Annotated in this window: 35 protein-coding genes (2 of these 35 only partly in view); 21 read left to right on the top strand and 14 right to left on the bottom strand. The window is 65.2% G+C overall.

Features of this window, described 5'->3' with window-relative positions:
* Positions 1–1,271 carry the start of an amino acid adenylation domain-containing protein gene (locus ACMGGN_RS04995; RefSeq protein ID WP_414156499.1) on the bottom strand. It extends 1,819 nt beyond the left edge of the window, so the window shows 1,271 of its 3,090 coding nt (coding positions 1–1,271); the start codon lies at positions 1,269–1,271; its stop codon lies beyond the left edge, outside the window.
* Positions 1,268–11,482 (bottom strand): amino acid adenylation domain-containing protein, encoded by a 10,215-nt coding sequence (locus tag ACMGGN_RS04990; protein ID WP_414156498.1) that lies wholly within the window; start codon positions 11,480–11,482, stop codon positions 1,268–1,270. Before ACMGGN_RS04990 ends, ACMGGN_RS04995 begins: the two co-directional genes overlap by 4 nt.
* Positions 11,483–11,662: 180 nt before the next feature.
* Here ACMGGN_RS04990 and ACMGGN_RS04985 point away from each other — a divergent pair, with 180 nt between their 5' ends.
* Positions 11,663–12,793, top strand: a complete 1,131-nt coding sequence (locus tag ACMGGN_RS04985; protein ID WP_046785273.1) for a cupin-like domain-containing protein — start codon at positions 11,663–11,665, stop codon at positions 12,791–12,793.
* Between the two features lie 88 nt (positions 12,794–12,881).
* Here the strand turns inward: ACMGGN_RS04985 and ACMGGN_RS04980 are convergent, their stop codons facing one another.
* From ACMGGN_RS04980 to ACMGGN_RS04945, 8 genes are all read right to left on the bottom strand, one after another.
* Positions 12,882–14,273 carry an aspartate aminotransferase family protein gene (locus ACMGGN_RS04980; protein WP_115274259.1) on the bottom strand — a complete coding sequence of 464 codons (1,392 nt, stop codon included), beginning with the start codon at positions 14,271–14,273 and terminating at the stop codon, positions 12,882–12,884.
* Positions 14,274–14,409: 136 nt separating this feature from the next.
* Positions 14,410–15,732 (bottom strand): ATP-binding protein, encoded by a 1,323-nt coding sequence (locus ACMGGN_RS04975; RefSeq protein WP_012315383.1) that lies wholly within the window; start codon positions 15,730–15,732, stop codon positions 14,410–14,412.
* Positions 15,729–16,412 carry a response regulator transcription factor gene (locus ACMGGN_RS04970; RefSeq protein WP_012315384.1) on the bottom strand — a complete coding sequence of 228 codons (684 nt, stop codon included), beginning with the start codon at positions 16,410–16,412 and terminating at the stop codon, positions 15,729–15,731. The genes ACMGGN_RS04975 and ACMGGN_RS04970 overlap by 4 nt, the downstream gene beginning before the upstream one ends.
* Positions 16,413–16,560: 148 nt before the next feature.
* The gene (locus ACMGGN_RS04965; protein WP_346641024.1) at positions 16,561–17,127 is read right to left on the bottom strand and encodes a nucleotidyltransferase family protein; all 567 of its coding nucleotides are present in this window, start codon (positions 17,125–17,127) and stop codon (positions 16,561–16,563) included.
* Complete coding sequence (locus tag ACMGGN_RS04960; protein ID WP_346641023.1) at positions 17,124–18,095, bottom strand: XdhC family protein; 972 nt, start codon at positions 18,093–18,095, stop codon at positions 17,124–17,126. Before ACMGGN_RS04960 ends, ACMGGN_RS04965 begins: the two co-directional genes overlap by 4 nt.
* Positions 18,096–18,098: 3 nt before the next feature.
* A complete protein-coding gene (locus ACMGGN_RS04955; protein WP_414156497.1) occupies positions 18,099–19,310 on the bottom strand; it encodes a c-type cytochrome in 1,212 nt (403 codons plus the stop codon).
* A gap of 2 nt (positions 19,311–19,312) precedes the next feature.
* On the bottom strand, positions 19,313–19,849 hold the full coding sequence (locus ACMGGN_RS04950; RefSeq protein WP_012315391.1) for a (2Fe-2S)-binding protein: 537 nt from the start codon (positions 19,847–19,849) through the stop codon (positions 19,313–19,315).
* A complete protein-coding gene (locus ACMGGN_RS04945) occupies positions 19,842–22,673 on the bottom strand; it encodes a xanthine dehydrogenase family protein molybdopterin-binding subunit (protein WP_414156496.1) in 2,832 nt (943 codons plus the stop codon). Before ACMGGN_RS04945 ends, ACMGGN_RS04950 begins: the two co-directional genes overlap by 8 nt.
* A gap of 266 nt (positions 22,674–22,939) precedes the next feature.
* On the opposite strand from ACMGGN_RS04945, the gene dsbD reads away from it, so the two are divergent.
* The 3 genes from dsbD to dsbG are packed head-to-tail and all read left to right on the top strand — an operon-like array spanning position 22,940 to position 26,248.
* Positions 22,940–24,652 carry a protein-disulfide reductase DsbD gene (gene dsbD, locus ACMGGN_RS04940; protein WP_115274254.1) on the top strand — a complete coding sequence of 571 codons (1,713 nt, stop codon included), beginning with the start codon at positions 22,940–22,942 and terminating at the stop codon, positions 24,650–24,652.
* On the top strand, positions 24,652–25,488 hold the full coding sequence (locus ACMGGN_RS04935) for a TlpA family protein disulfide reductase (RefSeq protein WP_046785283.1): 837 nt from the start codon (positions 24,652–24,654) through the stop codon (positions 25,486–25,488). The genes dsbD and ACMGGN_RS04935 overlap by 1 nt, the downstream gene beginning before the upstream one ends.
* A gap of 1 nt (position 25,489) precedes the next feature.
* A complete protein-coding gene (dsbG, locus tag ACMGGN_RS04930; protein ID WP_414156495.1) occupies positions 25,490–26,248 on the top strand; it encodes a thiol:disulfide interchange protein DsbG in 759 nt (252 codons plus the stop codon).
* Positions 26,249–27,065: 817 nt separating this feature from the next.
* Here the strand turns inward: dsbG and ACMGGN_RS04925 are convergent.
* The gene (locus ACMGGN_RS04925) at positions 27,066–40,016 is read right to left on the bottom strand and encodes a non-ribosomal peptide synthetase (RefSeq protein WP_414156824.1); all 12,951 of its coding nucleotides are present in this window, start codon (positions 40,014–40,016) and stop codon (positions 27,066–27,068) included.
* A 308-nt stretch (positions 40,017–40,324) separates the two neighbouring features.
* Between ACMGGN_RS04925 and ACMGGN_RS04920 the strand changes: the two genes are divergently transcribed.
* Entirely contained in the window at positions 40,325–40,855 is a 531-nt protein-coding gene (locus ACMGGN_RS04920; protein WP_414156494.1) for an RNA polymerase factor sigma-70, read from the top strand.
* 79 nt (positions 40,856–40,934) lie between these two features.
* Here ACMGGN_RS04920 and ACMGGN_RS04915 read toward each other — a convergent pair whose 3' ends face one another.
* The gene (locus ACMGGN_RS04915) at positions 40,935–41,948 is read right to left on the bottom strand and encodes a GNAT family N-acetyltransferase (RefSeq protein ID WP_115274251.1); all 1,014 of its coding nucleotides are present in this window, start codon (positions 41,946–41,948) and stop codon (positions 40,935–40,937) included.
* Positions 41,949–42,012: 64 nt separating this feature from the next.
* Positions 42,013–42,813 (bottom strand): transporter substrate-binding domain-containing protein, encoded by an 801-nt coding sequence (locus ACMGGN_RS04910; protein WP_346641018.1) that lies wholly within the window; start codon positions 42,811–42,813, stop codon positions 42,013–42,015.
* 163 nt (positions 42,814–42,976) lie between these two features.
* On the opposite strand from ACMGGN_RS04910, the gene ACMGGN_RS04905 reads away from it, so the two are divergent.
* Both ACMGGN_RS04905 and ACMGGN_RS04900 read left to right on the top strand, forming a co-directional pair.
* A complete protein-coding gene (locus ACMGGN_RS04905) occupies positions 42,977–43,522 on the top strand; it encodes an exonuclease domain-containing protein (protein ID WP_119687513.1) in 546 nt (181 codons plus the stop codon).
* A 91-nt stretch (positions 43,523–43,613) separates the two neighbouring features.
* Positions 43,614–43,898 carry a pyrimidine/purine nucleoside phosphorylase gene (locus ACMGGN_RS04900; protein WP_012315400.1) on the top strand — a complete coding sequence of 95 codons (285 nt, stop codon included), beginning with the start codon at positions 43,614–43,616 and terminating at the stop codon, positions 43,896–43,898.
* A gap of 159 nt (positions 43,899–44,057) precedes the next feature.
* Here the strand turns inward: ACMGGN_RS04900 and ACMGGN_RS04895 are convergent, their stop codons facing one another.
* On the bottom strand, positions 44,058–44,750 hold the full coding sequence (locus ACMGGN_RS04895) for an alpha/beta family hydrolase (RefSeq protein WP_414156493.1): 693 nt from the start codon (positions 44,748–44,750) through the stop codon (positions 44,058–44,060).
* A 49-nt stretch (positions 44,751–44,799) separates the two neighbouring features.
* Here ACMGGN_RS04895 and ccoN (ACMGGN_RS04890) point away from each other — a divergent pair, with 49 nt between their 5' ends.
* The 14 genes from ccoN (ACMGGN_RS04890) to hemN all read left to right on the top strand — a co-directional run.
* The gene (gene ccoN, locus ACMGGN_RS04890) at positions 44,800–46,224 is read left to right on the top strand and encodes a cytochrome-c oxidase, cbb3-type subunit I (RefSeq protein WP_012315402.1); all 1,425 of its coding nucleotides are present in this window, start codon (positions 44,800–44,802) and stop codon (positions 46,222–46,224) included.
* A gap of 13 nt (positions 46,225–46,237) precedes the next feature.
* The gene (gene ccoO / locus ACMGGN_RS04885; RefSeq protein WP_023381403.1) at positions 46,238–46,846 is read left to right on the top strand and encodes a cytochrome-c oxidase, cbb3-type subunit II; all 609 of its coding nucleotides are present in this window, start codon (positions 46,238–46,240) and stop codon (positions 46,844–46,846) included.
* A 5-nt stretch (positions 46,847–46,851) separates the two neighbouring features.
* Positions 46,852–47,043 carry a cbb3-type cytochrome oxidase subunit 3 gene (locus ACMGGN_RS04880; RefSeq protein ID WP_012315404.1) on the top strand — a complete coding sequence of 64 codons (192 nt, stop codon included), beginning with the start codon at positions 46,852–46,854 and terminating at the stop codon, positions 47,041–47,043.
* Positions 47,040–47,981, top strand: a complete 942-nt coding sequence (gene ccoP, locus ACMGGN_RS04875) for a cytochrome-c oxidase, cbb3-type subunit III (protein WP_046785291.1) — start codon at positions 47,040–47,042, stop codon at positions 47,979–47,981. The genes ACMGGN_RS04880 and ccoP (ACMGGN_RS04875) overlap by 4 nt, the downstream gene beginning before the upstream one ends.
* Before the next feature lie 368 nt (positions 47,982–48,349).
* Positions 48,350–49,792 carry a cytochrome-c oxidase, cbb3-type subunit I gene (gene ccoN, locus ACMGGN_RS04870; RefSeq protein ID WP_012315406.1) on the top strand — a complete coding sequence of 481 codons (1,443 nt, stop codon included), beginning with the start codon at positions 48,350–48,352 and terminating at the stop codon, positions 49,790–49,792.
* Positions 49,792–50,400 carry a cytochrome-c oxidase, cbb3-type subunit II gene (gene ccoO, locus ACMGGN_RS04865; RefSeq protein ID WP_046785292.1) on the top strand — a complete coding sequence of 203 codons (609 nt, stop codon included), beginning with the start codon at positions 49,792–49,794 and terminating at the stop codon, positions 50,398–50,400. Before ccoN (ACMGGN_RS04870) ends, ccoO (ACMGGN_RS04865) begins: the two co-directional genes overlap by 1 nt.
* Before the next feature lie 5 nt (positions 50,401–50,405).
* Entirely contained in the window at positions 50,406–50,603 is a 198-nt protein-coding gene (locus ACMGGN_RS04860; protein WP_012315408.1) for a CcoQ/FixQ family Cbb3-type cytochrome c oxidase assembly chaperone, read from the top strand.
* Positions 50,600–51,580 (top strand): cytochrome-c oxidase, cbb3-type subunit III, encoded by a 981-nt coding sequence (gene ccoP, locus ACMGGN_RS04855; RefSeq protein ID WP_046785293.1) that lies wholly within the window; start codon positions 50,600–50,602, stop codon positions 51,578–51,580. Before ACMGGN_RS04860 ends, ccoP (ACMGGN_RS04855) begins: the two co-directional genes overlap by 4 nt.
* A gap of 276 nt (positions 51,581–51,856) precedes the next feature.
* Positions 51,857–53,272, top strand: coding sequence for a cytochrome c oxidase accessory protein CcoG (gene ccoG, locus ACMGGN_RS04850; RefSeq protein WP_046785294.1), 1,416 nt, complete (start codon positions 51,857–51,859; stop codon positions 53,270–53,272).
* A 15-nt stretch (positions 53,273–53,287) separates the two neighbouring features.
* Complete coding sequence (locus ACMGGN_RS04845) at positions 53,288–53,815, top strand: FixH family protein (RefSeq protein ID WP_414156492.1); 528 nt, start codon at positions 53,288–53,290, stop codon at positions 53,813–53,815.
* A gap of 188 nt (positions 53,816–54,003) precedes the next feature.
* Positions 54,004–56,448: a heavy metal translocating P-type ATPase gene (locus ACMGGN_RS04840; RefSeq protein ID WP_414156491.1), complete on the top strand. Its 2,445-nt coding sequence runs from the start codon at positions 54,004–54,006 to the stop codon at positions 56,446–56,448.
* A 13-nt stretch (positions 56,449–56,461) separates the two neighbouring features.
* Positions 56,462–56,674, top strand: a complete 213-nt coding sequence (gene ccoS, locus ACMGGN_RS04835) for a cbb3-type cytochrome oxidase assembly protein CcoS (RefSeq protein WP_046785296.1) — start codon at positions 56,462–56,464, stop codon at positions 56,672–56,674.
* Positions 56,667–57,350, top strand: a complete 684-nt coding sequence (locus ACMGGN_RS04830; RefSeq protein ID WP_046785297.1) for a sulfite exporter TauE/SafE family protein — start codon at positions 56,667–56,669, stop codon at positions 57,348–57,350. Before ccoS ends, ACMGGN_RS04830 begins: the two co-directional genes overlap by 8 nt.
* 108 nt (positions 57,351–57,458) lie before the next feature.
* Positions 57,459–57,671, top strand: partial view of an oxygen-independent coproporphyrinogen III oxidase gene (gene hemN / locus ACMGGN_RS04825; RefSeq protein WP_115274246.1) — the start only. Its footprint extends 1,170 nt past the window's final position; 213 of the gene's 1,383 nt are visible here — the first part of the coding sequence; its start codon is at positions 57,459–57,461; its stop codon lies off the right edge, out of view.

Genomic DNA, 57,671 nt, shown 5'->3' with positions numbered 1-57,671 from the left:
CGCTCAAGCACCAGGCGACGCTGTTGCTCACCGACAAGGCCCAGGCTGGCCAAGGCCGCGTCTGGTGTCTGAGCGATGCTTGCCAGCAGCGTTACGTACTGCTCGAGCAGTAGCTGCGCCAGTGCCGGGCTATGCCACGAGGCCCAGTACTGCAACAGCGCCTGTGGCGCTGCGCGGTCGCTGTCGACTTGCAGCAGCAGGTCGGGGCCGACCCTCGGCGCGTCCATGCCCACTACCTGCCAACCACCGGCCAGCGGCGGGCAGGCGGGGATCAGGCGAAAACCGATGGCGGCAGGCTCCAGCGCGGGCGTGTGCTCGGGGGTGAAGTATTCCTGCCAAACTGCATGCTGCTCCAACTGCGCGGCCAGGCCGTGCAGCCAGGTACGCAGTGGCTGCTCGGCCTGGTAGTCGACAAGCACCGGCAGCTGCTTGTGATACACCCCTGCACTGTCGGCGAAATAGGTGTAGTCGCCGCGGCTGTCGTGGCACCAGTTCACCACCTGCGCAGGCTGACCATCGAGCCGCGCCAGCAGCAGCCACCAGGCTGCCTGCAACACCATGTCCAAGGGCAGGCCAAGGCCGGCCAGGTGCTGCACAACGGCCGGATCAAGCGCGGCGCGGGCCTGCGCGCGCTCACCGCGCGGGCTGCCTTGCGGGGGGCGCCGGGGCAGTTGCTGGGCGCTTGCGGGCTTGCCGTTCAGCGCGTTCCAGTAGCTGCGCGCAGTGCTGGCGTCTTCATCCACCACCACCTCGCTGCGCCACTGCAGGTACTGTTCGAAATCGCCGTCTTCGGCTGTTCCCAGTGTGCCCTGGCAGATCGCCGCAAGGCTTGCAGCCAGGGCCGGCAGGCTGGCAGCGTCAACCAGCGCAGCGAGCACACCAAGCACCAACTGGCAGCGCCCCTCGGCCTGCTCGCACACCAGCACGGCGACGCCCGCCCCGGCCTGCACATCCACCTCACGCTCGAACCAGGCCTGGCGGCCGGCGGTATCGCCCGCCGCCAGCCACGTCAGGTCCACCGCTGCCGCCTCGCGCTGAAAAAACTGACGCAGGCCGCGATAACCGGCGGCTTGGCCGATGCGCAGGCGCAGCGCGTCGTGCTGGCCCTGCCACAGCTGCAGGGCAGCCCGCAGCGCGGCGGGCGCCGGCACGCTGTCGAGCTGCAAGGTGATGCAGCGCGCCGCGTCCTGCCAGCGGGCAGGCAGTGCAGTCAGCTCGAGCACCTGCATGGGCAACAACGGCAGGCCGCTCGATTCAACGGTGATGTTCATGCTTGCACTCCTGTGCGGTTCAAGGTGAGGGTTTCAAGGTCGGCACGTTGCATCATGTCGCCCATGGCGACGACGATCTTGCGTGGCCCCTGGAACGGGTCGCGGGCATGTGCGGCCAGCATGTTGTCGAGCAGGATCACATCACCGGCCTGCCAGTCGAAACGCACCGCGCACGCCTCGTACAGCTCACCGATCAACGCCATGTCGGCGTCTTCGATCGGGCTGCCATCGCCGTAGTAAACCTGACGCGGCATGCGCTCCAGGCCATACAGCGCCAACAAGTCCTCGCGCACGTCGGCATCCAGGCAGAACACGTGGTGCAGTTGCACCTGGTTGAAGAAACTCTTCTCACCGCTGACCGGGTGCTCGATCACCGCCGGGCAAGGCGTGCGGATCTGCAGTTCGTCGTTGTCCAGCCAGCGCCACTGGATACCCGACGCCTGGCAACGGCGCTCGACATCCGCACGCGAGTCGGTCTTGAAAAAATGCTGCCAGGACACGTCCAGCTTGTCGGTGAAAGTACGTACGTAGAGCAGGCCCTTGTCCTCGAAACGCTGGCGCAGGGGAGCGGGCAGGCGCTGATACATCTGCCGGCAATCGACCACCGGGGTGGCACCGCCAACCGGCGAAGGCAGTTCACAGAAGAACAGCTGTTTGCGCGGCCAGCGGTCCTGGTGGGCACTTTCGTTGTGGAAGAGGATCATCTTCTGCTCCGGATACGGCGTAGAGCGGTAGGTGTTCTTGCCGCCTTCCTTCTTAGGCAGGTCACCGTACTGGCCGTACAGCCCAGGCTGCACAGCCTCGGCGAAGGCCTCGAAGTCCTGCGGGGTCTGCAAGCCGAAACCGCGGAACAGAATGCCGCCATGAGCCACCAGTTTGCGTTCGATCTCGGCACGGTGCTTCACCACCCAGTCGGTCAGGCTCACGCCGGGATCGACCGGCTCGATCAGCAACGGAAACGCCTGCCCCGGTACCATCGCAGCCTCGCGCACTGCGCTGGCCGGCCGGCTTGGCGTGCCGGCGCCGCGCTTGAGGAAACTGCCCAGCTTGTCCTTTTTGGGTTGCCCGCCGGCAGCGGCAGGCGCCGCCACGATTTCACTGTGAACCGCCATAGTGATCTCTCTCAGTTGGATGTGTGGGTTGCCCAGCACCTGGCCCAGGATGTCCAGCCAGCCACGCAGCAGTGCCTGGACCCGTTCTGCCTTGAACAGCTGTGTGGCGTACTGCCAGGTGACGCGCCAGCCGTCCGCGACCGGGTCGATGAACAGCGCCATGTCGAATTTCGAATAGCCGCCCGCCTGCGGCAGCACCTGCACACTCAGGTCGGCCAGGCCGCCATGCGCCACCGGCATGTCGTTCATCACGAACAGCACCTGCACCAGCGGGTTCATGCCTGGGTGGCGCGGCGCGCCAGCAGCCTCGACGATCAGGTCGAACGGCAGCGCCTGCTGCTCGCTGGCATCGAGCAAGGTGGTGCGGGTGCGCGCCAGCCACGCGGCGAAGTCCAGTTGTTCGTCCAGTTGCGAGCGCAGTGGCAGGACATTGACGAAGAAGCCGATCAGCGCCTCAAGGTCGGGGTGTTCGCGGCCTGCGACATCCGCCCCGAGCAGCAGGTCGTGCTGGCCGCTGGCGCGGTGCATCAGCAGCTGGAACGCCGCCAGCAGCAGCATGTAGGGGGTCACGCCCAATTGCGCGGCCCGTTCGCGTACCGCCACGACCGTAGTCGGCGGCAACTCGTGATAGAGGTTCTCCCCCGCCTGGGAGGCCTTGGCCGGGCGCGGCAAGTCAGTGGGTAACTGCAAGCGCCCGCTGCTACCGTGCAAGGCCGTGCGCCACCACTGCGCCGGGGCCTGCAGCAGCCCGGCACGCTCGCGCTCGGCCTGCCATAGCGCATAGTCGGAGTACTGCAGCACCAGCGGCGCCAGCACGGGCGCCTGGCCACGGGCAAGGGCGCTGTAGCTGGCGATCAGTTCGTTGACCATCAGCGCCATCGACCAACCATCGGAAATGATGTGATGCATGTTGAGCAGCAGCACATGGGCGTCGCCGGACAGGCGCAGCAGACGTGCACGCAGCATCGGCGCCTGGTCCAGGGGCACCGGCTGACGCACGTTGGCCAGTTGCGCTTCAAGCACGCGCAGCTGTTGCTCGGCGGCAGCCAAAAGGCTCAGGTCGTCCACTGGCAGGTCCAGGTCGACCGCCGCCTGGATCACCAGCAGCGGTTCACCTTCGTCGTCACAGGCCACCGCGCTGCGCAGCACTTCGTGGCGCTGCACCAGCACCTGCAAGGCCTGCTTCAGGCATGCGGGCTGCAACGGCCCGTCCAGGCGCAGGCCCAGCGGCATGCCGTACGCCCCGCTACCCTGGGCAAACTGCTCGGCAATCCACAACCGGCGCTGGGCCAGCGACAGCGGTGCGCTGGCCTTGGCGCCCAGTGCGCGCAGTTGCGGGCCGGCATCGCTTACCGGCTGCGCCTGGCGCAGGCGCTGAGCGAAATCACACAAGCGCGGGGCGCTGAACAGGTCGCGTACACCGACCCCGGTGTGGCCGTCGCGGTGCAGCCGCGCCACCACCTGCGTGGCCAGCAGTGAGTGGCCACCAGCCTCGAAGAAGTGCTCGAAACGGCCCACTTCGCGCCTGCCCAGCACACTGGCCCAGGCCTGGGCGACCTCGCGTTCGAGCGCATCCAGGGGCGCACTGAACGCTGCTTCAGAGGTGTCGACCTCGATCGACGGCAATGCCTTGCGGTCGACCTTGCCGTTGGGGTTCAGCGGCAAACTATCGAGCAGTTGCAGGCGTGACGGCACCATGTAGGGCGGCAGCACGGCGCGCAGCGCGTCGAGAATGCGCTGACGCAGCCCGGCATCGGCCTGCGAACCGCTGACCGGTACCAACCAGGCGGCCAGGTACAGGTCGGCACCTTGACCGCCCGGCATCACCACGGCCTCGCGCACCTCAGGCAGGGCCAGCAGGCAGGCTTCGACTTCACCGGGCTCGACGCGGAAACCGCGGATTTTCACCTGGTGGTCCAGGCGGCCGATGAACACCAGCTCGCCATTGGCCTGCTGCCGCACCAGGTCACCACTGCGGTACAGGCGGCCCCCGCCGACCGTGTCGTAGGGGTCGGGCACGAAACGTTCAGCGGTCAGCGCCGCCTGGCCAAAGTAACCACGCGCCAGGCATGGGCCGCCGATATACAGCTCACCGTCAGTGCCGGTATCGAGCAGTTGCAAGGCTGCATCGAGCAGGTAAGCGGTACGCCCCGGCACCGGCGTTCCGATCGGCGCATAGCCGGTGTCGATGCGGGTAGACCCGTCGGCCTGCCACAGCAGCGGGGTGATCACCGTTTCGGTAGGGCCGTAGCCGTTGACGATACGCTGCGGCTGCAAGTGGGCCTGGATTCGCTCGAAGCCTTCACGCGCCAGCGCCTCCCCGGCCACGTTCATGCAGCGCACCGGCAGTGCCCGGCCCTGCTGATGCGCCCACTCGGCCAGCTGACAGGCGTACTGGGTGGGGAAGTAGACCACGCTGGCGCGCTCGCGCTCGATCACCTCGAATGCCTGGGCCGCGGTCCAGATCTCATCGCCACGCACGATGCAGCAGGCGCCCTGGCTCAACGGCAACAACCACTGCTCAGTGCCCCAGTCGAAGTTGATCGACGCGAAGTGCACGAAGCGGTCCTGCGCCGTCACCTGGTACTGGCCGACCATGGTCGCGATGTGCGCGGCGATGGCGCCATGGGTCAGGGCCACACCCTTGGGGCGACCGGTGGAGCCGGAGGTGTAGATCAACCCCAACAGGTTGTCGGCGGTGGCTCGCGGCGCAGGGTTATCGTCCTGCGGCGCCAGGGGCTGGTCCAGCCACAACCACTGGGCCGTGCCTGCCAGCGCCAGTGGCTGCGCGGCGCTACGGGTGCCCAGCACCAGCCTGACGGCGCTGTCGTCGAGCATGTCCTGCAGACGCTGACGCGGGTATTGCGGGTCCAGCGGCACGTAGCCGGCACCGGCCTTGAGGATCGCCAACAGGCCGACAACCATCGCCAGGCCTCGCTCGCTGCACAGCCCTACCAGGTCCTCGGGGCCGACACCCCGCGCGATCAACTGTTGCGCCCAGGCGTTGGCCAAGCCGTTGAGCTGGCCGTATTCCAGCGTACCGTCCTCGGCAACCACCGCAACGGCGCGCGGGTTGTGCGCCGCCTGGGCCTCGATCAGCTGGTGCACGCCCAGTGCCGGAACACTGCCGTCAGCGGCCTGCCATTGACCCTGGCAACGCTGACGGCTGGCGGCATCCAGCAGGCTCAGCTCAGCCAGGCATGGGTTACCCGCGCCAGCGATCGCCTGCAACAGGTGGCCAAACTGGCCAGCCAGGCGCTGCACGTCGGCCAGGCTGAAAGCGTCGTGGCGCAAGCGATAGTCGACCTGCAACTGCTCACCCATGCCCACTGACAGGGTCAGGGCGTAGTGGGGCTGCTCGTGGCTGGCCGGCACACCGAAGCGCGGCCCGTCACCGCCACCTTGCAGCACCTCGGCCACGGGGTAGTTCTCGAACGCCAGCAAGGTGTCGAACAGTGCCTCGCCAGCCCTGCCCGCCCAGCGCTGGATGTCGGCCAGTGGCGTGTATTCGTGCTCGCGCAGTGCCAGGTTGCTGGCCTGCAGCTGTTGCAGCCAGTCGTCCAGGCGCTGCTCAAGGCGCGGGGCGGCCACCAACGGCACGGTGTTGATGAACAGCCCCAGTTGCGCCTCGATGCCCGGCAACTGAGAAGGCCGCCCCGATACCGAAACACCGACGCAGACGGTGTCCTGACGGCAGTGCCGTTGCAGCAGCAAGAGCCAGGCCGCCTGCACCAATGTATTGACGGTAACCTTGCGCGCCCGCGCCGCCGCCTTGATCTGCGCCGATGCAGCGCTGCCAAGGCGTTGCTGCCACAGGCCGTAGCCAGCCGCTTCAACGCTGCGGCGCTGGCTGGCGAGCAGTGTTGGCGCCTGCATGCCCTGCAGCTGCGCCTGCCAGAACGACTGGTCCTGCTGGCGGTCACGCGTGGCCAGCCAGGCCAGGTAGGTACGTGGATGCGCAGGTGCCTGGCGGGGTGCCTGGCCACGGTAGCGTTGCATCACTTCAGCCAGCAACCGGGCATGGCTCCAGCCATCGAGCAGCAGGTGGTGATGGGTGTAGATCATGTGCCAGCGCTGTTCGCCCAGGCGCACCAGGGTGATGCCCAGCAAGGGCGCCTGATCAGTCGCGGCCATGGCCAGGCGCTGCTGCTCGGCCAGGATTTGCAGGTGGTCGGCCGACGCGGCCTGGTCGCGCCAGTCGAGCTGGCTGAACGGCAGTTGCAACTGGCGGCGGATCACCTGCACGGGTTGCTGCACGTCGACCGGCCAGTGAAAGCTGGCACGCAGCCCCGCGTGGGTGTCCAGCGCCGCCTGCCAGGCGGCCTGGAAGCGTTGCGGGTCGAGCTGGTCGATATCCAGGCGCAACTGGTTGATGTAGTCGCCGGCTGCGGCCGCATGCAGGCAATGGAACAGCAGGCCCTGTTGCAAGGGAGACAGCGGCAGGATGTCCTCGATCTGGGCCAGGTCCACTGCCAGGGCGGCGAGCCCGGTGCTGTCCAGATTGCTCAGCGGGAAGTCCGACGGCGTGGCACTGGCAACCCCCGGTTGCAGGCAGTGATCGACCAACGCGCGCAGCTGGCTGGCGAAATCGCTGGCCAGGGCGTCCATGGTGGCCTCGTCGTACATCGCCTGGCTGTAGCCGAAACTGATACCCAGCTCGCCCTGGTAGACCTGCCCCTCCACGCTCAGCCAGTTGGCCAGCGGCGCGTCGCCATCCTGCCCCTGCCCGGCCCCTTGAGGGTCGGGCTGCCACAGCGCACCCTTCTCGAACTGGCTGTCGAACTGGCCCAGGTAGTTGAACGTCACCCGCGGTTGCGCCTGGCGCGCCAGTTGCTCGCGTTGCGCCGGTGTGCCCAGGTAACGCAGCACCCCATAGCCCAGGCCACGCTGGGGTACGGCGCGCAGTTGTTCCTTGATGGCCGCGATGCAGGCACCGGGCTGTGCTTGCGGACGCAAGGCGACCGGATACAGGCTGGTGAACCAGCCCACGGTACGCGTCAGGTCGATATCCTCGAACAGCTCCTCACGGCCATGCCCTTCGAGCTGCACCAGCACCTGCTGATTGCCGCTCCAGTTACACAGGGCACGGGCAAGGGCCGCCAGCAGCAGGTCGTTGACCTGCGTACGGTAGGCACTCGGCGCCTGTTGCAGCAGGGCCTGGGTAAAGGCCGGCGGGAAACTGACCCGTACCTTGCGCTCATCCGCCACGCGCGTCTGCGTTACCGCACGGTCACGTGGCAGCGCCTGCGCCCCGGCTTCGCCAAGTGCCAGCCAGTAATCGAGTTGCCCCGCACAGGCGTCGGCATGCCCGGCCAGGCGCTCGGCCCAGGCCTGGTAGCTGCTGGTCCGGGCAGGCAACGGCTGGCCCAGGCAGGCACGTTGCAGGTCTTCGAGCAGGATGCGCCAGGAAACGCCGTCGACCACCAGATGGTGGATCACCAGCAGCACGCGCTGACTGCCGTCGGCCATGGCCACCAGCATCGCCGCCAGCAATGGCCCCTGATCGAGCCGCAGGCTGCGCTGGGCCTCATCGCACAATGCAGCCAGCGCTTGCTCGCTGCCTGCCTGGCGATGCCAGAGCTGCGGCACGCCAGCAGAGGCCGGCGCGTGGTGCTGCTGCCATTGGCCATCAGCCTGGGTGAAGCGCAGGCGCAAGGCGTCGTGCTGCGCCACCACCTGAGCCAGGGCCTGCTGCAGCTGCGCCGCTTGCAGCGGTTCGCGGGGCACCAGCAGCACGGCCTGGTTCCAGTGCTGGCGCACCGGCATGGGCGTGTCGAAAAACTGCAGCTGCACCGGGGTCAGGCGTGCCTCGCCCTCAGCCGGGCGCTGGTCGGCCTGGCGGCTGTCCACGCAGCCCGCAGCCTGGGCCAGGGTGCGCAGCGTCTGGTGCTGGAACAGGTCACGCGGACTCAGCGCCAGCCCGGCCTGACGGGCGCGGCTGACGACCTGGATAGCAATGATCGAGTCGCCACCAAGCTCGAAGAAGTTGTCGTCCAGGCCCACCTGGGCGATGCCCAGCACTTCGCACCAGACCTTTGCCAGCTGGCGTTCGGCCGCGCTCTGAGGCGCAACATGGGTACCCTGTGCCCCGGCCTCGGGCTGTGGCAGGGCCTTGCGATCGAGCTTGCCGTTGGGTGTCAGCGGCAGGCCGTCCAGTGGCATCAGCTGGCTGGGCACCATGAATTCGGGCAGGCTTTGCAGCAGCCAGTCCTTGAGCTGCCCTTGCCAGCCCTCAGGCGTTGCATTGAGCACCAGGTAAGCCACCAACCGGCGACCATCGAGGGCCAGCACCACGCACTCGCGTACCAGCGCATGCTCGGCCAGACGCGCCTCGATCTCACCCAACTCGATGCGCAAACCACGGATTTTCACCTGGTGATCGAAGCGTCCCAGGTACTCGATCACACCGTCGGCACGCTGGCGCACACGGTCACCGGTACGGTACAGGCGCTCGCCGGTGCCGAACGGGTCGGCGACGAAGCGCTCGGCCGTCAGCCCTGGGCGGCGGTGGTAGCCGCGCGCCAGGCCCACCCCGCCCAGGTACAACTCACCGGCCACACCGACAGCGACGAGCTCAAGGCCGGCGTCGAGCACATAGGTGCGGATATTGGCGATCGGCTGGCCGATAGGCACGCTGTCCTTGCCCTCTTCGACGCAGGTCCAGTGGGTGACATCGATGGCAGCCTCGGTGGGGCCATAAAGGTTGTAAAGCCCCGCTGCAGGCAAACGCGCGAACACCTGGCGCTGGGCGTCCACAGGCAGCGCTTCGCCACTGCAGACGATGCGCGACAGGGTGCTGCAGGCGTGCACACCGGGCTCATGGATGAAGGCCTGCAGCATCGAAGGCACGAAGTGCAGCGTGGTCACCCGGTAGTGCTCGATGGCGCGGATCAGGCGTTGCGGATCGCGGTGCTCGCCCGGCACCGCGATGGCCAGGCGGGCGCCGGTCATCAACGGCCAGAAGAACTCCCACACCGACACGTCGAAGCTGAACGGGGTTTTCTGCAGCACCGTATCGCTGGCGTCCAGGCCATAGGCTTGCTGCATCCAGCACAGGCGGTTGGTCAGCGCCTGGTGGCTGTTACCCGCGCCCTTCGGGCGCCCCGTAGAGCCGGAGGTATAAATGACATAGGCCAGCTGCGTCGGCTCGACCTTGAGACCCGGGGTGCTGTCCGGCATCGTGTCCAGCACCAGGGCGTCGAGCGCCACGCACTGCACACCGTGCGGCAGCGGCAGGCTGTCGAGCAGCGCCTGCTGGGTCAGCAGCAGGCCGATGCCGCTGTCCTCGATCATGTAGGCCAGGCGCTCCTCAGGGTACTCCGGGTCCAGGGGCACATAGGCCGCACCGGCCTTGAGGATCGCCAGCAAGGCGACGGCCATCTCGATGCTGCGCTGAGCCGCGACCCCGACCAGGCTGTCGCTGCCCACACCTTGACCACGCAGGTAATGGGCCAGGCGATTGGCCTGGGCATCGAGCTCGGCGTAGCTGAGCAGGCTGTCGGCGAACAGCAGTGCCGGCGCGTGCGGGGTGCGCTGCGCCTGAGCCTCGATCAGCTCATGCACGCCATACTGCAGCGGGTAGCTGGCAGCCGTGGCGTTCCAGTCCTGCAGCACCCGTTGGCGGGTGGCCGGGTCGAGCATGGGCAGTTGCCACAGCGGGCGTGCAGGGTCAGCCACCAACTCACGCAGCACGGTGAGCCAGTGGCCCGCCATGCGTTCGATGGTCGCCGCATCGAACAGGTCGGTCGCGTAAGTGAACGCAGCGCGCAGCACGCCACCCTGCTCGTACGTGTCCAGGCTCAGATCGAACTGGGTGGTGCGGCTGCGCCACTCCAGTGCGGACAGCTCCAGGCCAGAGCCCAGCGTGACCGCAGCCAGGTCGGCCACCTGCGGCTGGTGGTTGTACATCACCTGGAACAACGGTGCGTGGCTCAGGTTGCGCTCCACCTTCAACGCATCGACCAGGCGCTCGAAGGGAAGGTCCTGATGGGCCTGGGCGCCCAGCACGGTTTGCCGCACTGCCTGCAAATAGGCCAGTGCGTCAGCTTGGGCATCCGGCTGCAGGCGCAATACCTGGGTGTTGACGAACAGGCCGATCAGCCCCTCGACTTCTGCGCGGTTGCGGTTGGCCACCGGGCTGCCGATGCGCAGGTCGCACTGGCCGGTGTAACGCTGCAGCAGCACGCCGAAAGCACCGAGCAGAACCATGAACAGCGTCAGGTTGTGCTGCGCCGCAAAACTGCGCAATTGCTGAGCAAGCGCCGTGTCCACCACCAGCTCCTGGCGGCTGCCTTTGAAACTTGGCGCGGCCGGGCGTGGGCGGTCGAGCGGCAACTCCAGCACCGGCTGCTCTTCACCCAACGTGGCTTGCCAGTAGGCCAGCTGGCGTTCGAGTTCGCCGGCTTCAAGCCAGCGCCGCTGCCACAGGGCGTAATCGACATACTGGATCGGCAGCGCCGGCAGTTGCGGCTGTGTGCCAGCGGCGCAGGCGTCATAACAGCGGCTGAATTCGTCGATCAGCACATTCATCGACCAACCGTCAGCGACGATGTGGTGCAAGGTGAGCAGCAACACGTGGTCCTGCTCAGCCAGTTGCAGCAGGCGGATGCGCAGCAACGGGCCATGCTCCAGGTCGAAGGGGCACAGCGACTCGGCCTCGACCTCGGTTTGCACCCGTGCCTGGCGGGCGTCTTCGGCCAGCTCGCGCAGGTCCAGGCGCTGGATCTGCGGCGCGCCCGGGCGGTGCACCTGGCACAGGCGCTCATCGGCCTGCTGCTGGAACACACAGCTCAGGCTCTGGTGACGTTCGAGCAGGTGGCTGAACGCCTGCTGCAAGGCGGCCTCGTCAAGTGCTCCCTTGAGGCGGACCGCACCTGGCAGGTTATAGGCACCGCCGTGCGGATCCAGCTGCCAGAGCACCCACATGCGTTGCTGGGCGAACGAGGGTGCAAGACGGTCTTGCGCCGCCACCCCGGCCGGAATAGGGAACTGGGAAAAGTCGATGCCCTCTCTGGCCAGGGTTTCAAGGAACAGGCGGCGCTTTTCCAGCGGCAATTCAATGAAACGGCGGGCCAGTTGCAGGGACTTTTCGGGATTCATCAGCTTGCTTTCCGTACGAGTGGGTACCACGGGCAGTGCCCGGCTATCCCTACGAAACGGATACAACCTGCAAAAAATTAACACCGCCAACCCCCTGGCCAGCGCCGGGCGGCGCGCTAAATTTCGCAGCCCGCCCTTCGTTCCGTTCTCACACCCCTCCCCCCACGAAGAGGCTGCGCCGTGGAACTGCAACCTTTGCTGAGCAAGCTGTTCGCCAATGCCGGTGCCGTCGGCGTCGAAGGCACCTTCCAATTCATCTTCGGCCCGCAGCAGGCCTACTGGTGCGAAGCTGGTACCCAGCCGCGCACCGAGGCCGGTCGGCATGCCACGCCGGATGTCACCATCGAAGTCACCCAGCAAGACCTGCTGGGCATCATGGCCGGCAGCGCCAACGTCGAAGAGCTGTTTGCTGGCGGCCGGCTGAAAATCGGCGGCAACCTGGGCCTGGCCACCCTGCTGCCGCAAATCATCGACCTGGCGCGCAAGGGGGTGACGGCGCAGAAGACCGACATGAACCAGCGCCATGTCACGCCACCGCGCTACAGCGAACGTGTGTCGGCCAGCCTGCCACAGCTGACCGAGGTAGAAAGAATCCCCGCCGCGCAGCTGGATGCCGAGCGCTTCCAGCGCAACTTCCTGCCGTACGGCACACCGGTGGTGATCAGTGACGCCCTGCGTGAGTGGAAGCTGTTCAACCTCGAGCGCCAGGCTTCGCTGGAGCACTTCGCCGAACTGCAGGGCATCACCCGCCATGGCGACTATGTGAAGAAGACCTTCTCCACCGAGCGCGACTTTCGCTCCACTTCCATGGCAGATTTCATCAACTCGCTGGACAACCCGCAGCCACGCACCGGCAACGGCGAGCCACCGGCTTACATGGGCAACAACATCGTGCCTGCGCAGTTGCTTGAGCTGATCCAGTACCCGCCCTACTTCGAGCGCTCGCTGTACATCGCACCGCGCATCTGGATCGGCCCCAAAGGCACCCTCACCCCTTTGCACCGCGACGATGCCGACAACCTGTTCGCCCAGGTGTGGGGGGACAAGTCGTTCATCCTGGCAGCGCCGCACCATCGCCCGGCACTCGGCACCTGGTCGACCTCACCCAAGGGCGGCCTGGACGGGTGCGACTTCAACCCCGATGCACCGGATTACCAGCGCTTCCCTGACGCGCGCGGGGTGACCTTCCTGCGGGTGCTGCTGCAAGCCGGCGACCTGTTGTTCCTGCCCGAAGGCTGGTTTCACCAAGTGGAGTCGGTGTCGACATCGCTGTCGGTGAATTTCTGGGTCAACTCCGGGCGCGGCTGGTAAGCGGCACAGGACGCGGCAGGCATGCCGCGCCAACTCCCGTGGCAGCGGGCTTGCCGAGAAATGGGGCGCAACGCGCCCCCTCGTGAGCTCAGACCGCCGCAGCCAGTGCCTCGGCAAAGCGCTGCGCCACGTCATCGATCTGCTGCGCGCTGATGATCAGCGGCGGCAGGAAGCGCACCACCGCACCGTGGCGCCCACCCAACTCCAGAATGAGCCCGCGTTTGAGGCATTCGCGCTGTACCTTGGGTGCCAGTTCGCGATTGGCCGGTGGGTGGCCCAGCACGTCGCGCGGGCCTTGCACATCGACCAGTTCGACCCCGAGCATCAGGCCACGCCCACGGATATCGCCCAACTGCGGATAGTCGCGTTGCAGCCGCTGCAGGTGATCACGCAGGCGCTGGCCCATGGCCTGGGCATGCTCGGCCAGCCGATGCTCGACCAGGTAGTTGATCACCGCCGAACCCGCCGCCATGGCCATCTGGTTGCCACGGAAGGTGCCGGCATGGGCGCCCGGCTTCCAGGTGTCGAGCCAGTCGCGGTACACCACCACCGCCAGCGGCAGGCTGCCACCAATGGCTTTGGACAGGGTGACCACATCCGGCACGATGCCAGCGTGCTCGAAGGCGAACATCCGCCCGGTACGGGCAAAACCGCTCTGAATCTCATCGACGATCAGTGCCACACCGGCCTGCTCGGTGATACGGCGCACCCCCTTGAGCCATTCGACATCGGCAGGAATCACCCCGCCTTCGCCCTGCACCACCTCCAGGATCACGGCAGCGGGCAGCGGCACGCCGCTTTCAGGGTCGAGCAGCAGGTTCTCCAGGTAATGCAGGTTGGCCTTGACCCCGGCTTCGCCACCCAGGCCGAACGGGCATCGGTAGTCGTAGGGGTACGGCATGAACTGCACCCCGTTGCCCAGCAAGGCACCCAGCGGCTGCTTGGGGCCATGGCTGCCCATCAGGCTCAGCGCGCCCTGACTCATGCCATGGTAGGCGCCCTGGAAGGCCAGCACGGTGCTGCGCCCGGTGGCGCTGCGCACCAGCTTGAGCGCTGCCTCCACGGCGTCGGTCCCGGTCGGGCCGCAGAACTGCACCTTGGCTTCACGGCGCAATGCTTCGGGCAGGATGCCGAACAGGTCCTGAACGAAGCGGTCCTTGACCGGCGTGGTCAGGTCGAGTGTGTGCAAGGGTATTTCATCGGCCAGTACACGCTGGATGGCCTCGATCACCACCGGGTGATTGTGGCCCAAGGCCAAGGTGCCGGCGCCCGCCAGGCAGTCGATGAACTGCCTGCCCTCGACATCTTCGACATGGATGCCACGGGCGCGCTTGAGCGCCAGCGGGATGCGCCGCGGATAACTGCGGGCGTTGGATTCCTGTTGCTGCTGGCGTTGCAGCAGGGGCGACTCGGTGAACTCGTACAGCGGTTGCGGCGCACTGGCCGGCGGGACCTGGGCAAGGCTGGAAGCAGTCGACATGGGTAAATCCTCGCAAGCAAGCGAATGTGCGGGTAGTTGTCGCTTGGAAAACGCTTGGCTGGGGGGAGGATTTAGCGCTTGTTATGGGATTTTTTGGGGTCTGTACCGGCGATGGGGCCGGTACAGGCGGCGAAGATCAAGCCCCCGAGCGCGCCGGCACTTGCAGCACCACCCGCAAGCCATCGCTCTGGCTGTCGAAGCGCAAGCTGCCGGCACAGCGCTGCACGATCGCCTGAACAATCGCCAACCCCAGCCCGCAGCCACCGCTCTGGCCGTTGCGCCAAAAGCGCTCGGTCAAGTGCTGCAGGTCATCAGCGGCAATACCAGGCCCATGGTCGCGCACCATGAAACCAATCTGCCCGTCGGCCATCTGCACCTCCAGTTCCACTTCAGTATCACCGCCATGGCGCAGAGCGTTGTCCAGCAGATTGCGCAGCGCCGCCACCGCCAGCGGGGCCGGCATGCCGAGGTAGATCTGCGTGGCCTGCTCGGGCAGGCGCAGAACGATGCGCCGGTTGTCACCCCCACCGGCATCCTGCACGGCCTGCCGGGCGACCTGTTCGGCGCTGCACTGCACGCCATCTTCGAACGACAGGCTGCCTTCGACCCGCGCCAGCAGCAGCAGCTGTTCCAGGGTCCGGTGCATGCGGTCGGTGCCCTGTTCTGCATGTTCCAGCGCCTGTTCGCGCACTGCGCCATCGGTCATGCGGGCCACCTGCAGGTGGGTCTTGATCGCCGTCAGCGGGCTGCGCAGTTCATGCGCGGCGTCGTCGGTCAGCCGCCGTTCGCGCTCAAGGGTCTGGGCGATGCGCAGAAACAGCTGGTTCTGGGTGTCGAGCAAAGGTTGCAACTCACTGGGCAAGCCCGCCACCTGCAACGGCTCAACGCTGTCGGCACGCCGCCTGCGCAAGGCGTCACGCATGCGATTGAGCGGCTCCAGGCCTTTGCCCAGGCCGATCCACACCAGCCCCAGGCTGCCGAGCAAGGCCATCAGCACCGGCGCCGAAGCTGCCAGCAGGATCGACTGGTTAAGTGCCTCGCGCTCCATGTGACGGTCGGCAGTGGTGATGCGCACATCGCCATGGTTGTAGGTGAAGGTACGCCACAGTGCACCGTCGATGGTCTGGTCGCGGAAGCCGCTTTGTTCATCGTCCATGCCCCCATCATGCTTGTGGTTGCTGGCAAGAATCTCGCCGCGCAGCGAACTTACCTGGCAGGCCATGCCGTCGGGCACGGTGAACTGGTCGGCGGAAAAGTGCGCCTCTTCGCCCTTGGCGGTCAGCGGCTTGGGCAACTGGTCGATCAGCCCGGCAACCATGCGCGCCGAAGCCACCAGGCGCTGGTCGAGGGAGAACATCATCTGCTGGCGCAGGTCGCGCAGCATCCAGGCAGCAGCGAGCACCCAAATGATGATGAACGCGCTGCCCAGAATCAGGCTCAGGCGTACCCGCAGGCTCATGATGCGGCTTCCTCTGGCGCCTGCGCCGGGCCAAGGCGGTAGCCCAGGCCGCGCACGGTCTCGACGATGCTGTTGCCAAGCTTGCGGCGCAAGTGATGGATATGCACGTTGAGGGCGTTGCTTTCGACTTCGTCGCTGAAGCCGTACACGCAGTCCTTGAGCTGTTCACTGGACAGCACCCGGCCCGGGTTCTGCAGCAGCGCCTGGAGCAAGGCCTGCTCACGCCGCGACAGGTCGACCGGCTGGCCGGCCAGGGTCGCTTCGCAGCTACTGGGGTCGTAGCGCAGCGGGCCATGCTCGATCACGTTCACCGCCCGCCCGGCAACCCGGCGTAGCAAGGTGTGCAGGCGCGCGGCCAGCTCGCGCAGGTCGAAGGGCTTGAGCAGGTAGTCGTCGGCACCGGCCTGCAGGCCGTCGACCCGATCGGTGACCGCATCGCGCGCGGTGAGCACCAGCACCGGCAGATCGATGCCCTGCTGACGCAAGCGGCGCAACAGCTTGAGGCCGTCTTCATCGGGCAGGCCGAGGTCAAGGATCATCACGTCGAACTGCGCCGCCTGGAGCATGGCCCGGGCGGCACCGGCGTTGGCTACGCGGTCGACGGTCAGGCCTTGGGCGGTGAGGCCGGCGCAGATGCCGCTGGCGATCAGGTCGTCGTCCTCGCAGAGCAGAACGTGCATGGTGGGGGCTCCCGGAGTGGTGTGGCTGGCATTGCACTATTGGGGGATTAAGGGGGGATTATGGGCTTTTTTCCGGTAGCGGGTGTGTCGGTTGTTTGAGGCCCGACGCATGAATTCTAGCGCCGGTGAGATCGAGTGCCGCCCGCGCTCAGCGGTTTACCGCCTCTGGCCGGTCCACATCCTGCAACACCCCGGCGTCCTGCACTTCAAGCCTGATGCAACTCGCCGGGTGCGCCTTCACCACCGAGCGCGCCCCCTCATCACCCGTCAGGCGTGTAAGCGCCGGCCAGAAATCGCGCCCGAACAACACGGGGTGCCCCTGTTGGCCGTCATGTTCTGGCAAGACGATCGCAGATGCATCGGCAACTGAGGCAAGCTGGCCTAATGTTGCCTGAGCGATCCAGGGCATATCGCCCAACAGAACCGCCACCGCCTGTGCCTCACTGTCGATCAACGACGCAGCCCCAGCCGCCAGGCTATGCCCCATCCCCAACCCGGCATCCGGGCTGGCGATGATCCGGCATGCGCCCGGCAAGCCCAGGTCTTCGCCCCGCTCGCCATCGCGCAGTACCACGCGAACATCGCTGAACACCGAGCAAGCCCGCTCGACGCTATGCACCAGCAAGCTGCGCCCGTCGCCCAACGTGGCCCGGCGCTTGTCGCCACCGAAACGCACGCTGCTGCCCGCCGCCAGCACCAGCGCGACGATCCTCACAGCGCCGCCCGCTCGATGCCGTTACGCATGCGCAGGATATCGGCCAACACTGCCAGGGCGATCTCTGCTGGGGTCTTGCTGCCCAGGTTGAGGCCGATCGGTGCGTGGATGCGCGCCAGCTCGCCAGTGCCCAGGCCACCGATGCGCTGCAGGCGTTCGCGACGCTTGTCGGAGGTGGCCTTTGAGCCCATCACGCCAATGTAAAACGCCTCGGTACGTACTGCTTCAAGCATGGCCAAGTCATCGATTTTGGGATCATGGGTCAATGCAACCACTGCCGTGTCGGCATGGCAACCACCGTTGGCGATGAATTCCGACGGCAACTCGCGGCGCACTTCGATGCCGTCCAGCACCACGCCTTCGAGCACCTCGTCACGCGGGTCGCAGAGGATGACTTCAAAACCCAGCCCTTTGCCGAACTCGGCGCAATAATGCGCAACGCTGGAATACCCCGCCAACAGCAGCCGCTGGGCAGCGCCCACACGCAGACGCACACGGGTGCTATCACGTTCGACCCTTGGGCCCTGGCACGAGTCGTCGCTGAGCCGGCGCGTGCCGTCAGGCAGGCTCACCTCGCGCAAGAGCCGCCGCTGGCCCTGCAACGCACCAGCCAAGGCGCGCAGATGCGCCTGCACTTCGCAATCGGCCGGCAGGTTTTCCACCAGCACCTCCAGCACCCCGCCACAGGGCAGACGAATGCTCGAGCGCCGGTCGCTGCCATCGCCATAACGCACGATCGCGACCGGCTCGGGAAACTCGCCAAGGGCCACGCGCTCAAGGAAGTCTTCCTCGACGCAGCCGCCCGACAGCGAGCCCACCCACTGCCCTGCCTCGTTCACCGCCAGCAGCGAGCCCGGCGCGCGAGGCGCCGACCCGTAAGTGGCAAGCACCGTGCACAACCAGACCCGCTGGCCGTTGCCCGACCACTGCATCGCCTGGTGTACGACCTGCAGATCTAGATGTTGCACGTATTACTCCGCCTTCAGCTCAGCTAGCTGCTGTACGCTCAAATCACCCGGCAATCCGCCCCAGGCCTGACGCAGGTAGTTGACCATATCCGTGACCTGCTCATCACTGAGTTTGTCGGCAAAGCCTGGCATTGGCTGCATGCGTTCGAAGCCTGTGAATTGCTGCTCACGGATACCGTCGAGGATGGCCTTGACCAGGTTGCGCGAGTCCCCCTGACGCAGCACCGTGTTGCCCTGCATGGCCACCGCGATATGCGGCTTGCCTTCGCCGTCGACACCGTGGCAGCCGGCGCAGACGTTGAGGTACTGCTGACGGCCGCGCTTGGCGCTGTCGCTGAGCTGGTCCAGGGGGACTTCCTGTATGACCTTGGCAGGCGGTGGCTGTTCACCCAACAGATAAGTGGCCATGGCAGCCAGGTCGGCGTCCTTGAGATGCTGGGTGCTGTGGTGCACCACCGGGTACATCTCGTTGAACATGCTGCCCTGGGCGCTGATGCCGTGCTTGAGGAAGGTGGTGAGGTCGGGGTGGGTCCAGCCACGCTCGGCCAGGTCCTTGGCCAGCAGGCTCGGTGCCAGGTAGCCATTGAGCAGCCCGCCGGTCAGGCGTTGATCCTGCTGCAGCGCACCAATCGCGTTACGCGGGGTATGGCACTCGCCGCAGTGGCCCATGACTTCGACCATGTACTGCCCGCGCTGCCATGCCGGGCTCTTGCCGTCGGTGGGCTGCAACTGCACGCTCTTGCCGTACAGCATGTTCCAGCCCGACAGGCCCATGCGCACGTTGAACGGGAAGCTGAGCTTGGTCTGCGGTGCCGGGCGGTTGATCGGCGGCACGGTCATCAGGTATGCCAGGATCGCGTCCGAGTCTTCCCGCAAGATCAGGTGGTACGAGGTGTAGGGCATCGCCGGGTACAGGTTGGCGCCGTCCTTGCGTTTGCCCTCGGTGACGGCCGCAAAGAATTCGTCGGCCGTGTAGTTGCCGATGCCGTACTGTTTGTCCGGGGTGATGTTGGTGCCATAGATGGTCCCGAACGGCGAGTGGATCGGCAGGCCGCCGGCATACGGCGCGCCGCCTTCGGCGGTGTGGCAGGCCATGCAGTCGGCAGCACGGGCCAGGTATTCCCCACGTTTGACCAGCGCCTGGTCATCTGCGTGGGCAACCATGGCGACGGCAAGGCCCAGCGCCAGCGTGAGACCGGAACGAACGAACGCCATGCTCAACCCTCCTTGACCAGGCCGAGGTCGTTGAGGACCGTGCGGGTAGCATCGTAATAGCGTACGTAGCCGGTGCAGCGGCAAATGTGATGCCCCAGACTCTCTTCGATGCGGTCTTCAAGTTCGCTCTTCTTCACCGGCTGGCGCTGGGCATTTTCCACCAGCACGGTCGCCGCGTTGACGAAGCCGGGTGCACAGTAGCTGCACTGGAAGGCGAACAGGTCGACGAACTTCTGCTGGATCGGGTTCAGTGTGAAGTTGCCGGCCTCGTCCTGCTTGGCATGGCTCTCGATGGTACGGACCTTCTTGCCGGCGAAGTAGTGGGCACCGGTGATGCAGGTGCGCACTTCTTCACTGGTGCCATCGGGGTTGTCGACGATCACCACGCAGGCATGGCAGATACCCTGACCGCAGCCCAGGCGCGAGCCGGTGAGGTTCTGGTGTTCGTGCAGGTAATCGATCATCGCCAGGTCGTCGGGGACCTCGACCGGACCGACAGGTTGACCATTGAGGGTCAGTTGAAGCGGACGGTTAGCCATTGAGGGCCTCCTTGATGCGGGCTGGAGTAATCGGAAGATCGCGAACACGCTTGCCAATGGCATGGGCCACGGCGTTGCCGATGGCACCGACCACCGGGATCATCACCACCTCGGCAATGCCCTTGGACGGGTCGGTGGGCGACAACGGTGGGAGGATCTCGGACGTCTGCTTCCAGACGGCCACGTCCTTGGCATGCGGCAGGCGATAGCGGTTGAAGTTCCAGTCGCCCTCCCCCGGGCCACCCTCATGCAGTGGCATCTCTTCGGTCAGCGCATGGCCAATGCCCATGGCGATGCCGCCTTCGAGCTGGCCCTTGACCAGCTCCGGTACCAACACCCGGCCGCACTCGACCCAGCTGTGATGGTTGAGCACCTGGACTTCATGGGTGCCCTTGTTCACTTTCACTTCGACGATGGTGGCCACCGGGCTGTAGTAAGTGACCATGGCGTTGTTCAACTGGGTGGCCGGGTAGGCGGCGTTCTGCCGGTCGAGCAAGTGGTAGCCGTTGCTGCTCATCTGCGCTTTCTTGGCGTTCGGCGCACCGTCGCCGTATTTAACGGCCACGGCATCGAGCGGGAAACGCTCGCGCACGCCGTCGATGACGAAGTCGGCTTCTGCCCAGCTCCAACGGTTGAAACCGTGAACGCTGACGCCGGTGACCAGGCCCATTTCGTGGGCTTTCTTCGCAAGCTCGGCGAAGGGAATAGGCGCCAGCCCGTTGCCGGTCAGCTCACCATTGACCCATACCGCGTTCTCGCGGCGCACCACCAAGGGGTTGGCCTGCCCGCCGAACGGGCCTTGGCGCCACAGGGCCATGGCCGCCGGCCAGAGGCCATGATTGAACAGCACGCGCGCCGCTTCCCGGGTGGCGTGGCTGAAATAGAACGCCGAGTTGGTCGCCGACGATGGCGATGCCAGTTTGCCGACCCAGCGCGGGTTGCGCAGCGCCGCATCCTGCTCGGCCTGGCTGATCAGGTAAGGGTTGCCGCTGGTGGCCAGTTGCAGTTCAGGCCACTCGGTCACTGCGGTCTTCACCTCGTCGGCCGAGCGGCCGAGGAAGTCGCTGACCACCAGGGCCTGGGAAGTGGACATGCCGGTGCCCAGTTCGGTGCCGATGTGGCGCAGGCTGATGCGGCCATCGGCAGTGAACTCGACGCTGGCCATCGGCGCTTCGGAACCGGTGCCGAAATCCTTCTGGCAAATGGCAAAGCCCACGCCGTACCAGTGGTCCGGGTCCTTGGCGTCCATCTGTCGCTTGCGCGCGTCACGGTTGCGCCACCAGTCGTGGGCAGCAGCCTTGTCGAGGATCTCGTGCAGGCGCAGAGCGCCGGCGGGCACTGCGCCTTGGGTGTTCTTCATGCCTGACTTCAGCGCATTGGCCCGACGCAGGTCGATGGCATCGACACCCAGGCGTTGGGCGACCTCGTCGACCATCATTTCGGTGGCCGCCATGGTCTGCAGGGTACCGTAGCCACGCATGGACCCTGCCTCGACGCCCCGCGAGTGGTAGGCGGTGACGGACAGGTCGTTCTGCGGCATGTAGTAGATAGACTGCGCCGCCGTGGCCCCGACTGCGGCAACCGACGGGCTGTAGTTGATGCGGCCACCGCCGTCACAGCTCATGTCGGCGCGGAAGATCCTGAAGCTGTTGTCCTTCTTGTCCACGGCCAGTTGATAGCGGATGTCGAAGGCATGACGCTTGATGCCGCTCTGGAACTGCTCATAGCGGTCGTTGGCCAGGCGGACCGGCACACCAGCGCCATACAGCGCGGCAACCGCGGCATAGAACACGAAGATGTTGTTGTCTTTGGAGCCATAGCCCACGGTGTAACCCGGGTGCATGTTGAGGTGTTTGAGGGCGAAGCGCGACGGCTTGATCATGTGCACGCAGTCCTGCGCCACTTCGAACGGGCACTGGGTGGCGACCACGAAGTGCAGCGTGCCGGTGCCGGCGTCGAACCAGCCATTGCCGTTGTCGGGCTCAAGCGCCGCCGGCTCGATGGAAGGCGTCTTGTAGCGCTCATCGAACACCAGCCAGTCTTCGGGCGGGTTGTCCAGTTGCTCGCCGATGCGTTTGGCGTAGAACAGGCCCTGCTCGGTGAGGTCGCCGTGCTGGTTGGGCTGCTTGGACCACACCGGCTTACGGTTGAGAATGGTGGGGAACAGCATGGCGTTCTTCAGGCTGGAGAACTCATCGTCGTCGAACGGCGTGGCCCCACCAACACGGACGAAGCGGAAGCTGCCATAGGGGTCGCGCTGATACAGCGGGGCCTGGGCCCCGTAGCGGATCGCTTTGTCGTTGAACTGCAGCTTGCGCTTGGCCTGGCGGAAGCGCTCGAAGTCGTTCCAGATCAGGATCGCCACCGGGTGGCCAATGAACATCGGCACCTTGCCAGGCGGCAACAGCGGGTCGGGCGAATGAGCTTCGGGCCAGGCGATGCCGTCCTTTTCCAGGTCAGCGGAGGTGACGATGCGGTCTGGCTGCAACCCGGCGCCGAGCCACTCAAGGTCGTAACCGGCGTAGATACGGTCGGCCTTGGTGGTCTTGAGCAACATGGCGTGCCCTTGCTGCTCGGGCCAGCCGGGCATGTCCTTGGCGCGGATGTCGCGGGCAAAGACTTTGTTGCCGCACACCTTGGACAACGCGTCGTTACGGAAACGCGCCTTGCCGTCGTGGTTCATCCACTTCTGCGGCGAGGTGGTGACACGATCTTCCATCAGTGCGGCGAAGGCCTGGCTGCCGAGCGGCGCCATGCTCACGCCGACACCGGCGATCAGGCCACCTTGCAGGAAGGAGCGCCGGGAAATATCACGGTTGGACATGCTTGATCCTCTGGGCAGGCCGCTGCCTGCCCATCTTTTGATTCTTGTGCTGGAAACGCGGAAGGAGGTGACCGCCGACACAGGGCGCCCACAGAAAACTGACTTTCACGTCAACTTTACAGCACTCAAGTAGGTTTTGGCAAAGTCAAGCAGACAGTATGTCGCGGTATGTCCACGCTCAGCTCGCACGAACGGGGCCACAGGTTAACCTTGGGTTAATCGGCTCAGGCCAGCATGGCCCCGTTCAAATCTGCCAAGGCGAAGACATGCGCGTCCTCCTGCTCTTCCTCACATTCCTTATGGCCGGCCCGCTGCAGGCCAACCCGTTCGACGTAAAGCCCGACTTCCTGCCGGTGAACCAGGCGTTCGTCCTGACCCACGACCGCCAGGCCGACGGCCAGATGCGCCTTTATTTCCAGATCAAACAGGGTTACTACCTCTACCAGAAGCGCCTGAAATTCGACGGCCTACCCGTCGAGCAGCACCCGCAACTGCCGCCGGCCCTCAACCATCACGATGAATTCTTCGGCGACAGCGCGGTGTACCGCGACCAACTCGAACTGCTGCTGCCCGCCAACGCCCAAGGCCAGTTGCGCCTGGGCTGGCAGGGCTGCGCCGACGCCGGCCTGTGCTACCCGCCGCAAACCACTGTCATCGACCTGGGCGGCAGCGCCGCGCCTGCCACTGACCAGGCCAGCGACCAAGCCCTGGCCAGCGGCCTGCAAAGCGCCAGCCTTGGCTGGAGCCTGCTGGCGTTCTTCGGCCTCGGCCTGCTGCTGGCGTTCACCCCTTGCTCGCTGCCCATGCTGCCGATCCTCGCCGGCCTGGTCATGGGCAACGGCGCCAGCGCACGACGTGGCTGGGTGCTGGCCGGGGTCTACGTGCTGAGCATGGCGCTGGTGTATGCAGGGCTCGGCGTGGTCGCTGCGCTGCTTGGCGCCAGCCTGCAAGCCTGGCTGCAGCAGCCTTGGCTGTTGGGCAGCCTGGCGGCGCTGTTCGTGTTACTTGCCCTGCCGATGTTTGGCGCTTTCGAATTGCAATTGCCAGCCGCCCTGCGTGATCGCCTGGACCGTGCCGGGCAGAGCACCCGGGGCGGCAACCTCTACGGTGCGGCGCTATTGGGAGCACTGTCCGGCCTGCTGCTCGGGCCGTGCATGACCGCCCCGCTGGCCGGCGCCCTGCTTTACATCGCGCAGAGTGGCGATGTGCTGCAAGGCGCGCTGGTGCTGTTCAGCCTTGGCCTGGGCATGGGTGTGCCACTGCTGTTGCTGGTGACCTTGGGCAACCGCTACCTGCCGCGCCCGGGCGCCTGGATGGAGCGGGTCAAGGGGGTGTTCGGCTTCGTGTTCCTGGCCATGGCCCTGTACACCGTACGCAGCCTGCTCGCCGCACCGCTGCTGCTGGCCTTGAGCGGCGCGTGGCTGATTGCACTGGGCTGGGCCGCGTGGCCGGCCCTGCAGCGCTTGCCTGCCTTGCGCGCCGTACCGCTGCTGGGCGCATTGTGGGGTGGGCTGCTGCTGATAGGCGCTGCCGCCGGTGGCGATGACCTCTGGCAGCCGTTGCGCCCGTTTGCCGGTGGCCCCGCACCTTCGGCCACTCAGCACGCCGAAGATGCGTTTGTCACCGTCAGCCGCCCGGAGGACCTGCAGCGTGAGCTCGATGCGGCCAAAGCCCGTGGCCAATGGGTGATGGTCGATTACTACGCCGACTGGTGCGTATCGTGCAAAGTCATGGAAAAGCAGGTGTTTGCCCGTGACGATGTGCAAGCCAGCCTGGCCGGCGTGCACCTGCTGCGCCTGGACGTGACCGCCGATGCCCCCGCCAGCCGCGCGCTGCTGCAACGCTACCAGGTACCCGGCCCACCCAGCATCATCTGGCTCGGCCCGGAAGGCGAGGAACGCCGCGCACGGCGCATCACCGGCGAGGTGGATGCGGCCGCATTCCTGCAACATTGGGCCCAGACCAGGAGCCAAGGTTGATGCTGACTGTAACCTTGGGGCCCCTGACCATGGCCCTCAATCATCTGTTGATGCTCGCCGCCCTGGGCATCGCCAGCGTGGTCGGCTGGTGGGTCGCCCGGCGTGGCGGCGAAAGCCCGGAGTCGGCGCTGTTCAACCTGTTCCTGATCGGCCTGCTGTGCGCTCGGCTGGGTTTCGTGCTGGTTTACTGGCCGATGTACCGCGATGACCTGGTGCAGGTGATCGACATCCGCGACGGTGGCTTCCTGCTCTGGTCGGGGCTGATCGGCGTCGTACTCGCCAGCCTCTGGCAAGGCTGGCGCCACCCCGGGCTGCGCCGCCCGCTGGGCTGGGCACTGTTCAGTGGCGCGCTGTTCTGGGGCCTGGCCAGCCTTGGCAGCCATCTGTACAGCAAGGGCACCGAGCTGCCAGAGCTGAGCCTGCGCAATGCCAGCGGGCAATCGGTTGCGCTGCACAGCTACCGCGGCAAGCCGCTGGTGATCAACATCTGGGCGACCTGGTGCCCGCCGTGCCGACGGGAAATGCCGGTGCTGCAACACGCCCAGGGTGAGTACCCTCACGTGACTTTCCTGTTCGTCAACCAGGGCGAGACGCCGGAAAACGTCAGCACCTTCCTCGCCACCACCGGCCTGAGCCTGACCCATGTGCTGTTCGACGGCACCGGCATCCTGGCCCAGCGGGTAGGTTCGATGGCCCTGCCCACCACCCTGTTCTACGACGCCAACGGGCGGCTGATCGGCAGCCACCTGGGCGAGCTGTCCCGGGCCAGCCTGCGCCATGCCCTGGAACCTTTCGAACGGGCCGCTGCGCCCGCCCCTGCCGCACAAGGAAAATGACATGCGACTGACTGCACTGCTGCCCCTGTCCCTGGCCCTGCTGGCCACCCCGCTGGCGCATGCCGAAACCCTGCCCAAGGCAATCGAGCAACTGCAAGCCAAGGGCGCCGTGATCAAAGGCAGCTTCGATGCGCCCAATGGCCTGCGCGGTTACGCCGCCGAGTACCAGAACAACGGCATCGCCCTGTACCTCACACCCGATGGCAAGCATGTACTGGTCGGCAGCCTGTTTGACGAACAGGGCCAGGACCTCAGTGCCGCCCCCCTGGAAAAGCTGGTGTACGGGCCCATGTCCAAGGCCATCTGGGCGAAGCTGGAAAAAACCAGCTGGATCGCTGACGGCAAAGCCGATGCACCGCGCAAGGTATACCTGTTCAGTGACCCGAACTGCCCATACTGCAACATGTTCTGGCAGCAGGCACGGCCATGGGTAGAGTCGGGCAAGGTGCAGCTGCGCCATATCATGGTCGGCATCATCCGCGAGGACAGCCCAGGCAAGTCGGCGGCACTGCTGGCTGCCAAGGACCCGGCCAAAGCGCTGGAACAGCATGAGAAAGCAGGCAAGGCCAGCACGCTGAAAGCGCTGGACAAGGTGCCAGAGGAGGTGCAGCAGAAACTGGCGGCGAACCTGGCCTTGATGGAAGAAATGGGCCTGCAGGCCACCCCGGCAATCTTCTATCAGGATGAGCAGGGCAACCTGCAGAGCCAGCAAGGGGCACCGCGGCCGGAGTTGTTGGGGAAAATTCTCGGCAAGCGTTAAATGTTGCAGATTTCGGGTTCTCGGTGCTCCTGAGATCGAGCGCCGCGCGGGCGGCGCTCGATCTCGCAAGCGCAACAATACCCCTCCCTGAAAGAAGCGGGACAAAGCAGGTCCCCTTCCACCCGGCTATTGAGTTGCCCGCCGAAAACATCACGAAACACTAATCACAAAAAAAAAACGCTATAAACGCATCGCAATCAATTCAAAGAATAAAAGCGAAAAGTACTCACCACCTCAAGAAAACCTGCCAGAACATCTCAATAAACGACAAGATCCACCCATCCTACTTAGTCTCTGTAGGAAAACACCTAAGCATTATTCTTACATTTAAAAACCCCAATAAACCGCCGCATCAGTTTCGCTCGCTCAGGGCCGGATTAACACAGGTTGACATTTGCCAACCCTACAGCAACTCTTGACGCAGGCTTACTCTGCAGCCTGGCTGGCTTCAGTCACAGCACTTGAATTGCATCCCAGAGACGAAATGAAAACAATAAGAATCTACAACTATGAAATACTTAACTTTGAACCACCCCCAAACAACAACCTAAAGCACCGGACCTCCCCGCCTCGGCCATGCCAGAGGACAAACATCACTCTATTATTGTGCACTCAGCTCATTGGCTACACGATCATCAACGCCCCCATTCAAAACAATGAAGAAAACCTCCCGAAACGTATCAAATACTGGGTGACCGCAGCCACCTCTTTGCGGGTAAATCGACTCCCACAGGCTCGCCGCTGTTTGTGATACAACGCAAAACCTGTGGGAGCGGGGTAGCCCGCGAAGAGGCCGTTACAGACTAAGCTGTGGCTGTCACAACCCCTCCAGCTCCGCCATCAGATCACTCAACCGATCCACCTTGCCCTCATCCAGCGCGCTGCCCTGCAGCCCACGCACATACTCCGCCAACTCCTCAACCGTACTGCACTCGAACATCGCCCGCAGCGGCACGTTCAACTGCAACTGTTTCTGCACCCGCGAGGCAATCTGCGTTGCCAGAAGCGAATGCCCGCCCAGCTCGAAGAAGTTGTCGTGCACCCCTACCCGCTCGGCCTTCAGCACGTCGGCCCAGATAGCGGCGAGCACCTCTTCCAGCTCGTCGCGTGGCGCCAGGTAGGCCTGGCCATGCTGGCCGCCGATGTCGATGGCCGGCAAAGCCTTGCGGTCAAGCTTGCCGTTGGCGTTGTGCGGCAGGCTGTCGAACCAGCCCCAGTGCAGCGGCACCATGTATTCCGGCAAATCAGCACGCAGGCGTTGCTTGACCTGCTCCAGCAGCGCGGCATCGGCGGTAACGCCCTGATGAGCCACCAGGTATCCGACCAGGTGCTTGCCGTTGACACCGTCCTGTACACCCACGGCGGCGTCGCGGATTTCGACCTGCTCGTGCAGGCGGGCTTCGATTTCACCCAGTTCGATCCGGTAACCGCGGATCTTCACCTGGTGGTCGATGCGACCGACATATTCGAACACGCCATCCGGGCGCTGCCGTGCCAGGTCACCAGTGCGGTACAGGCGCTCGCCCGGCGCACCATGCGGGTGGGGGATGAAGGCCAGAGCGGTACGCACCGGGTCGCCGACATAGCCCCGGCCCACGCCGGTACCGGCTACGCACAGCTCGCCCACCGCGCCCAGCGGTACCAAGGCCTGGTCCTCGCCGTACAGATACAGGCGGTTGTTGTCGGTTGGCGTGCCGATCGGCAGGTAGCTGCCACGGGTCGAGGCCAGGTCGACGCGGAAGAACGCCACGTCATCGGAGCACTCCGCCGGGCCGTAGGCGTTGACCAGGCCGATGCCCGGGTAGCGCTGCAGCCATTGCGCGGCCAGCTCCGGCGGCATGGCTTCGCCGGTCGGCAGCATCCAGCGCAAGCCGCCCAGCGCCTGATGATCGTTGGCCAGCATGCCCTGGATCAGCGAGGGCACGCTCTCCAGCACCGTGATGCCGGTGGCCTGAACATGCGTCAGCAGGCCCTGCGGATCGTGGGCGATGGCGTTTGGCACGATCTCGACCCTGGCGCCGAACAATGGCGCGGCAAGGAACTGCCAGACCGAGATATCGAAGCTCTGCGAGGCGGTCTGGGCAATCACATCCTGCTCGCTCAGCGCCAGGTACGGCACCTTGCTCAGCTGGTTGTTGAGCATGCCGCGCTGCTCGACCATCACGCCTTTGGGCAGGCCAGTGGAGCCTGAGGTGTAGATCACGTAGGCAAGATTGTCCGGCCCACTGTGGATACCCGGGTTGTGGCTGGCGATGTTGCTCGATTGCACCTCCTCCCATATCAACAGCCGCGGCCGCGCCACGCCGGCCAGTTCGTCCAGCAACAGGCGCGCCTGCTCGGCACAGGCTGCGCTGCACACCAGCACCGGCGTGCGGCTGAGCTCGACGATACGCTGCAGGCGCGCCGACGGCAGACCAGGGTCCAAGGGCAGGTAACCGGCACCTGCCTTGAAGCTGCCGACGATCATGCCCAGCAGTGGCAGGCCCCGCTCGGCCAGCAGCGCGACCGGCTGATCGATGCCAGCACCCGCAGCGACCAGCGCATGGCCCAGGCGGTTGGCTGCCAGGTTCAACCCGGCATAGTCATAGCTCGCCTCCATGCAACGGGCCACCGTGCGCTCTGGGTGCGCGGCGACCTGTGCCTCGAACTGCGCGACGTAGCTCTGCTCCAGGGCATAGGCCCGTTCGGTGCGGTTGCACGCCTGAAGCAGGAAGCGTTCCTCTGCCTCACCCAGCAACGGCAGCTCGCTGACCTGCCCGTCGAAACCTTGCACCAACGCCAGCAACAGGCGCTTGAACTCGGCCAGCAAGCGCTCGACGGTTGAATGGTCGAAGTAGCGCTGGTCGAACGACAGGTGCAGGCCAAGGTCGTCGCCCGGGTAGCACACCGCCGTCAACGGGAAGTTGGTGTGAGTACGGCCTGAGTCCGAGCTGGCGTTGAGGTGCTGGGCGTGGTCGAGCACCGCGGTTTCCACCGGGGCGTTCTCGAACACGAACAAGCTGTTGAACAGCGGCTGGCCTTTGGGCAGTTCGCTGCACTCCTGGATCGTCACCAACGGCAGGTATTCGTACTCGCGCAGCTCCATGTTGCGCTCCAGCAGGCCTTGCAGCCACTGGCGCACGCTGCAGCGCTGGCCCGGTTCGGGCAATTGCACACGCAGGGCGATGCTGTTGATGAACAGGCCGACGGTGCGCTGCATCTGCGGCATGCTCACCGGCCGCCCGGCAACGGTCACGCCAAAGGCCACGTCGCGCTCACCGCTGTAGCGGGCAAGCACCAGGGCCCAGGCCGCCTGGGCGAAGGTGTTGATGGTCAGTTGGTGAGCCTGGGCCAGTTCGCGCAGGCGCACGCCATCACTCACCTCCAGGCGGGTGTAGCAGTCACCGACCAGCATGCGGTCACCGGCATGGTCATGACGCAGCGGGCGGTCGCTTGGGATCGCCGTGGCGCGCTCGAAGCCAGCCAGGTTGGCCTGCCACCAGCGTCGTGCTTCGCCCAGGTCCTGGCGTTGCAGCCAGCCGATGTAGTCGCGATAGCGTGGCGGCATCGGCAGCTGGGCCTGGCGGCCTTCGCCGAGGGCCTGGTAGAGCTCGAAGAAGTCGTTCATCAACAACGAGCGGCACCAGGCATCGATGAGGATGTGGTGGTTGCTCATCATGAACCAGTAACGTTCATCGTCCACCCGCACCAGCCGCAGGTGGAACGGCGCCTGGCGCAGCAGCTCGAAGCCGGCCTCGCGCTCTTGCTTGTGCAGTGCTTGCAGGCGTTGTTCCTGGGCCGTGTCGTCGAGGCCGCGCCAGTCCTGGTAGTCGACAGGAGTGTTCCCCGGTTTGTGGATGATCTGCAGCATCGCTTCGCCGGCATTCCAGCTGAACGATGCCCGCAGTGCCTCGTGGCGGGCCACCACCGCCTGCCAGGCCTGGGCGAAGCGCTGCGGGTCGAGGGCGCTGTTGATGCGGTAACGGTCCTGCATGTAGTAGATGCCGGTACCCGGCTCCAGCAGGGTATGCAGCAGCAGGCCCTCCTGCATTGGGGTCAGCGGGTAGACGTCTTCGATTTCGGCAGCCGGAACCGGTAGCGCGTCGATCTGTTCCTGGGTCAGGTGCGCCAGTGGGAAGTCCGAGGGCGTGAAGCTGCCCGTACCCTGGGCCAGGCAGTGGCCGACCAGGGCAAGCAGTTCGTGGCGATAAGCCTCGGCCAGGCGCGCAATGGTCTGCTCGTCGAAACGCTCGCGGCTATAGGTCCAGCGCAACTGCAAGGCACCGCCATAGACCTGGCCGTCGACGCTCAGCCAGTTCGGCAGTGGCGCGTCGAGGTCGTGGGCCAGGCCCGCAGGGGCATCCAGCGGCTGGAACAGCGCCGCACTGTCGAACTGCTGGTCGAACTGGCCGAGGTAGTTGAAGGTGATGCGTGCTTGCGGCAGCGCGGCCATGCTCTCGCGCCCGGCGTCATCAGCCAGGTAACGCAGCACGCCGTAGCCCTGGCCTTTGTGCGGCACCTGGCGCAGCTGTTCCTTGATGCGTTTGATCGAGGTGGCGCGGGCGCTGTCGTCCTCACCCGCCTGAGGGTTCAGGCGCAGCGGGTAGGCGCTGGTGAACCAGCCCACGCTGCGGGTCAGGTCCATGTCTTCGAACAGCCCGTCACGGCCATGGCCTTCTAGCTGCACCAGCACCTCGTCGTCACCGGTCCAGCGGCACAGCGTGCGCGCCAGGGCAGTCAGCAGCAGGTCGTTGACCTGGGTGTGGTACGCCGCGGGGGCCTGTTGCAACAACTGACGGGTCTGCTCCACATCCAGGGCGATGGCCAGGGTATCGGCATGCCGCTGCAGGTTGCCGCCCTGCGGGTGATCGCATGGCAGCTCATGGCGCACATCCCCCAGCTGGTCTTGCCACCAGCCGAGCTCATCGCGCAGCGAATCGCTGCCGGCGTAGCTTGCCAGGCGCGCAGCCCAGTCGGCCATGGCGTGGGTCTTGGCCACCAGCGGCTGACCACGGTACAGCGCCTGCAGGTCTTCGAGCAGCACGCGCCAGGACACTCCATCGACCACCAGGTGATGGATCGCCAGCAACAGCCGCTGGGCGCCCTGCCCGTCGCTGACCAGCAAGGCCCGCAGCAATGGCCCCTGTTCCAGATCCAGGCTGCATTGTACGTCGGTGTACAGCGCCTGACAGGCATTGAAATCGGCGACCGTGGCAGTCCATAGCAGTTGCTCGCCAGGCGCTGCCGCGTATTCGCCCTGCCAGCGGCCATCTGCCTGGGTAAACCGCAGGCGCAGGCTGTCGTGGTGTGCCACCAGGGTGGCCAGGGCCCGCTCCAGCAGGGCGCTGTCCAGCGGCACGCGCGCCTGAAGCAAGACGGCCTGGTTCCAGTGTTGCGGTTGAGCCACCTCACTGTCGAAGAACCAGTGCTGGATCGGCGTCAGGCCGCTGCGGCCCTGGCGCTGGCCCTGCTCGATGCTGTTCGCCACCTCGCTGCGGCTGGCCACGGCGGCCAGTGTCTGGATGGTCTGGTGCTGGAACAGGTCGCGCGGGGTGAACTGCAGGCCAAGCTGACGGGCCCGGCTGACCACCTGGATGGACAGGATCGAATCACCGCCCAGTTCAAAGAAGTTGTCCTGCACGCCCACGCGGGAGATGTTGAGCACCTCGCGCCAGATCTGCGCCAGTTGCTCCTCAAGCGCGTTCGCAGGTGCCTGGTACTGTTCGCGGGCCTGTTCCAGGTCTGGCAGCGGCAAGGCACGGCGGTCCAGCTTGCCGTTGCCCATCAGCGGCAGGCTGCCCAGCAGCACCAGGTGCGTTGGCACCATGTAATCGGGCAGGTGCTGGCGGGTGTGCGCCTTGACCGCTTCGCGCAACCGGGCTTGGACCTCACTGTCAGCGCTGGCCTGCTTGCACACCAGGTAACCGACCAGCTGTTTGCCGCCGGGCAAGTCGTGAGCCAGCACCACAGCCTCTTCGATATCGGCATGCGCCTGCAGACAGCTCTCGATTTCGCCAAGCTCGATACGGAAGCCGCGGATCTTCACCTGCTGGTCGGCACGCCCGACATACTCCACCAGGCCGTCGGCGCGCAGGCGCACCAGGTCACCGGTGCGGTACAGGCGCCCACCGTCATGGCTGAACGGGTCGGCGACAAAACGCTCGGCGCTCAAGCCAGGGCGGTCGTGATAGCCCTGGGCAAGCCCTACCCCGCCGATGTACAACTCGCCGATGCCACCTTGTGGCAGCAACGCCAGGTCGTCATCGAGGATATAGGCACTGCGGGCACCGATCACCCGGCCGATCGGCACGCTGCCGGCATCGGTGGGCAAGGTGTCAGGGGCAAGACAAGCCAGGGGCATGACCACCGTCTCGGTCGGGCCGTAGGCGTTGAAGAACTGCTGGGGGGCGAAGGCCTGACGGATACGCGTCAGGTGCTCGCCGGTCAGCGCCTCACCGCCGGTGATCACCAGGCGTACCGGCAGTTGCTCGCCCTGCCCGGCCAGGTACTGGGCCAGCTGGCTGCCGTAGCTTGGGGTGAAACCGAGGATACTGACCTGCTGCTCGCGTACCAGTTGGCAGATGTCTTCGGCGCCCCATTGCCCCTGGGCACGCAGCACCACGCGGGCGCCGCACAGCAGCGGCACCAGCAGGCGCTCGCTGGCCGCGTCGAAGTTGATCGAATAGAAGTGCAGTTCGCAGTCGTCGCTGCGCATGCCGAAGGCCTTGATCACCGCCTGGCAATGCATGGCGATTTCGCCGTGGCTGACCACCACACCCTTGGGTTTGCCGGTGGACCCCGAGGTGTAGATCAGGTAGGCCTGGTGCTGCGGCAGGTTGAGGTTGGCCAAGGGTGCATCGCTGTAGGCGGACAAGCCTGCGGCGTCGTCCTCCAGGCTCCAGCGCGCTACGCCGTCGGGCAGTTCGCCAAGGGTTTCGAGCAGCGCACGCTGGCTCAGCAGCAGGCCGATACGGCTGTCCTCGATCATGTAACGCAAGCGGTCGAGCGGGTATTCCGGGTCGAGCGGCACGTAAGCGCCACCGGCCTTGAGGATGGCCAGCAGGCCGACGACCATCTCCAGCGAACGCTCCAGCGCCAGGCCCACGCGCACCTGCGGGCCGACACCCCGCTCGCGCAGGGCACGGGCCAGGCGGTTGGCCTGCTGGTCGAGCTCGGCATAGCTCAGGTGCCGGCCGGCGAAGGTCAGCGCGCCGGCTTGTGGCGTGCGCGCAGCCTGGGCGGCGAACAGGCCGTGAAGGGTCTGCTCAGGGGCGAGATCATGCTCACCCTGCAACTGGTCGAGCAATACCTGCTGTTCGGCCCCGGCCAGCATCGGCAGCTCGCACAGGCGCTGTTGCGGGTTGTCCAGCAGGCCGACCAGCAACTGTTGCCAATGCTCGGCCATGCGCGCGATCCGCGGTTCATCGAACAGGTCGCGGCTGTAGGTCAGGCAGCAGCCGAGACGGCCATCGAGGTCGGTCACTTCCAGGTACAGGTCGAACTTGGTGGCGCTGGCATCGTTGACCAGGTAATCCACCTGCATGCCTGCCAGCTCACGGCTTTGCTGGAAGGCCCAGCGCTGCACGTTGCACATCACTTGGAACAGCGGGTTGTAGGCGCTGCTGCGCGGGGGCTGCAGGGCTTCTACCAGTTGCTCGAATGGCAGGTCCTGGTGCGACTGGCCTTCGATGGCGGCCCGGCGCACCTGGTCGAGCAAGGCGGCTGCGGTCATCTGCCCGTCCACCTCGCAGCGCAGCACCTGGGTGTTGAGGAAGGCGCCGATCAGCCCTTCGCTTTCGGGGCGGATACGGTTGGCCACCGGCGCACCGATGCGCAGGTCGCGCTGGCCGCTATAGCGGTGCAGCAAGGCGGCCAGGGTGGCGGTCATGGTCATGAACAAGGTCAGCCCGCGCTGGCTGTTGAAGGCCTGCACGCGGGCAACCAGCGCCGGGTCCAGCTCGAAGCGGTACAGCTCGCCACGGTGGCTCTGCACGGCCGGGCGTGGCCGGTCAGCCGGCAGGGCCAGGACCGGGTGCTCGTCGCCCAGGCGGGCTTTCCAGTAGGCCAGTTGGCGCGCCCCTTCGCCGCTTTCCAGCCACTGCCGCTGCCAGACGCTGTAGTCCAGGTACTGCACCGGCAACGGCGTCAGTGGCGACTCGCGTTCATCGACGAACGCTTCGTACAGCTCGCCCAGTTCGCGGGCGAAGATGTCCATGGCCCAGCCTTCGGTGACGATATGGTGCAGCGTGAGCACGAAATAGTGCTCGCGCTCCGCGGCCTTGACCAGGCAGGCACGCAGCAGCGGGCCACGCTCCAGGTCGAACGGCTGGTGCGCCTGGGCGTCGGCCAGTTGCTGCAGGCGCTGCTCGCGCAGGGCTGCTGGCAAGGTGCTGAAATCCTGCCAGTCCAGGTGTACGGCGCCTTCGCCGGCCACGCACTGGTACGGCACACCGTCAATGGCGGGGAACGTGGTGCGCAAGGTTTCATGGCGCACGATCAACGCCTGCAGTGCGCGCTCGAACGCATCCACATGCAGCGTGCCGCGCAGGCGCGCCATGCCGCCGACGTTGTAGGCCGGGCTGTCCGGCTCCATCTGCCAGAGGAACCACATGCGTTGTTGCGAATACGACAGCGGCACAGCCTGGCGGCGGTCGACGCGGGTGATCTCGCCCTGCAGGTTGCGTTCGCCGGCTTCGCGGATGCGGGCGATCTCGGCGCAGAAGGCGCCCAGCTCGCTGGCTTCGAACAGCACCTTCAAGGGCAGCTCGACATCGCAGGCCTGGCGGGTGCGCGAGACGATCTGGGTGGCCAGCAGCGAGTGCCCGCCAAGGGCGAAGAAATCGTCGTGCAAGCCGATGCGCGGCAGGTTCAGCACCTCGCACCAGATGGCCGCAACCTGCTGCTGCAACGCTGTCTGCGGCGCGACATGTTCGCGCTGCTGCCAGACCGGTGCCGGCAGCGCCTTGCGATCGACCTTGCCACTGGGCCCCAGCGGCATGTGTTCAAGCGCGATCAGTTGCGCTGGCACCATGTAGGCAGGCAGGCGTTCGGCCAGGCTGGCGAGCAATGCCTCGGCTTGCCCCGGGCCGCTGTAGTAGCCGACCAGCTGCGCGCCCACGGCGTCCTGATGGATCAGCACCAGCGCTTGCTCGACCCCCGGCTGAGCAAGCAGGCAGGCTTGGACTTCTTCGGGCTCGACGCGAAAACCTCGCACTTTCACCTGTTGGTCCAGGCGGCCGAGGTATTCCAGAGCCTGGGCCTGTACCTGCCAGCGGGCACGGTCGCCACTGCGGTACAGGCGCTCGCCATTGCCATCGGCCTGCGGCACGAAGCGTTCGGCGGTCAGGCCAGGGCGGCCGAGGTAGCCGCGGGCAAGCCCCGCGCCTCCCAGGTACAGCTCGCCTGGCACGCCCGGTGCGGCCAGTTGCAGTTCGCCATCGAGCACACGGCAGATCACGTTGCCCAACGGCCGGCCAATGGGCGAGCGTTCGCCGTCTTCAGCCCGGCAGTGCCAATGGGTGACGTTGATGGCGGTTTCGGTCGGGCCATAGCGGTTGTGCAGTTGGACCTGCGGCAGCCGTTGCAGCACGCGGTCGCGCAGGCTCGCCGACAACGCCTCGCCACCGCAGAACAGCCGGCGCAAGCTGCTGCAGCCAGCGGCCAGCGGCTCTTGCACGAACACCTGCAGCAAAGGCGGCACGAAGTGCAGCGTGGTGACCCCGTGCTGCTGCACCAGCGCGGCGATGCGCTGCGGGTCACGGTGCTCGCCGGGGCCGGCCAGCACCAGCTTGCAACCGGTGATCAGCGGCCAGAAGCACTCCCAGACCGACACGTCGAAACTGATCGGCGCCTTCTGCATCAGCACATCGCCCGCATCCAGCGCATAAGTGGCCTGCATCCACTGCAGGCGTTCGGCCAAGGCTGCATGGGTGTTGCCCACGCCTTTGGGCTGGCCGGTGGAACCGGAGGTGTAGATCACATAGGCCAGGTTGTCGCCGTGCAGGTGCAGGCCAGGCGCGTGGCTTGGCCAACTGTCCAGGTGCAGCTGATCGAGGGCAATGGCGCTGACGCCATCGACTTGCGGCAGGTTGGCCAGCATGCCGCTGTTGCTCAGTAGCAGGCTGGCCTGGCAATCGCGCAGCATGTAGGCCAGGCGTTCGGCCGGGTAGTCGACATCAAGCGGCACATAGGCACCGCCCGCCTTGAGGATCGCCAGCAGACCGACCAGCAGTTGCGGCGAGCGCTCCACGGCGATGGCCACGCAGCAGTCGGGGCCGACGCCTTTGTCGCGCAGGTAATGGGCCAGGCGGTTGGCTTGTTGGTGCAGTTCGGCGTAATCCAGGCTGCCGCCGTCCCATACCAGCGCCCTGCGCTCAGGGGTCTGGCGCGCCTGTTCATTGAGTTGCTCGACCACCAGGCGCTGCGGTGCCGGCGCCGGCGCCTGGCCCCAGGCCAGCAATTGTTGGCGGCCTTGCTCATCCAGCAAAGCGACGTCGCCCAGGGCCAGTTGCGGGTCCGCGCACACTTGCTCGAGCAGCGCCAGCAGGTGCTGTGCCAGGCGGGTGACGGTATCTTCGGCAAACAGCTCGGCGGCGTAGTCGAAGGCCAGGCTCAGGCGGCCCAAGTGGTCTTCCTCGCTGTGCAACTGCAGGTCGAACTTGGCTTCGCGGCTGTGCCACGGCAGCTCTTCTGCCAGCAAGCCCGGCAGGCGGCGCAGGGCCGAGAGGTCGCGCTGCTGGTGGTTGAACATGACCTGGAACAGGCCCTGCTCACGGGCGTCGGGCAACGCTTCGAGCAGTTGCTCGAACGGCAGGTCCTGGTGGGCCTGGGCATCGAGGGTCGCCTGCCTTACCTGAGCCAGCAGTTGCGCGAACGGCTGGCGGCCATCGAGCTGCGCTCGCAGCACCTGGGTGTTGATGAAGAAACCGACCATGCCCTGGGTTTCCTGGCGCGGGCGGTTGGCATTGGGTACACCGACACGGATGTCGTGCTGGCCGGTGTAGCGGTGCAGCAGGCCCTGCCAGGCTGCCAGCAGCACCATGAACAGGCTGGCCTGATGTTCGCGGGCCAGGCCCTTGAGGGCTTCGCTCAGCTTGGCCGGTACTTTGACGTTCAAGCGTGCCGCACGGTTTGCCTGCTGGCTGGAACGCGGCCGGTCCGGGTGCAGGTCGAGCACCGGCAACGCGTCGCCCAGCCGGGCTTTCCAGTATTCAAGCTGGCGCGTGCTTTCGCCTTCAGCCAGCCATTGGCGCTGCCAGTTGCCATAGTCGGCGTAACCCAGTGGTAAAGGCGCCAGCGAAGCCTCAAGGCCCTGGCAACGGGCGGCATACAGTTTGGCGAATTCGTCGAGCAGGATGTTCAGCGACCAGCCATCGGCGACGATGTGGTGCAAGGTCACCCACAGCTGATGGTCTTCGTCACCCAGCCGCACCAGGGTCACGCGCAGCAACGGGCCCTGGCCCAGGTCGAACGGTAGCTGTGCTTCGGCTTCGCGGCGCTCGGCCACTTCGGTGGCTGGCAGCCCTTGCAGGTCCAGGTGCAGCAGGGTGAACGCCTGCCGGGGCAGGATGCGCTGCAGCGCCTGGCCGTGCTCTTCGCTGAACACGGTGCGCAACGATTCGTGGCGCGCCACCAGCGCCTGGAATGCGGCATCCAGCGCAGCTTCGTCCAGCTCGCCGCGCAGGTGCAGGCCGGCAGGTATGTTGTAGGCCGCCGACTGCGGCGCCAGCTGCCACAGCAGCCAAAGGCGGTTCTGCGCCAACGACTGCGGCAGGGCCTGCCCACGGCCAAGGCGGGCAATGGTCGCCGTTTCGCCACCCCCCTGGGCGAGGATTGCCGCCACGGCGGCGCTGTACTGCGCCAGGGTCGGTGCTTCGAACAGGGTGCGCAGGCCCAGCGCGATACCCAGTTCATCGGCCAGACGCGCAGTCACCTGGGTGGCAGCGATGGAGTTGCCGCCCAGCAGCAGGAAGTGATCATCGGCGGCGACTGATTCGGCCTTGAGCACCTCGCACCAGAGGGCCGCGATACGTGCCTGCAGGCCGTCGCCGGCAGCGGCAGTTTCACCGGTTTCGACGGGCGTCGGGAAGCGTGCGTAGCAGTCCAGGCTGCCATCGTCCATGCGCAGGCGGCAGGCCGATCGCTGCAGCTTGCCGCTGGAGGTCTTGGGCAAGGCCCCCGGGTTGAGCAACAGGACCACGGCAGGCGCCTGCCGGCAGGCGTCGGCGACGACCTGGCGCAGCGTCTTGATCAGCGCCTCGGGGGTGGACGCCTTCTGCACGTTACGGCTGATTTCCACCGCTACACCGATCCCCTCTTCACCCTGGTCGTCCACGGCAAATACCGCTACACGGCCCTTGCGCAGCACATCGACTTCACGTTCCAGGGTTTTTTCCAGATCCTGCGGATAGAGGTTCTGGCCACGGACGATCAGCATGTCCTTCAGGCGCCCGGTGACGAACACTTCACCTTCACGCATGAAGCCCAGGTCACCGGTGCGCAGCCACGTCTGGCCGTCCATTTCGACAAAGGTCCGCGCACTGGCCTCAGGGTTGCGCCAGTAGCCCAAAGCGATGCTGGGGCCTGCGGCCCAGATTTCGCCAACCCGATTGTCACTCAGCACGTCCAGGCACTGCGGCTCGACGATACGTACCGCATGGCTTGGCTGCGGGTAGCCGCAGCTCATCAGTACGCTGCCCTTGCCGGCTTCTGCGCGGTTGGCGGCGAAGGCGTCGGCGTCGAGTTCCAGCGCGCCGATGCCTTGGCCACGGCGGCTGCCGCTGACGAACAAGGTGGCCTCGGCCAGGCCATAGCTGGCGAAGAAACTGCTGGGCGTGAAACCGCAGGGGGCGAACTTCTCGGCGAAGGTGTCCAGGCTGTCCTGGCGGATCGGCTCGGAGCCGGAATAGGCCACACGCCAGCGGCTCAGGTCGAGGCTGGCCAGGGCCGCCTCACTGACCCGCTCGCTGCACAGGCGGTAGGCAAAGTCCGGCCCGCCGCTGATGGTCCCGCCGTATTCGCTGATCGCCTGCAGCCAGCGCTGCGGCCGTGCGAGGAAGTAACCTGGCGACATCAACACACACGGCACGCCACTGAAGATGGGCTGCAGCAGCCCGCCGATCAGGCCCATGTCGTGGTAAAGCGGCAACCAGCTGACGATCACATCATCGGGGTTGAGGTCGATGCCAAACCCATGGCGGATCAACTGCTCGTTGGCCACCAGGTTGCCGTGGCTGACCTGCACGCCCTTGGGCAGGGCGGTGGAGCCGGAGGTGTACTGGAGGAAGGCGATGTCGTCGCCGGCCAGCGCCGGTTCGCGCCAGTCACTGGCCAGGGCCGGGTCCAGGCCATCCACCGTAAGCAGCTCAGGGGCGCTGTCTGCGGCGAGTGCTTGCAGGCCCTGCAGGCTGTCGTGCAGCGCTGCGACGGTCAGCAGCAGGCGGGGCTCGGCGTCATCGATGATCGACAGCAGGCGCTCCTGGTGATGCTGGCGCGAAGACTCCGGCGGGTAGGCCGGCACGGCGATGACACCGGCATACAGGCAGCCGAAGAACGCCGCCACATAGTCCGGCCCGCTGGGGAACAGCAGCACGGCGCGGTCACCGAACGCGGCGCGGGCCTGCAAGGCTGCGGCGATGGTGCGTGCACGCATGTCCAGTTCCCGATAGCTGAGCACCGCCTGCTCGCCGGGCGCATCGGCCAAAAAGCGCAAGGCGATGCGCTCAGGGGTGTGCGCAGCACGTTGCGCCAGGGCCTGGACCAGCGAGAGCGGGAGTTCGAAGGCGTCCATCATGGGGTGTTCCTGCCAGTGTCTGGGTAAGTCGGGCCGGCTGCCGCGCGTGGTTCGGCGGGCAGCGTCCGGCGGCCGGATGTACACAGGGGAACGGATGGGCAACGCAAGAAATTACCGGGAAGTCGCAGCGACCAGGCGCACGGAAAGTGACGCGCATCACGATCGCCTGCTTAGAACTGAAACTAATAGATACTCATTAACTTTCGTATTTGACAATCATTATCATTCTGAATAGTTTGTCGCACGTCGTAGGAAGCTTCCCCAAGTGGGGTGCTCCTATTCCCCTCTGTGACAAGGTGATTTCCATGGCGGAACAACTATCCACAAGTAAGTGCGATTCACCATTACTCCAGGCATTCGTCGACAACCGCAGCATCCTGGTCAAGATCGCAGCCCGCATCACCGGCTGCCGCTCACGGGCCGAAGACGTGGTGCAGGACGCTTTCTTCCGGCTCGGCGCCGCCCCCCAGATCACCTCGTCGTTCAAGGCCCAGCTCAGCTACCTGTTCCAGATCGTGCGCAACCTGGCCATCGACCATTACCGCAAACAGGCGATGGAGCTGAAGTATTCAGGCAGCGAAGAGGAAGGCTTGAACGTGGTCATCCAGAATGCCTCGCCCGAAGCCACGCACATCAACCTGGCGGCCCTCGAGCACATTGCCGAGGCGCTCAACGAGCTGCCCCAGCGCACCCGTTACGCTTTCGAGATGTACCGCCTGCACGGCGTGCCGCAGAAAGACATCGCCAAGGAGCTGGGCGTGTCGCCCACGCTGGTCAACTTCATGATCCGTGATGCGCTGGTTCATTGCCGCAAGACCGCCAGCCGCCAGGCCTGAAGCAGCTGCAAGCTGCAAGATGAATCAGCGGCGACGCGCCCTTCTCTTGCAGCTTGAAGCTTGCAGCTCGAAGCGCCCCCTAAGCCAGCCTGCAGCGATCGAAAAACCGCTCCCGCCCCAGGATCATCAACGCTGCGCGCTTGTGCGGAAAATCGAACTCCTTGTCGCAATGGAAGCACTGGTCGTGCATGTAGCCGATCATCTTGCCATTGTCGGCACGGGGCTCGGCCACCACCCGCTGGGTGCGTGGGTCATCCAGAAACAGGTAGTGCACCAGCGCCGACAGCCAGCTGGCGACCTTGTGCGGACCGCGATGCGCCTGCTCACCCACCAGCATGTGGATGCCGCGGTCGTAGTCGTCAACTTGATAGAACGGCGCGATGCGGTCCTCCTTGGCCCAATAAGCCTCGAAGTAGGCAAATGGCTGATCGTCGAAGCAGCCGATCAAGGTCACGGTGTGCGGGTCGGCTTCCAGCTTGGCCAGGTATTCCCTGTGCTGCTCCAACGACCCGCCCTCCTGCCAGAATTGCTCCACACGCGGATCGTTCTGCCAGCGATTGAAGCGCTCCAGGTCCTGTTCGAGCTCCAGGGTGCGCAGCGACACCCAACTCCCCAGGCGCGCATCGAAGCGCCGATACACCTCGCCACGGGGCTTGGGTGCGCGGCGCGGGTGGCGTTTGCCATTGCTGATCTGCATCTGTTGCGGGTACGCGCCGCTGACCGGCTGGCCGAGCCAGGGCTGTGGCAATTGCCAGAACATGGAGCGCTCGCACAGGTATACGCCCGGCTGTTGCGTGGTGAGCAGCAGGCCGCTGGCAAGGGCCTCAGGTACAGACTGCGGCAGGTGCCAGGCAAGGCGCTGGCAGGCTGGGTCACGCGACAACAACCAATAACAGGCGGCCCACAGGGCCTGCTGTGGGCGTTCGGGGCACAGGCGTTCAACATGCACCGCCAGGGTAGCGGCTGGCGCCAGGCGCACCTGGATCAGCGGGCGGCCCTCCAGGGTCAGGCTCAACCAGCAATCGCCCTCTTCAGCGCTCAGGCTGCGCCAGCGAGGCTGTGACAAGGGTTGCGAAGCGGCATCGAACGGCATGGTCAGGGCTCACAGAAAATGAAAGAAAGGCTCACTTCTGAAAACGTCACTGCAATCGGGGAATTTAGTCATTGGGGGCTTGGACGGTGATCCGGTAAGGCTGGAAGATGCGGGCAAGCTCCCCGGTATCACGCAGGTGGCGCAGCAGCGCGGCCAATTGCGCGTCGCTGATAGGCGCGCCGGGGCGCAGCAAAGCATAGTGATGGTAGACCTGGTCGATGCGCGTGGAGGCCATCAACTGGTCGTGACTGGCCGGGTTGCGCGCCAGGAAATCACTGAGGTACGAGCGCGTCACCAGGGCGATGTCGGCTCTGCCGGCCTGCACCATCAGCAGGTTGCTGTCGTGCGAATAGGTCAGCGTGGCGTTGTAGGCCTTGCGCAGGTAGTTGGGGTCCGGGTTGAAACGGGCGAATGCATAGTGGTAGCCGTTGAACAGCGCCAGCCGTTTGCCGGCGAGGTCATCGAAATAGTGCTGGTCCCGGCCATCGGCCCGTTTGGCGACGAACACCTCGGCATCTTCCAGGCCCATGTCCACCGCCTGATGCGGTATCCGTTGCCAGCCCCACTGCGGGTTTTCGAAGATGGCCATGTCGGTGCGGCCTTGCTGGAAATCGCCAAAGCGCCGCTGAATCGATGTGGGCACCAGCACGAAGCGATAATCTTGCTGCAGGCGGTTCAACGCTTCGACCAGTTGCGGCAGCAGCCCGGTGTCGGCACCCTGCTCGGGGCGAACCGTATAAGGCGGAAAATGCGCAGCGCCGACCTTTACCTCGATGGCGTCGGCAGCCCAGACCGGTGCCGCCAGCCATACCGCGGCCAGCATCAACAGGGTGGTCAAAGCCTTCAGGCCGGGCGCTGGAGTCAAGACGGACACTCATCACGGTTCATACCTGGATGCGCCTAAGCTAGGCGTTTTCCTGGCAAGGCACAACTGCTGGTTATGCCAAAGTGAGGGCATTTTGCCAGGGGATGCCGTGACGCCGGACATTGGCTACGCTGCTTTGGCATGTATGGCGAGGGAGCCTGGTATGGGCCACTGGTTGGTGATCGACCTGGAAGCCACCACCGACGACGGTGGCTGGCCGGTGACGGAGATGGAAATCATTGAAATCGGCGCCAGCCTGGTGACCCGTGAAGGCCGCGAAGTGGACCACTTCCAGCGCTTCGTGCGGCCCAGGCGGCGGCCGCAACTGACGCCGTTCTGCCGCGAACTGACGCACATCAGCCAGGCCAATGTGGATAGCGCAGCGCCATTTCCCGAGGTATGGGCGCGTTTCGAACGCTGGTTGGGGCACCATCGCGGGCAATTGCAGGCTTGGGTCAGCTGGGGTGATTACGACCGCCAGCAGTTACTGCAGGAATGGCAGCAACATGAGCTCGACAGCCTGTTGCGCGACCTGCCGCATATCAACCTCAAGCAGCGCTTCGCCAAGGCTCGTCACCTGCAGCGTCCGACGGGCCTCAACGGTGCCCTGCAACTGGCCGGTATGCATTTTTGCGGGCAACAGCACCGGGCGCTGGAGGATGCCCGCAATACCGCGCGGCTATTGCCCTTGAGCTTGCCGGGCATTTGAGCTCGAGGCGCCTGAAAGCAGATGACGGGGGGGATGGGCTTGGGCATACTGGCCAGCCCTTTTTCATCCCTTCTTTTTCAGGAGTCGCCCCATGTTCAAGGTCAACGAGTACTTCGATGGTACCGTCAAGTCGATCGCCTTCGAAGGCACTGAAGGCCCGGCCACCGTCGGCGTCATGGCACCGGGCGAATACGAGTTCGGCACCGCCAAGCGCGAAATCATGCACGTGGTTTCCGGTGCGCTGACCGTCAAGCTGCCGGGCAGCGACAACTGGGAAACCTTCAACGCCGGCGACAAGTTCAATGTGGCCGCCGACAGCAAGTTCCAGCTGAAAGTGGCGGTGGATACTGCCTACCTGTGCGAGTACCGCGACTGATCTGTTGCTGCACACACGGTCGCTTGTAGGAGCGGCCTTGTGTCGCGAAAGGGCTGCGAAGCAGACCCAGCAATTGTTGTTGCGCTGCTGAATCCTGGGTCTGCTTCGCAGCCCTTTCCGACCGGTCCGGCGCCCCGGCAAGGCCGCTCCTACAGGTAGTCAGCCTCTGAGGAACCCCGCAACCTTCTCAGCCGCCGCCTGCAAATGCTGCTCATGGCTGAACCCCGAAGCCTTCAGCGGTTTCAGATCATGATCGCCTGTCACCAGCCAGCTCACCTCGATCGACGGTGACAGCGCATACCCCTGCACGGCTTCACGATTACCCAGCGCATCCCGCTCGCCCTGCACGATCAACGTCGGTGTCTGCAAGCCCGCCAAATGCTCGACCCGTGGTTTTTCCGGTTTGCCCACGGCATAGAACGGATAGCCCAGGCACACCAGCGCGTCAGCACCCAACTCGTCGGCCAGCAGGCTGGCCATGCGCCCGCCCATTGACTTGCCGCCAATCGCCAGCTTGCCCGTGACCAAAGGTCGCACCTGCCGGTACACCTCGCGCCAGCATTCGAGCAGCACCTTCTGTGGGTTGGGTGGCCGCTTGCCACCCCCTGCCCTGCGCTCGGCCATGTAAGGGAACTCGAAGCGAACCACCCCTACGCCAAGCGCCGCCAGCCTTTGCGCCATTTCATCCATGAACCCGCTGTCCATCGGCGCGCCAGCGCCATGGGCCAGGATCAGGCACGCCGCAGCACTGCCATCTTGCTGATTCTGCGCCGAATTGCAGTGCAAGCCTGGGACATTTCCGATCTTCGCCCATTGATCCCCGTCAATACCGGCACGTTGCCCATTAATCATGCTTGCCTCGCTGTAAAGCCTGCCAATAACCGTGGATGGGAACCCATACATGAACACAACCAGCAGTACCGCCTATAACTACAAGGTGGTCCGCCAATTCGCCATCATGACGGTGGTGTGGGGAATCGTCGGGATGGGGCTCGGCGTCTTCATCGCCGCCCAGCTCGCCTGGCCTTCCCTTAACTTCGACCTCCCCTGGACCAGCTTCGGCCGCCTGCGCCCACTGCATACCAATGCGGTGATCTTCGCGTTCGGCGGCTGCGCACTGTTCGCCACCTCCTATTATTCGGTGCAACGCACCTGCCAGACCACCCTCTTCGCACCAGGGCTGGCCGCGTTCACTTTCTGGGGCTGGCAACTGGTCATCCTGCTGGCGGCCATTACCTTGCCGCTGGGTTACACCAGCTCCAAGGAATACGCCGAGCTGGAATGGCCGATCGACATCCTGATCACCATCGTCTGGGTCTGCTACGCCATCGTGTTCTTCGGCACTTTGATCAAGCGCACCACCAAGCATATCTATGTCGGCAACTGGTTCTTCGGTGCCTTCATCCTGACCGTGGCCATGCTGCACATCATCAACAACCTGGAACTGCCGGTCAGCCTGACCAAGTCGTACTCGGTCTACGCCGGGGCCACCGACGCCATGGTGCAGTGGTGGTACGGCCACAACGCCGTGGGCTTCTTCCTCACTGCAGGCTTCCTGGGGATGATGTACTACTACGTGCCCAAGCAGGCCGAACGCCCGGTGTATTCCTATCGCCTGTCGATCGTCCACTTCTGGGCGCTGATCACCCTGTACATCTGGGCCGGCCCCCACCACCTGCACTACACCGCGCTGCCCGACTGGGCGCAGTCGCTGGGCATGGTGATGTCGCTGATCCTGCTGGCCCCCAGCTGGGGCGGCATGATCAACGGCATGATGACCCTGTCCGGTGCCTGGCACAAACTGCGCAGCGACCCGATCCTGCGCTTTCTCGTGGTATCGCTGGCGTTCTACGGCATGTCCACCTTCGAAGGCCCGATGATGGCCATCAAGACGGTCAACGCCCTGTCCCACTACACCGACTGGACCATCGGCCACGTGCATGCCGGCGCCCTCGGCTGGGTGGCGATGATCTCCATCGGCGCGCTGTACCACACCATTCCGCAAGTATTCGGCAAGGCACGCATGTACAGCATCGGCCTGATCAACGCGCACTTCTGGCTGGCGACCATCGGCACCGTGCTGTACATCGCCTCGATGTGGGTCAACGGCATCGCCCAGGGCCTGATGTGGCGCGCGGTGAACAGCGACGGCACGCTCACCTACTCGTTCGTGGAAACCCTGGTGGCCAGCCACCCGGGCTTCATCGTGCGTTTCGTCGGTGGTGCGATCTTCCTCAGTGGCATGTTCCTGATGGCCTGGAACACTTGGCGCACCGTACGTGCTCCGGCCACCGAGGCCGCCCCTGCCAACGCCCAGCTGGCCTGAGGAGACCTGCCTGATGAAACATGAAGTCATCGAAAAAAACGTCGGCCTGCTGGCCCTGTTGATGGTGTTCGCCGTCAGCATCGGCGGCCTGACCCAGATCGTCCCGCTGTTCTTCCAGGACGTCACCAACAAGCCGGTCGAAGGCATGAAGCCTTACACCGCGCTGCAGCTTGAAGGCCGCGATATCTATATCCGCGAAGGTTGCGTGGGCTGCCACTCGCAGATGATCCGCCCGTTCCGCGCCGAGACCGAACGCTACGGCCACTACTCGGTGGCCGGTGAAAGTGTGTGGGACCACCCGTTCCTGTGGGGCTCCAAGCGTACCGGCCCGGACCTGGCCCGGGTCGGCGGGCGCTACTCCGACGACTGGCACCGCGCGCACCTGTACAACCCGCGCAACGTGGTACCGGAGTCGAAGATGCCGTCCTACCCATGGCTCGTCGCCCAGCAGGTCGACAACAGCCACACCGACACCAAGATGCGCACCCTGCGCACCCTGGGGGTGCCGTACACCGACGAGGACATTGCCGGTGCGCGTGATGCGGTCAAGGGCAAGACCGAGATGGACGCCCTGGTCGCCTACCTGCAGGTGCTCGGCACCGCGATCAAGAACAAGAGGTGAGTGCGATGGAAATGGATATCGGCATGATCCGCGGCGTGGGCACCCTGGTGGTGATGATTGCCTTCATCGGCCTTTCGCTGTGGGTGTTCAACCGCCGCCGCGACCATGATTTCGCCGAAGCGCGCCTGCTGCCCTTCGTCGACGACCGCCTGCCCCCTGCCGGGCAGGACACTGGCATGAGGAGTAATCCCCAATGACTACCTTCTGGAGTACGTACATCTGCGTACTGACCATCGGCAGCCTGATCGGGCTGACCTGGCTGCTGCTGTCGACCCGCAAGGGCCAGAGCAGCAACACCACCGACCAGACCATGGGGCACAGCTTCGACGGCATCGAGGAGTATGACAATCCGCTGCCCAAGTGGTGGTTCTGGCTGTTCGTCGGCACCCTGGTGTTCGCGGTGGGCTACCTGATCCTCTACCCGGGCCTGGGCAACTGGAAGGGCGTCCTGCCCGGCTACGAGAATGGTTGGACCGGCGCGAACGAATGGCAGAAGGAAATGGACAAGGCCGACGCCAGGTTCGGCCCGATCTTCGCCAAATACGCGGCCATGCCGGTCGAGGAAGTGGCCAAGGACCCGCAGGCATTGAAGATGGGCGGCCGCCTGTTCGCCTCCAACTGCTCGGTGTGCCACGGCTCGGACGCCAAAGGCGCCTATGGTTTCCCCAACCTGACCGACAACGACTGGCGCTGGGGCGGCGAGCCCGAAACCATCAAGGCGTCGATCATGAATGGCCGCCACGGCGTGATGCCCGCCTGGGCTGAGGTGATCGGCGAACAGGGCGTGGCGGATGTAGCCGCCTACGTGCTGAGCAACCTCGATGGCCGCAGCCTGCCGGAAGGCGCCAAGGCTGATGTGGCCAAGGGCAAGGAGATCTTCGCCGGCAACTGCGTGGCCTGCCACGGGCCCGAGGGCAATGGCACCCCAGCCATGGGCGCGCCTAACCTGAACCATCCGCAGGCGTTCATCTACGGTTCGAGCTTTGCCCAGCTGCAGCAGACCATTCGCTATGGCCGCCAGGGGCAAATGCCGGCCCAGGTGGATATCCAGGGCAACGACAAGGTGCATTTGCTGGCGGCTTATGTGTACAGCCTTTCGCAGGGTGATATGCCTGCAACCGTGACTGCCAAGTAACACCCCGGGGCCGCAAAGCGGCCCCAGCACCTCCCCGCCCCTAGCCCCGCCTTGCACCCCCTCCGAACAGAACTAAGCTTGTTGCCACAGTGGCCTTCGCTGTCAATCCAGCGAAGCAGACGCGGTGCATCGCCTGACGCCGCCTGGAAAAAAAGCTTGACCGATCGATCAGAAAAAGATGAAAAACGGTACACATTACAAATATTTATTTGTGTACAATCGCCCGAACCCTATTGCCGCGGGACACCGGCATAAGGGCCCGGACACGGGTCGGCGCAGGGCTCCTTGCGTTGCCATAACCCTGGCGGTTATCGATACTGGCGCCGATTTTTCAACCAACAAGAACACCAAAACCGTGGAACCTTAGAATGAGCACAGCAATCAGTCCGACTGCTTATAACTATAAGGTCGTCCGCCAGTTCGCCATCATGACGGTGGTCTGGGGGATCCTTGGCATGGGCCTGGGCGTTTTCATCGCCTCGCAGCTGGTGTGGCCGCAACTGAACCTGGACCTGCCCTGGACCAGCTTCGGCCGCCTGCGCCCCTTGCACACCAACCTGGTCATCTTCGCCTTCGGCGGCTGTGCGTTGTTCGGCACCAGCTACTACGTGGTGCAGCGAACCTGCCAGACCCGGCTGATTTCCGACAGCATGGCCGCCTTCACCTTCTGGGGTTGGCAGGCCGTGATCGTCGGTGCGCTGATCACCTTGCCGATGGGCTACACCACCACCAAGGAATACGCCGAGCTCGAGTGGCCACTGGCGATCCTGCTGGCCATCGTCTGGGTGACCTACGGGCTGGTGTTCTTCGGCACCATCGTCAAGCGCAAGACCAAGCACATCTACGTCGGCAACTGGTTCTACGGCGCCTTCATCGTGGTTACCGCGATGCTGCACATCGTCAACCACATCTCGCTGCCGGTGAGCCTGTTCAAGTCCTACTCGGCCTACTCCGGCGCCACCGACGCGATGATCCAGTGGTGGTACGGCCACAACGCCGTGGGCTTCTTCCTCACCACCGGCTTTCTGGGGATGATGTACTACTTCGTGCCCAAGCAGGCCGAGCGGCCGATCTACTCGTATCGCCTGTCGATCGTCCACTTCTGGGCACTGATCACCCTGTACATCTGGGCAGGCCCGCACCACCTGCACTACACCGCGCTGCCCGACTGGGCGCAGTCGCTGGGCATGGTGATGTCGATCATCCTCCTGGCGCCGAGCTGGGGCGGCATGATCAACGGCATGATGACCCTCTCCGGTGCCTGGCACAAACTGCGCACCGACCCGATCCTGCGCTTCCTCGTGGTATCGCTGGCGTTCTACGGCATGTCCACCTTCGAAGGCCCGATGATGGCCATCAAGACCGTGAACTCGCTGTCGCACTACACCGACTGGACCATCGGCCACGTACACGCCGGCGCGCTCGGCTGGGTGGCGATGATCTCGATCGGCGCCGTGTACCACATGATCCCGCGCCTGTATGGCCGCGATCAGATGCACAGCGTGGGCCTGATCAACGCGCACTTCTGGCTGGCGACCATCGGCACCGTGCTGTACATCGCCTCGATGTGGGTCAACGGCATTACCCAAGGCCTGATGTGGCGCGCCATCAACGACGACGGCACGCTGACCTACTCCTTCGTCGAAGCCCTGCAGGCCAGCCACCCGGGCTACATCGTCCGCGCCCTGGGCGGTGCGTTCTTCGCCTCCGGCATGCTGCTGATGGCTTACAACGTGTTGCGCACCGTACGCGCCGCCAACCCGGCAGAAGCGGATGAAGCCGCCAAGATCGTTGTTGTGGGAGCCCACTGATGAAGCATGAAGCTGTCGAGAAGAACATCGGCCTGCTGGCCTTCTTCATGGTCATCGCCGTGAGCGTCGGTGGCCTCACCCAGATCGTCCCGCTGTTCTTCCAGGACGTCACCAACAAACCCGTCGAAGGCATGAAGCCGCGCACCGCGCTGGAAGTCGAAGGCCGTGACATCTACATCCGCGAAGGTTGCGTGGGCTGCCACTCGCAGATGATCCGCCCGTTCCGCGCTGAAACCGAGCGCTACGGCCACTACTCGGTGGCCGGTGAAAGCGTGTGGGATCACCCGTTCCTGTGGGGCTCCAAGCGCACCGGCCCGGACCTGGCCCGCGTCGGCGGCCGCTATTCCGATGACTGGCACCGCGCACACCTGTACAACCCGCGCAACGTAGTGCCGGAGTCGAAGATGCCATCCTACCCGTGGCTGGTGGAGAACACGCTCGACGGCAAAGACACCGCGAAGAAGCTGGAAGTGCTGCGTACCCTGGGCACGCCGTACACCGATGCCGACATCGCCGGTGCCCGCGACGCGGTCAAGGGCAAGACCGAAATGGACGCACTGGTCGCGTACCTGCAAGGTCTTGGCACCATCATCAAAAGCAAACGGTGACGCTGATGGATATCGGGATGATTCGCGGCCTGGGCACCGTCGTGGTGATGGTGGCCTTCGTGGGCCTGGCGCTGTGGGTGTTCAACCCACGGCGCAAACAGGAGTTCGACGAGGCAACCCAACTGCCGTTCGCCGATGACCCCGAGGCCAAAACGCACGTCGAGCAAGCGCAAGCAAAAGCTTCTGGGAGCAAACAACAATGACAACCTTCTGGAGTCTGTACGTCACCGTCCTGACCCTGGGCACCATCTTCGCGTTGACCTGGCTACTGCTGTCGACCCGCAAGGGCCAGCGCGAAGAGGTCACCGACGAAACCGTCGGGCATGCCTTCGATGGCATCGAGGAATACGACAACCCCCTGCCCAAATGGTGGTTCTGGCTGTTCGTCGGCACCATCATTTTCGCCCTCGGCTACCTGGTGCTGTACCCGGGCCTGGGCAACTGGAAAGGCGTGCTGCCTGGGTATTCGTACCTGGATAACGACAAGCAGACCGAGTTCACCAACGGTCAGCCCGGCTGGACCGGCGTGCACGAGTGGGAAAAAGAAATGGCCAAGGCCGATGCCCGCTTCGGGCCAATCTTCGCCAAGTATGCGGCCATGCCTATCGAAGAAGTGGCCAGGCAGCCGCAAGCGCTGAAGATGGGCGCGCGGCTGTTTGCGTCCAACTGCTCGGTGTGCCACGGCTCCGACGCCAAGGGCGCCTACGGCTTCCCCAACCTCACCGACAACGACTGGCGCTGGGGCGGCGAGCCGGAAACCATCAAAGCCAGCATCATGGGCGGCCGCCATGGCGTGATGCCGGCGTGGGCGGAGGTGATCGGCGAGCAAGGCGTGGCCGACGTGTCAGCCTTCGTGATCAGCAAGCTCGATGGTCGCAGCCTGCCTGAAGGCGCCAAGGCCGATGTCGAGAACGGGCAGAAGATCTTCGCCGCCAACTGCGTGGCGTGCCATGGCCCTGAAGGCAAAGGCACACCCGCCATGGGCGCGCCGAACCTGACCCACCCGCAGGCGTTCATCTACGGTTCGAGCTTCGCTCAGTTGCAACAGACCATCCGTTATGGTCGCCAGGGGCAGATGCCGGCGCAGGAGCAACTGCAGGGCAATGACAAAGTTCACCTGCTGGCGGCTTATGTGTACAGCCTGTCGCATCAGGAGCAGGAGCCTGAAAAGGCCGAGTGATGCCTGCACTGGCCTATCGCCAGCAAGCCGGCCCCCGCACCGCGTGGGAGCCGGCTTGCCGGCGATAGGGCCGGTAGATTCAGCGCTAGATGACCTGGATCAATTGACACCCGCCTTAACACGATCAACACCCCGAACCCAACGCGACTAAAGGTCGCAGAGCGACCCCGGCGTGCCATCAGCGGCGTATCATGGGGCGCAGCGCTAGCAGAATGCGCGAGACTGCGGCCGGCACGCACTGGCCGCGGCATTTCTCCACTGCCGTGGGACTTGATGATGAGCAAGCAAATTCCGGTACATGACGTTACCCCGCCTGCCAGCAAAGGGAAGGATTCCGTCGACCTCTACGCCTCTCGCGAGAAAATCTACACCCGCGCCTTCACCGGCCTGTTCCGCAGGTTGCGGATGGTCGGCGGGGCAGCGCTGTTCCTTTTGTACTTTGGCACTGTCTGGCTGAACTGGGGCGGCCATCAGGCCGTCTGGTGGAACCTGCCCGAGCGCAAGTTCTACATCTTCGGCACCACCATCTGGCCGCAAGACTTCATCCTGCTCTCGGGCATCCTCATCGTCGCCGCCTTTGGCCTGTTCTTCGTTACCGTGTATGCCGGCCGCGTATGGTGCGGCTACACCTGCCCGCAAAGCGTGTGGACGTGGATCTTCATGTGGTGCGAAAAGGTCACCGAAGGCGACCGCAATCAGCGCATGAAGCTTGACCGGGCCCCGATGAGCGCCAACAAGTTCCTGCGCAAGTTCACCAAGCACAGCCTGTGGCTGCTGATCGGCTTCGTCACCGGCATGACCTTCGTCGGCTACTTCTCGCCGATTCGCGAACTGGCCATCGAATTCTTCACCGGCCAGGCCGATGGCTGGGCCTACTTCTGGGTCGGCTTCTTCACCCTGGCCACCTACGGCAACGCCGGCTGGCTGCGCGAGCAAGTGTGCGTGTACATGTGCCCCTACGCACGCTTCCAGAGCGTGATGTTCGACAAGGACACCCTGATCGTCTCCTACGACCCGCGCCGCGGTGAAACTCGCGGCCCGCGCAAGAAGGACACGGACTACAAGGCCCAGGGCCTGGGCGACTGCATCGACTGCACCATGTGCGTACAGGTCTGCCCCACCGGCATCGACATACGCGACGGGCTGCAGATCGAGTGCATCGGCTGCGCCGCCTGCATCGACGCGTGCGACAGCATCATGGACAAGATGAACTACCCCAAAGGCCTGATCAGCTACACCACCGAACACAACCTGTCGGGGCAGAAGACCCACATGCTGCGCCCAAGGCTGATCGGCTACGCACTGGTGCTGCTGGTGATGATCGGCGCCCTGGCCACCGCCTTCGCCACCCGCTCGCTGGTGGGCTTCGACGTCAGCAAGGACCGCGTGCTGTACCGCGAGAACGCCCAGGGGCGGATCGAGAACGTGTACAGCCTCAAGGTCATGAACAAGGACCAGCGTGATCACGTCTACGTGCTGGACGCCGCTGGCCTGCCTGACTTGCGGCTCGAAGGCCAGCGGGAAATCCGCGTGGCCGCCGGCGATATCGTCAGCCTGCCGGTGCAGTTGTCGGTCGCCCCCGAGAAGCTGCCCTCGACCACCAACGAAATCACCTTCACCCTCAAAAGCGCCGATGACAGCGCTGCCGAGGTCGAAGCCAAGAGCCGCTTCATCGGCCCACAGATCCGCTGAGAGAGAACGCGAACCATGCCTGCCGCCACCGCCACCAGCCCTTGGTACAAGCACCTCTGGCCCTGGATCATCATCGGCATCCTCACCACCTCGGTATGCCTGAGCCTGACCATGGTCAGCATCGCCGTGAACAACCCCGACAACCTGGTCAACGACAACTACTACGAGGCTGGCAAAGGCATCAACCGCTCGCTGGACCGTGAATTGCTGGCGCAGAACCTGGGCTTGAAGGCAAGCGTGCACCTGGACGAGCTGACGGGCGAAGTGGACCTGCGCCTGGACGGCAGCAGCGACCCGCAGAGCCTGGAGCTGAACCTGATTTCACCTACCCAGCCAGAGAAGGACCGTAAGGTGCTGCTGAGCCGGGTCGAGGCAGGGCGCTATGTGGGGCAACTGGAAGACAAGGTGGACGGGCGCCGCTTTGTCGAGCTGCTGGGTAGCGAAAGCGGCCAGGTGTGGCGCTTGTTCGAGGAGGAAAAAGTGGCGCATGGTGTGACCTTGCAGTTGGGCGATGAAGCCATCCAGGGCGCTGAACACTTGTAGCGGCCTTGCCGGGGCGCCGGACCGGTCGGAAAGGGGCGCGAAGCGGCCCCAGCAACCTATGCTGCCAAGCTGAGCAATCTATGCTGCGAAGCTCAAAATTTGGGGCCGCTTCGCGCCCCTTTCGCGACACAAGGCCGCTCCTACAGGGGAACGCGCCGGCCAGGCGATATATGTAAGGCAATGATGTGATGACCCAGCCCACCCCCTGCTATCACTGCGCCCTGCCCGTCCCCCCGGGCAGCCGCTTCACCGCCGTGGTCCTCGGCCAGCCCCGGCGCTTCTGCTGTCCCGGCTGCCAGGCAGTGGCCGAGTCGATCGTCGCCGGTGGCCTGGAGCACTACTACCAGCACCGCAGCGACAACAGCGCCAACCCCGAGGCCCTGCCCAAGCAGTTGCAGGACGAACTGGCCCTGTACGACCGCAGTGACGTGCAACAGACCTTCGTCCGCCACCAGGGCGAGCTGGCCGAAACCACCCTGCTGGTCGAAGGCATCAGCTGCGCCGCCTGCGGCTGGTTGATCGAAAAGCACTTGCGCAACCTGCCCGGCGTGGCCGACGCACGTCTTAACCTGTCCAACCATCGCCTGCTGCTCAGTTGGGAAGACCAACGGCTGCCGCTCTCGCGATTGTTGGCCGAGCTGCGCCAGATCGGCTACGCCGCCCACCCCTACCAGCCAGACCAGGCCGCCGAGCAACTGGCCCGCGAAAACCGCAGCGCCCTGCGCAGGCTGGGCGTGGCCGGGCTGCTGTGGTTCCAGGCGATGATGGCGACCATGGCCACCTGGCCGGAATTCAACATCGACCTGTCGCCCGAGCTGCACACCATCCTGCGCTGGGTGGCGCTGTTTCTCACCATCCCGATCGTGTTCTACAGTTGCGCGCCCTTCTTCAAAGGGGCCGCACGCGACCTGCGCACCCGCCACCTGACCATGGACGTGTCGGTATCGCTGGCCATCGCCCTGGCCTTTGGTGCCGGGATCTGGACGGCCATCACCGGCAGTGGCGAACTGTATTTCGACACCGTGGGCATGTTCGCACTGTTTCTGCTCACCGGCCGCTACCTTGAACGCCGCGCCCGCGAGCGTACGGCAGCGGCCACCGCGCAACTGGTCAACCTGCTACCGGCCTCTTGCCTGCGCCTGGACAGCCTTGGCCGCAGCGAGCGCATCCTGCTCAGCGAACTGCAACGCGGCGACACCGTGCAGGTGTTGCCCGGCGCAGTGATCCCGGCTGACGGGCGCATTGTCGAAGGCCGCTCCAGCGTCGACGAGTCGCTGCTGACCGGTGAGTACCTGCCGCAACCGCGGCGGGTCAGCGACCGGGTCACCGGCGGCACCCTGAATGTCGAAAGCACGCTGAACGTAGAAATCGAAGCCCTTGGCCAGGAGTCGCGACTGTCGGCCATCGTCCGCCTGCTGGAACGCGCGCAGACGGAAAAGCCACGCCTGGCGCAGATTGCCGACCGTGCATCGCAATGGTTCCTGCTGTTCACGCTGGTGGCCGCCATCGTCATAGGCCTGTGGTGGTGGCACCTGGACCCGACACGGGCGTTCTGGATTGTCCTGGCCATGCTGGTAGCCACCTGCCCATGCGCGCTCTCGCTCGCCACCCCTACTGCACTGACCGCCGCCACCGGTACGCTGCACAAGCTCGGCCTGCTGGTCACCCGCGGCCATGTACTGGAAGGCCTCAACCAGATCGACACGGTCATTTTCGACAAAACCGGCACGCTCACCGAGGGCCGCCTCACGCTGCGCAGCATTCGCCCGCTGGGCGCAGTGGCCGCCGACCGCTGCCTGGCCCTTGCCGCCGCCCTGGAAAACCGCTCCGAGCACCCCATCGCCCGCGCCTTCGGTCGCAATGCCGAGCCTGCGGAGGATGTGCAAACGGTACCTGGGCTGGGCCTGGAAGGGCTGGTCGGCGGGCAACGCCTGCGCATCGGCCAGCCCACGTTCGTTTGCGCCCTCAGCGGCGCCGAAATCCCGACTGTCCCGGAGCCCCGCGGCCAATGGCTGCTGCTGGGTGATCGCCAAGGCCCGCTGGCCTGGTTCGGCCTGGACGACCGCCTGCGCGAGGACGCCCCTGCCCTGCTGGCGGCCTGCAAGGCGCGTGGCTGGCGTACCCTGCTGCTGTCGGGCGACAGCTCGCCCATGGTCGCCGAAGTAGCCGCCCAACTGGGTATCGATCAGGCCATCGGCGGCCTGCGCCCGGACGACAAGCTGGACCGGCTCAAGGCTCTGCAGGCTTCAGGACGCAAGGTGCTGATGCTGGGTGACGGGGTCAACGATGTGCCGGTGCTGGCCGCCGCCGATATCAGCATTGCCATGGGCAGTGCCACCGACCTTGCCAAGACCAGTGCCGATGCAGTGCTGTTGAGCAACCGCCTGCAAGCGCTGGTACATGCCTTCGACCTGGCCCGCCGCACCCGCCGCAACATCATCGAGAACCTGCTTTGGGCGACCCTGTATAATGGCCTCATGCTGCCGTTTGCCGCGCTCGGCTGGATCACCCCGGTATGGGCCGCCGTCGGCATGTCGGTCAGCTCGCTGATCGTGGTCCTCAATGCCCTGCGCCTGACCCGGCTGCCGGGCGTGGCGGCCACCGCCAGCGCCCCACAACCTGCCATTGCCTGATCAGGAGCCGCCCATGCCAGCCCTTTATGTCATGATCCCGGCCGCCCTGCTGCTCGTCGGCGTCGCCGTGTACATCTTTTTCTGGGCGGTGGACAGCGGCCAGTACGACGACCTTGAAAGCCCTGCCCACAGCATCCTGTTCGACGACCAGGACCCACGCCACCAGGCTGCTGTCAAACAAGAGCCCGACGAGCCGCAAGACAAGGACCAACCACCCCGTGCCTGACCTGCTTCCCCTGCTCGGCTCCGCGCTGGTCCTCGGCCTGCTCGGCGGCGGCCACTGCCTGGGCATGTGCGGCGGCCTGATGGGCGCATTGACTCTGGCGATCCCGCCGGAGCAACGGGGCCGGCGCCTGCGCCTGCTGCTGGCGTACAACCTTGGGCGGGTCCTCAGTTATGCCTGCGCCGGCCTGCTGCTGGGCCTGGCCGGCTGGGCGGTAGCCAGCAGCCCTGCCGCCCTGGCACTGCGGGTGGTGGCCGCGTTGCTGCTGATCGCCATGGGCTTGTACCTGGCCGGCTGGTGGAGCGGGCTGACACGCATCGAAGCACTGGGCAGAGGGCTTTGGCGGCATATCCAGCCAGTGGCCTCGCGCCTGTTGCCGGTCTCCAGCCTGCCCCGGGCCCTGCTGCTTGGCGCGCTGTGGGGCTGGCTGCCATGCGGGCTGGTTTACAGCACCTTGCTGTGGGCAGCCAGCCAGGGCAATGCGGGGTATAGCGCGGCGCTGATGCTGGCGTTCGGGCTGGGTACCTGGCCTGTGCTGCTGGCCACAGGGCTGGCGGCGGAGCGGGTCAACAGCCTGTTGCGGCGGCGTAGCGTGCGCATGGCAGGAGGGCTGCTGGTCATCCTGTTCGGCCTGTGGACACTGCCGGGGCCGCACCAGCATTGGCTGATGGGGCACTGACAGGCGCTGCTGCGCAGCGGCCCCCTAGCTCTTGATACAAATCAACACAGATTCCTACAGACGACCATAGACTCCGGGGCACTGCTGCTCATTCCGGGGACCGCCCACATGCTCGAAGATCTACGCTGGGATGCCGACCTGATCCGCCGCTACGATCTGGCCGGCCCGCGCTACACCTCCTACCCGACCGCGGTGCAACTGCACAGCGAAGTCGGCTCGTTCGACCTGCTCCACGCCCTGCGCGAAAGCCGCCGGGCCGTGCGCCCGCTGTCTGTGTACGTACACGTGCCGTTCTGCGCCAACATCTGCTACTACTGCGCC

The sequence above is a fragment of the Pseudomonas sp. BNK-30 genome, from assembly GCF_047456185.1.
Taxonomy (GTDB): domain Bacteria; phylum Pseudomonadota; class Gammaproteobacteria; order Pseudomonadales; family Pseudomonadaceae; genus Aquipseudomonas; species Aquipseudomonas putida_E.
The sequence above is the reverse complement of the archived record's forward strand: the minus strand, read 5'-3'. Positions and strand labels throughout refer to the sequence as shown.

Coding starts and splice junctions, on each gene's coding strand:
- ACMGGN_RS04935 (WP_046785283.1), top strand. CDS start 24,652: ATGCTGACTGTAACCTTGGGGCCCCTGACCATGGCCCTCAATCATCTG.
- ccoS (WP_046785296.1), top strand. CDS start 56,462: ATGCCAGCCCTTTATGTCATGATCCCGGCCGCCCTGCTGCTCGTCGGC.
- ACMGGN_RS04955 (WP_414156497.1), bottom strand. CDS start 19,310: ATGGCGTTCGTTCGTTCCGGTCTCACGCTGGCGCTGGGCCTTGCCGTC.
- ACMGGN_RS04920 (WP_414156494.1), top strand. CDS start 40,325: ATGGCGGAACAACTATCCACAAGTAAGTGCGATTCACCATTACTCCAG.
- ACMGGN_RS04840 (WP_414156491.1), top strand. CDS start 54,004: ATGACCCAGCCCACCCCCTGCTATCACTGCGCCCTGCCCGTCCCCCCG.
- ACMGGN_RS04900 (WP_012315400.1), top strand. CDS start 43,614: ATGTTCAAGGTCAACGAGTACTTCGATGGTACCGTCAAGTCGATCGCC.
- dsbG (WP_414156495.1), top strand. CDS start 25,490: ATGCGACTGACTGCACTGCTGCCCCTGTCCCTGGCCCTGCTGGCCACC.
- ccoG (WP_046785294.1), top strand. CDS start 51,857: ATGAGCAAGCAAATTCCGGTACATGACGTTACCCCGCCTGCCAGCAAA.
- ACMGGN_RS04880 (WP_012315404.1), top strand. CDS start 46,852: ATGGAAATGGATATCGGCATGATCCGCGGCGTGGGCACCCTGGTGGTG.
- ccoO (WP_046785292.1), top strand. CDS start 49,792: ATGAAGCATGAAGCTGTCGAGAAGAACATCGGCCTGCTGGCCTTCTTC.
- ccoP (WP_046785293.1), top strand. CDS start 50,600: ATGACAACCTTCTGGAGTCTGTACGTCACCGTCCTGACCCTGGGCACC.
- ACMGGN_RS04925 (WP_414156824.1), bottom strand. CDS start 40,016: ATGGACGCCTTCGAACTCCCGCTCTCGCTGGTCCAGGCCCTGGCGCAA.
- ACMGGN_RS04915 (WP_115274251.1), bottom strand. CDS start 41,948: ATGCCGTTCGATGCCGCTTCGCAACCCTTGTCACAGCCTCGCTGGCGC.
- ccoN (WP_012315406.1), top strand. CDS start 48,350: ATGAGCACAGCAATCAGTCCGACTGCTTATAACTATAAGGTCGTCCGC.
- ACMGGN_RS04945 (WP_414156496.1), bottom strand. CDS start 22,673: ATGTCCAACCGTGATATTTCCCGGCGCTCCTTCCTGCAAGGTGGCCTG.
- ACMGGN_RS04950 (WP_012315391.1), bottom strand. CDS start 19,849: ATGGCTAACCGTCCGCTTCAACTGACCCTCAATGGTCAACCTGTCGGT.
- ccoP (WP_046785291.1), top strand. CDS start 47,040: ATGACTACCTTCTGGAGTACGTACATCTGCGTACTGACCATCGGCAGC.
- dsbD (WP_115274254.1), top strand. CDS start 22,940: ATGCGCGTCCTCCTGCTCTTCCTCACATTCCTTATGGCCGGCCCGCTG.
- ccoO (WP_023381403.1), top strand. CDS start 46,238: ATGAAACATGAAGTCATCGAAAAAAACGTCGGCCTGCTGGCCCTGTTG.
- ACMGGN_RS04990 (WP_414156498.1), bottom strand. CDS start 11,482: ATGAATCCCGAAAAGTCCCTGCAACTGGCCCGCCGTTTCATTGAATTG.
- ACMGGN_RS04845 (WP_414156492.1), top strand. CDS start 53,288: ATGCCTGCCGCCACCGCCACCAGCCCTTGGTACAAGCACCTCTGGCCC.
- ACMGGN_RS04975 (WP_012315383.1), bottom strand. CDS start 15,732: ATGAGCCTGCGGGTACGCCTGAGCCTGATTCTGGGCAGCGCGTTCATC.
- ACMGGN_RS04895 (WP_414156493.1), bottom strand. CDS start 44,750: ATGATTAATGGGCAACGTGCCGGTATTGACGGGGATCAATGGGCGAAG.
- ACMGGN_RS04860 (WP_012315408.1), top strand. CDS start 50,406: ATGGATATCGGGATGATTCGCGGCCTGGGCACCGTCGTGGTGATGGTG.
- ACMGGN_RS04980 (WP_115274259.1), bottom strand. CDS start 14,273: ATGTCGACTGCTTCCAGCCTTGCCCAGGTCCCGCCGGCCAGTGCGCCG.
- ACMGGN_RS04905 (WP_119687513.1), top strand. CDS start 42,977: ATGGGCCACTGGTTGGTGATCGACCTGGAAGCCACCACCGACGACGGT.
- ACMGGN_RS04970 (WP_012315384.1), bottom strand. CDS start 16,412: ATGCACGTTCTGCTCTGCGAGGACGACGACCTGATCGCCAGCGGCATC.
- ccoN (WP_012315402.1), top strand. CDS start 44,800: ATGAACACAACCAGCAGTACCGCCTATAACTACAAGGTGGTCCGCCAA.